Below are 57,671 nucleotides of genomic sequence, written 5' to 3'. Positions count from 1 at the left end.
CGAACACGACCTTGAGCGCATCGCTCTTCTCGAACGGCATCGGCAGTTCCCACAGGCCAAGGTAGACAACCTTGACACCGGCCGCCACGCTGAACAGATAGCCGGTCAGCGGCACGGCCAGGATCAGCAGATACAGCACCAGGTGCGCGCCCTCGGCCGCCTTGTGCTGCCACTTCGGCATACCGGCCACGGGTGCCGGCGCACGGTGCGTGAGGCGCCAAAGCACCCGCAGGACGGCAAAGATCAGCACGGTGATGCCGATCCACTTATGGTACGAGTACAGCTTGAGCTTGGTCGGCGTGAATCCGGGGATATCGGTCATGTACAGACCAAGCCCGAAGGCCGCGAATATCAGCAGCGCGACGATCCAATGCAGCGCGATCGCGGGAGCGCCATAGGCGCCGTCGTCGGCGGCACGCACGGCGAGATTCGGTTGAGCAGCTTGTGACATCGGTTCCCTCGGTTGGAAAGACGCTCGGCGGGTTTGCCTTACGGGCTCAGACATCGGCGCCAGACGATGGTGCATTATTTGCGCGATCGGACGGCCGCAGACGGCCTGCAGTTCACCAACAAGTTCAAATTTTTTGATGTTCGGAAGACCCGCGCGCTAGCCCCGCCCGGCGAATTCTACCCGCGCTCCATAGCAAAACAGCCTCCTCCGTATCGCTACGGAGGAGGCTGTCTTTGTATCAGCCCAACAAATTTTCGGAATGATCAGACGCTGCCGATCCGGCGCGCCAGTTCCGCGGCCTTGCCGATGTAGCTGCCGGGCGTCATGTCAAGCAGCAGCTGGCGGGCGTCTTCGGGAATCGCCAGCGTGGCGATGAATTCACGCAGCGCCTCGCGCGAGATACCCTTGCCCCGCGTCAGTTCCTTCAACTGCTCGTACGGGTTGGCGATGCCGTAGCGGCGCATCACGGTCTGCACCGGCTCGGCCAGGACTTCCCAGCAGTTGTCCAGGTCTTCGGCCAGGCGGGCCGGGTTGGTTTCCAGCTTGCCCAGGCCGCGCAGGCACGCGTCGTACGCGAGCAGGCTGTAGCCGAACGCCACGCCGATGTTGCGCAGCACGGTCGAATCGGTCAGGTCACGCTGCCAGCGCGACACCGGCAGCTTTTCCGACAGGTGGCGCAGCACCGCGTTGGCCAGACCGACGTTGCCTTCCGAGTTTTCGAAGTCGATCGGGTTGACCTTGTGCGGCATGGTCGACGAGCCGATCTCGCCGGCCTTCGTCTTCTGCTTGAAGTAGCCCTGCGAGATGTAGCCCCAGACGTCACGGTCGAGGTCGAGGATGATCGTGTTGGCGCGCGCCACGGCGTCGAACAGTTCGGCCATGTAGTCGTGCGGCTCGATCTGGATCGTGTACGGGTTGAACGTCAGGCCCAGGCGCTGCTCGATCACGTTCTTCGAGAAGGCTTCCCAGTCCAGCGACGGGTAGGCCGACAGGTGCGCGTTGTAGTTGCCGACCGCGCCGTTCATCTTGCCGAGCAGCTCCACGGCCTCGATGCGGCGGATGGCACGGTCCAGGCGCGCGGCCACGTTGGCCATTTCCTTGCCCAGCGTGGTGGGGCTGGCCGGCTGGCCGTGCGTGCGCGAGAGCATCGGCACATCGGCGTTGGCGTGAGCCAGTTCCACCAGGCGCGCCTGGACGCGGCGCAGCGCCGGCACGATCACCGTGTCGCGCGCGCCTTTGAGCATCATGCCGTGCGAGGTATTGTTGATGTCTTCCGATGTGCAGGCAAAGTGGATGAATTCGCTCGCGGCTTCGAGTTCCGGGTTGCCCTTCACGCGCTCCTTCATCCAGTATTCGACGGCCTTCACGTCATGGTTGGTGACGGCTTCGATCTCTTTGATGCGGGCGGCGTCTGCCTCGGCAAAGTTCTCGACCAAGGCCAGCAGCGCGCGCTCGGCGTCGGCCGAAAAACGTGGGATTTCCGCCAGGCCCGCCTGCGACAGGGCGATCAGCCAGTGCACCTCCACCTTCACGCGATTGCGCATGAAAGCGGCTTCCGACAGCCACTCACGCAGCGGATCGGCCTTGGCGGCGTAGCGGCCATCGATGGGAGACAGGGCGGTCAGAGCAGAAAGCGACGACATGGCAGGCGGGGAAAAATGTGAAGGGAATCTCAATCCGGACAACCCGGGCGCCCCATCGAGCGTTGAGTCGGGAGCGCCCGGACGGCGCAAGAGCGAACCCGCGATTTTACCATCCGGCACCCCGGCTTTACGGTCGATCCGACGCCTGACAAGGCGCCCTTTGGTTGAAGCGCTTCGCACGGCACTCGGGAAAGCCCGCAGCTATACTTCCGCCTCCAACATGACATGCCTATGAAACTGATCGGATCGCACGCCAGCCCGTACACCCGCAAGGTGCGCGTGGTCCTGGCAGAAAAGAAAATCGACTACCAGTTCGTGCTGGAAGACGTGTGGAGCGCCAACACGCAGATCCACCAGTTCAACCCGCTCGGCAAGGTGCCCTGCCTGGTGATGGACGACGGTGGCGCCCTGTTCGACTCGCGCGTGATCGCCGAATATGCCGACACGCTGTCGCCCGTGGCGCGGCTGATTCCGCCGTCGGGCCGCGAGCGCGTGGAAGTACGCTGCTGGGAAGCGCTCGCCGACGGGCTGCTCGACGCAGCGCTCATGCTCCGCATCGAACACACGCAGCGCACGCCCGAGCAGCGCAGCGAAACCTGGCTCGCACGCCAGAACCACAAGATCGACGATGCGCTGAAGGCCATGTCGCAGGGCCTGGCCGACAAGACGTGGTGCAACGGCAACCACCTGACGCTGGCCGACATTGCCGTGGGCTGCGCGCTCGGCTACCTCGATTTCCGCCAGCCACAGATCGACTGGCGCGAACGGCACGCCAATCTCGCCGCGTTCTACGCGCGCATGGAAAAACGGCCGAGCTTCATCGAAACCCAGCCGCAGTAAATCGCCGCCCTACACGGCCACCGGATCAAACCGGTCGGCCTGGGCCATCGGCCAGTAACGTTCGTATAGCTGATAACGGTAGCGCCCGGCCAGCAGATCGCCGGGCTCGAGGTATTTGAGCAGCGCCGAGAGCAACTGCACCTCGTTGCCCGACACGCGCCGTACGATGTGGTGCGCACGGAAATCCGCCGGATGCTGCAGCCCCGCTGCCTGCGTCAGCTCCAGCAGTGCATGCAGCGTGTGCCGGTGATATTGATGCACGCGCTCGGCCTTGTCCGGCACCACCAGCGCTTTCTGGCGAGACGGATCCTGCGTGGCCACGCCGGTCGGGCAGCGGTCGGTGTGACATTTCTGCGCCTGGATGCAGCCCAGCGCAAACATGAAGCCGCGCGCCGCGTTGCACCAGTCGGCGCCCATCGCCAGCGTGCGCGCCACGTCGAACGCGGTGACGATCTTGCCCGACGCGCCAATCCTGATCTTGTCACGCAGGTTGGTGCCGACCAGCGTGTTGTGCACCAGCAGCAGCCCTTCCTGCAGCGGTGTGCCGACGTGGTCGGTAAATTCAAGCGGTGCGGCGCCCGTGCCGCCCTCGGCGCCATCCACGACGATGAAGTCCGGCAGGATGCCCGACTCCAGCATCGCCTTGACGATGCCGAAGAACTCCCACGGGTGCCCGATGCACAGCTTGAAGCCGGTGGGCTTGCCGCCGGACAGCGTGCGCAGCCGGTCGACGAATTGCAGCAAACCGAGCGGCGTGGAGAACTCGGAATGCGAAGCCGGCGAGATGCAGTCCTGCCCGATCGGGATGCCGCGCGTGGCGGCAATTTCCGGCGTCACCTTGGCCGCGGGCAGCACGCCGCCGTGGCCCGGCTTGGCACCCTGCGACAGCTTCACCTCGATCATCTTCACCTGCGGGCTGCGCGCCTGCTCGGCGAAGCGCTCGGGGTCGAAGCGGCCGTTGGCGTCGCGGCAGCCGAAATAGCCGGAAGCGACTTCCCAGATCAGGTCGCCGCCTTCTTCGCGGTGGTACGGCGAGATCGAACCCTCGCCCGTGTCATGGATGAAGTTGCCGAGCTTCGCGCCGCGGTTCAGCGCCCGGATGGCGTTGCCCGAGAGCGCCCCGAAGCTCATCGCCGAGATGTTGAACACCGACATCGAATACGGCTGGGCGCGCCCCTCGCCCACCATCACGCGAAAATCGGACGACGCGATGCGCGTAGGCGCGAGCGAGTGGCCGATCCACTCGTGCCCCGGCACCTTCACGTCGACCTCGGTCCCGAACGGGCGGCTGTCGACTTCGCCCTTGGCGCGCTGGTAGACAATGCTGCGCTGGGCCCGCGAGAACGGTTTCTCGTCGGTATCGTCCTCAACGAAGTACTGACGGATTTCGGGGCGGATGAACTCGAACAGGAAACGCAGGTGACCCCACAGCGGGTAGTTGCGCAGCACCGAATGGCGCGTCTGCGTGAGGTCGTGCAGGCCCAGAAGTACGAAGACCCCGGGGATCACCGCGCAGGCCCAGTGCAGGCGCCCCGCCACCGCAAACCCCGCGGTGACGACAAACAACAGCACAACACCCGCGAAGGCCCAGTAACGGCGTGGCAGCATGGCAAACCCTGTGTGGAAGCAAACGTGGGCGCCAGCTTAAACGAGCGCGGCGATGGCCGCAGCCGTCACAACGCCATGTTGCGGAAACCGATCAGGCGACCGCCTTTTCGATGGTGGCCGGCTCGGCCGCGGAAATGATGCCGCCGCCCAGGCACACCTCGCCGTCGTACAGCACGGCGGACTGACCGGGTGTCACGGCCCACTGGGCCTCGGGGAAGCTCAACGTGAGCGCACCCCCGGCAGCACGAACCACGGCGCAGGGCGCGTCGGCCTGGCGATAGCGCGTCTTGGCGGCCAGCAGCGTGCCTTGCGCCGGCGCGTGGCCGGCCACCCAGCTCAGATCGTCAGCGTGCACGGTATGCGCCAGCAGCCACGGGTGGTCGTGACCTTGCACCACATACAACGTGTTGGCCGCCATGTCCTTGCGGGCCACGTACCAGGCATCGCCGTTGCCGTCGCGGCTGCCGCCGATGCCGATGCCCTTGCGCTGCCCCAGCGTGTAGAACGCCAGGCCGATGTGCTCGCCGATGGTCTTGCCGTCCGGCGTCTTGATCGGGCCGGGCTTGGTCGGCAGGTAGCGATTCAGGAAATCGCGAAACGGCCGCTCGCCGATAAAGCAGATGCCGGTGGAATCCTTCTTCTTGGCATTGGGCAGGCCGATCTCCGCAGCAATCTCCCGCACTTTCGTCTTCGGAATCTCCCCCAGCGGAAACAGCGTGCGCGACAGTTGCGCCTGGTTCAGGCGATGCAGGAAATAGCTCTGGTCTTTCGTGTGGTCGAACGCCTTGAGCAACTCGAAGCGGCCGTCGACTTCGCGCACGCGGGCGTAGTGGCCGGTGGCAATGGTGTCGGCGCCGAGCGCCATCGCGTGGTCGAGGAAGGCCTTGAACTTGATCTCGGCGTTGCACAGCACATCGGGGTTCGGCGTGCGGCCGGCCGAGTATTCGCGCAGGAAATCGGCGAACACGCGGTCCTTGTACTCGGCGGCAAAGTTGACGGCCTCGACGTCCACGCCGATCAGGTCGGCCACCGACACCACGTCGATCCAGTCCTGCCGGGTCGAGCAGTATTCGCTGTCGTCATCGTCTTCCCAGTTCTTCATGAACAGGCCGACGACGTCATAGCCCTGCTGCTTGAGCAGCCACGCCGTGACGGAGGAATCGACGCCGCCGGACATCCCGACGACCACGCGCTTCTTGGTCATCGCACCACCTCCAGGCCGTAGGTGCTCGGATGCGTGTGGATGATGTCGAGCGGATAGCGCTTGCCGGCCACGTAGTCCTCCACGCAGGCGAGCAGCAGCGGGCTGCGGTGGCGCTCGCGGGTGGCGCGGATTTCATCGGCCGTCATCCATACCGTGCGGACGATGCCGTCATCGAGCTTGCGACGCGGGTCGAAGGGGCCGAGTTCGCCCGTGAACGCCATCCGCACATAGGTGACCGGATCGCCCTGCGGCGGCTGGAACTGCGCCATGTAGCAGCCCAGGAAGGCCGTCGGCACAAAGCTGTGCGCGGTTTCTTCCAGCGCCTCGCGTGCGACGGCGTCGACCAGGCTTTCGTCGGGGTCCAGGTGGCCGGCAGGCTGGTTCAGGCGCAAACCGGCGTCGGTGTGCTCTTCCACCAGCAGAAAGCGCCCGTCCTGTTCGATGACGGCGGCAACGGTGACGCTGGGCTTCCAGCGGACGGCTTGGTTCATGGCAAAAAAGGCAACAAAAACAAGGCGTTATTGTAGCCGTCCGCGGCCACCCCTGCTGGGGATGGCGGCGGCGTCACAAATAGCGCATCCACCGGTAACGCCCTGTGCGGCGCAGCCCTGCAAACCAGCGAGTCGGCCAATACAGCAGCGCGAGCGTCGGCAGCCATGCCGCCCACAGCTGCCAGACGGAATCGAAGCCGAAACGCGAGCCGTGGTTGGCGCCGAACAGGTGGAACGCCGCCAGATAGGCGACGTGCAGCAGATAGAGATGCAGCAGATAGAAGAACATGGGCGCAGCGCCCAGCGTCTGCAGCACGTGCGCTGCGCGTACGGGCAGGCGGTCGAGCCATGCCAGCGCACACAGGCCCAAGCCGAGCGTCAGCAGCAGGAAATCCAGCGACGGTGGGTACTTGGTGAGATTGAGGAACGACACGGCGGTGCCCAGCGCATCAGGGTAACCGGCCCACGGTTGCGGCTCGCCATAGTCGTTGAACGCGCGCAGCATCGTAAACCCGACCAGGCTCGCCACGCCCAGCCGCCAACACAACGCCCGCCGCGCCTCCGGTGAGCGCCGCGCATACGCCGGCGCAAACGCATAACCGAGGCCGATCACACCGACCCACGCGAGCGCCGGATACGACGTGCGCAGCCGCAGCGCATCGCCCAGCACAATCCAGTCGCGCTGATGCAGCACCGCCCACAGCGCATGCCACGTGGAACCCGGCGCCAGATGCGTCTGCGTGAGCAGGTTGTGCCCCGCCACGATCACCAGCGAGACCGCCAGCAACCCGCCGCGCGGCAGCCAGATCAGCACCGCCAGCGCGATCATCGACAAGCCGATCGTCCAGATGACTTGCAGATAGACCGTCGTGGGCGGCAAGGCAAACGTCCAGGCAAAGTTCACGACGGTCAACTCCAGGACCACGAGGAACAGCCCACGCTGGACCAGATGCGCCGACACACCGAGCCGATCCGCGCCGGGCTTCTGCGCGGACAGCCACGCCGACATGCCCGCCAGAAACACGAATACCGGCGCGCACGGGTGACTGGCAAAGCGTGTCAGCGCCAGCGCCGGCGAAGTGACCGCCAGATCGACGGGGTCTGCCACCTGCGCGTGCAGGAAGAAGAACTCACGCAGATGGTCGACCACCATCAGTGTCATCACGAGGCCGCGCAGCGCATCCACTGAGGCAAGCCGCGAAGAACCGGCTCCCATCGTCAGAACTTGTAGGTCGCGGCCAGCGTGATCTGCCGCTCCGCGCCTGGGGCCACCCACAGCTCGTTGTACGAACTGGCGTAGTAGCGCTTGTCGAACAGGTTATCGACCGTGAGCGAAAAACGCAGTGCGCGCGTCGGCTGCACATAGCCATGCAGGCGCACGGTGGTATAGGCGGGAAGCTTGAAGCCGTTGTTGACGCTGTTGCCGGCGCGCTCACCTACGTAGACCACGCCACCACCCGCGCCGGCCCTGCCCAACGCGCCCGCGCCAAACTCATACAGGCCGAGTACGCTGGCGCTATGACGCGGAATGTTCGACAGCGGCGCGCCTCGCGGCAGCACCGTATCGGCGGTGACATGGGCGTCGGTATAGGCATACGTGGCCAGCATCTTGACGTTCTTCGTCACCTGCCCCGACACATCGAGCTCGACACCGCGGCTTCGCACCGCACCCGCCGTGCGCTGGAACGTCGCATCGCGCGGGTCGCCCGTCAGCACATTCGTCTTGTCGATCGAGTACAGCGCCAGCGTGCCACCGAGCCGGCCGTCGGCGGTTTCCAACTTGGCGCCCACTTCGTAGCCGCGCCCACGCTCGGGCGCGAACGCGTTGCCCTGCGCGCCCACGCCCGTGTTGGGCCGGAACGAACGCGACGTATTGGCGTACAGCGACAGCGTGGGCAGGGGCTGATACACGATGCCGATGCGCGGGCTGTAGGCCGTCTGCTGCTGCGCGACACGCGTGCCTGTCAGGCGATTGTCGGCGTGCTGCAGGAAGCGGTCCATGCGCACGCCGGCCAGCAGGTTCCATTGCGCGGACAGGGCAATCTGGTCCTGCACGAACGCGCCGAAACCGCGCTGGAACTCGCGCGTGCTGATGCTCGGCCGCATGCTCGGGCGCGGCTGGCCGTAGACGGGGTCGAAAATATCGATGGCATACGGCGCGGCGGCGCTCGGGTTGACACGGTACAGCACCGGGTCGTAGCGGAAGTTGTAGAAATCGGCGCCGGCCACCAGCGTATGTCGGATCGCGCCGGTATGCACATCGCCCTGCACGTCGATACGGCCGGCGAGGTCGTTCGCGTGATAGTCGCGCTCGCGGGCCTGGCGCCACAGGGTGCGGCCGTCCGCCTGCAGGCTCGCCGCATCCGACGACTTCCCGAACAGTTGCGACGCTCGATACTGCAGCCCGCCATTGAGCTTCCAGCCATGGTTCAGCTGGTGCTCGACCGTCAGATGATGGCTTTGCGTGCGCACGGTCGTATCGCCGTCGCCCGGCTCACCGAGAAAGCGCGACGGCGGCAGCGCACCGAGCTGCTGGTTCATGGCGACGATGCCGCGATCGAACGGCGTCTTCAGCTGCGCGGCCTCAAACGCATACGTCACGACAGTGTCGTCCGTTGCCAGCCACGTGAACGACGGGGCGACGACGTATCGCCGGCTGGACGAAAAATCGCGGAAGCCCTGGCTGCTCTCTGCCGCCACGCCAAGGCGATAGGCCACGCGCTCGGACAGCGGGCCGGTCATCTCTGTCGCGAGCCGGTATCGGTCCGGATTGCCCACGGCCAGCGTCACCTCGCGCGACGGTCTGAACTGCGGCGTGCGCGTGACGATGTTGACGATGCCGCCGGGGTCGCTGCGCCCATACAGCGCCGCCGACGGCCCCTTGAGCACATCGATGCGCGCAACGTTGACGGCGTCCACCGGCACGCTGTTGGCGCGATTGCCTGAAAACCCGTTGACGAGATAGTCCGCGCCCGTGTTGAGGTCGCCCGCAAAGCCGCGGATGGCGAAGTTGTCGGCCATGCCGCCCAGGTTGTTCTGCCGGCTGATCCCGCTGACCCAGTCAAGCGCCGTGTCCAGACGTGTTGCGCCAAAGTCATCGAGCGCGCCGCGCGTGACGACGCCCACCGACTGCGGCACATCCTTGAGCGGCGTGTCGGTCAGCGTAGCGGAGCTCGCCCGCCGCGCGCGCAAACGTTCGTCGCCCGCGGAGCCCCGCACGATCGATTCGTCCAGCGCAAACGTTGGGACCGTCTCGGCGGCGGCCATGCTTGATGCGCTGCACAAAACCGCCCCGGTTAGGCTCCACCTTGCGTGCAACGGGATAAGACATCGTCTACGCTGCATGGCAATACTGAACGCGTCGAAAACGGCCACGCTATCCTAATTGCAATTGAGTTGCAACAAAGAGCGGGGTCGGCGCGACAATCCAGCGCGTGCCGCTAAGCGAATGCTCATGATCGAGCAGGTCTTCAGGGCCGGTCCGCCTGCCAAAAAGTTCGGGTAAGCTCCACATCGTTCAACAAAAAACCGATCTGCGCGCCGTTCCGCATCGCGCGCACCACGACGAGGAGAACACGATGCACATCGGCATCCCGCAGGAGACGCGGGCGGACGAGACGCGCGTTGCCGCGACCCCGGAGACGGTGAAGAAGTACGTCGCGCAAGGCCACCAGGTCACGGTGCAATCGGGCGCCGGCGTCGCTGCCGCCCAGCCTGACGAAGCCTATGTGGCGGCCGGCGCCCGGATCGGCACCGCCGCCGAAGCGCTCGGTGCGCAGATCGTGCTGAAGGTGCGCTCGCCTGAACCGGCGGAGCTGGCGCAGATGCAGCCGGGCGCGGTGCTGGTCGGCATGCTCAATCCGTTCGACGACGACAACACGGCGCGCCTGGCTGCGGCCAATGTCACCGCATTCGCGCTGGAAGCGGCGCCCCGCACCACGCGCGCGCAGAGCATGGACGTGCTCTCGTCGCAGGCCAACATCGCCGGCTACAAGGCCGTGATGGTGGCGGCCAATCATTACCAGCGCTTCATGCCGATGCTGATGACGGCCGCCGGCACGGTGAAGGCCGCGCGCGTGCTCATCCTCGGCGCGGGCGTGGCGGGGCTGCAGGCGATTGCCACCGCCAAGCGCCTGGGCGCCGTGATCGAAGCGTCCGACGTGCGCCCCGCCGTGAAGGAACAGATCGAATCGCTGGGCGCGAAATTCCTCGACGTCCCGTTCCTCACCGACGAAGAACGCGAGATCGCCCAGGGCGTCGGCGGCTATGCCCGCCCGATGCCGCCCGACTGGATGCGCCGCCAGGCCGAACTCGTGCACGAGCGCGCCAAGCAGGCCGACATCGTCATCACGACCGCGCTGATCCCGGGCCGCCGCGCGCCGACGCTGCTGTCCGAAGCAACCGTCCAGGCGATGAAGCCGGGCTCGGTGGTGGTCGACCTGGCCGCCGCGCAAGGCGGCAACTGCCCGCTGACCGAAGCCGACCGCGTGGTCGTCAAGCACGGCGTCACGCTGGTGGGCTACACCAACCTCGCGTCGATGGTGGCGGCCGACGCCTCCGCCCTCTACGCCCGAAACGTGCTCGATTTCCTCAAGCTGATCATCGACAAGGATGGCGGCCTGGTCATCAACCGCGAAGACGACATCGTGGCCGCCTGCCTGCTCAGCCAGGGCGGCCAGGTAGTGCGCGCGCCCGCCGCCACGAGCGCCGCCACATAACAACGGAGACGGCGGCCCGGCTGGTGTCATGACGCCGGCCTGGCCGCCAGTGGCGATTTCATCTTTTGTTTCAAGGAAAGCTTCATGCAACGCAACATGCTTCGCGCCAAGCTGCACCGCGCGACGGTCACCCAGGCCGATCTGGACTACGAAGGCTCGTGTGGCATCGACGAGGATCTCCTCGACGCCGCCGACATGCGCGAGTACGAGAAGATCGAGCTGTACAACGTCAACAACGGCGAGCGCTTCTCCACCTACATCATCAAGGGCAAGCGCGGCTCCGGGGAAATCTCGCTCAACGGCGCCGCTGCACGCCGCGCCCACGTGGGCGACCTGCTGATCATCTGCACCTATGCGCCGATGAACGAAGAGGAAGTCGCCAGCCACAAGCCCAAGGTCGTGCTGCTGGGCGAGGGCAACAAGATCAAGGAAATCAAGGCAATCTGAGCACCGGCGGCGGCGCCCCTCGCGTGCCGCCGACCGCCCCGAATCGCACAAGCAAGAGGGTAAGAGGAGAAGCAAGATGGAGCTGGTCAATCACACGGTGATCAACCTGATCATCTTCGTGCTGGCGATCTACGTCGGCTACCACGTGGTCTGGACGGTCACCCCGGCGCTGCATACGCCGCTGATGGCCGTGACCAACGCCATCTCGGCCATCATCATCGTCGGCGCCATGCTGGCAGCGGGCCTCACGCAGACGGGCCTGGGGCGCACGATGGGCGTGGTGGCGGTGGCGCTGGCGGCGGTGAATGTGTTCGGCGGCTTCCTCGTCACGCAGCGCATGCTTGAGATGTTCAAGAAGAAGGAGCCGAAGGCCAAATCCGGGCAAGACGAGGGGGTCAAGCCATGAGCATGAACCTCGTCACCCTGCTGTATCTTGTCGCGTCGGTGTGCTTCATCCAGGCGCTCAAGGGCTTGTCGCACCCGACCACGGCGCGGCGCGGCAACGCGTTCGGCATGACCGGCATGGCCATCGCCGCCGTCACGACCGTCGCGCTCATCTACAAGCTCAAGACGGAGATGTTTGCCGGCACCGAGAGTGGCACGTCTACCGGCTTCGTCCTGATTCTTGCCGGCCTCGTGGCGGGCGGCGGCATCGGCGCGTACGTGGCGCGCACGGTCGAGATGACCAAGATGCCCGAGCTGGTGGCCGCCATGCATTCGCTGATCGGCCTGGCCGCGGTGTGCATTGCCGTGGCCGCCGTGGCGGAGCCGTCGGCCTTTGGCATCACGATGGCCGGCGACAACGTATTGCCGCTGGGCAACCGCGTGGAACTGTTCATCGGCACGTTCGTCGGCGCCATCACGTTCTCCGGCTCCGTCATCGCGTTCGGCAAGCTGTCGGGCAAATACAAGTTCCGCCTGTTCCAGGGCGCGCCAGTGCAGTTTGCGGGCCAGCACACGCTGAACCTGCTGCTGGCGGTGGCTATGCTGGGCTTCGGCATCCTGTTCTTCCTGAGCCAGAGCTGGCTGCCGTTCATCATCATGACGGGGATCGCGTTCGTGCTCGGCGTGCTGATCATCATCCCGATCGGCGGGGCGGATATGCCGGTGGTGGTGTCGATGCTGAATTCGTATTCGGGCTGGGCGGCGGCGGGCATCGGCTTCTCGCTCAACAACCCGATGCTGATCATCGCGGGCTCGCTGGTAGGCTCGTCAGGTGCCATCCTGTCGTACATCATGTGCAAGGCGATGAACCGGTCGTTCTTCAACGTGATCCTCGGCGGCTTCGGCTCGGAGGCTTCCGCCGGTGCGGCGGCGGCCGGCGGGCAGCAACGGCCGGTCAAGTCCGGCTCGCCCGACGATGCCGCCTTCCTGCTGGGAAACGCGGAAACGGTCATCATCGTTCCGGGCTACGGGCTGGCTGTGGCGCGCGCCCAGCATGCCCTGAAGGAGCTGACCGAAAAGCTGTCGGAGAAGGGTGTGACGGTCAAGTACGCCATCCACCCCGTCGCCGGCCGCATGCCGGGGCACATGAACGTGCTGCTCGCCGAGGCCGAAGTGCCGTACGACCAGGTCTTCGAAATGGAAGACATCAACGGCGAGTTCGGCCAGGCCGATGTGGTGCTGGTGCTCGGCGCCAACGACGTGGTCAACCCCGCCGCCAAGAACGACCCGAAGTCGCCGATTGCCGGCATGCCGATCCTGGAGGCCTACAAGGCCAAGACCATCATCGTGAACAAGCGCTCGATGAACGCCGGCTACGCGGGGCTCGACAACGAACTCTTCTATATGGACAAGACGATGATGGTGTTCGGCGACGCCAAAAAGGTGGTCGAAGACATGGTGAAGGCGGTCGAATAGGCGCCCCCCGGGGGGGCCACGAACGCCGGCCCGCCGCCTCCCCTCCGCGCCGCGCTTGCCCCCGACTGCCGCAGGCAGTAACGTAGTGCAAGCGGGCAGCGCGGGCCACACCGGCCGCGCGCTGCCGCTGCCCTTCCTTCCGAACCCGCCCGACGTATGCAACAGGACAGCGCCCTGCCGGTCTATTTCCACCCCACCCTCACGGTGGTGGTCGACGACAGCCAATCGTTCGTGGAAAGCCTTGGGTTCCAGATGGACCCTTCACGTGCCCTGTTGGCCTTCAATGACCCGGAAGAGGCGCTGGCGTGGCTGCGCCAGTGGCATTCACTGCGCATGCCGGGCTTCCTGCCGGTGCGCGTGACGCACGATGACCTCACCTTCTCGACGGAGCGCCGGACCATCCAGCTCGACGTTGACCGCATCTACCGCCAGATCCACGAGGTCAACCGCTTCCTGCAGCCTTCCGTCATCGTTGTCGACTACTCCATGCCGCGCATGAACGGGCTGGAGTTCTGCGCCGAGCTGAAGGACCTGCCGTGCATGACGATCCTGCTTACCGGCATGGCCGACGAGAACATCGCCGTGCAGGGCTTCAACGACGGCCTGATCGACCGCTACATCAAGAAAGACAACCCGGCGATGGCCGAGCGGCTGAATGCGGAGATCGAAGCGCTGCAGATGCGCTACTTCAGCAACCTCTCGAGCACGCTGCGCGACCTGCTCTCGCGCCACTCGTTCAGTTTCCTGTCGGACCCGGCGGTCACCAGGCTGGTGCGTGACCTGTCCGCGCGCTACCGCTTCATCGAGTTTTACCTGTATCCACATCCCGCCGGCGTGCTGCTGCTCACTGCGGATGGGCGCGCCACGCTCATGGTCATCGAAACCAACGCGAGCATGCTCACGCATCTGGAAAACGCCGAGGCCTACAACGCGCCCGAAGCCCTCATCAAGGGGCTGCACGACAAGAAGCTCGTCCCCTTCTTCTGGCCCGGCGATGGCATGTACACGCCGGCCTGTGTGGATTGGGAGCAATACTGCCTGCCCGCCGAGGTATGCCAGGGGCGCGAACCGTACTACTACGCACTGTTCGACATGCCCAGCCACCTGCTCCCGGCTCAGGTGTACAGCTACACCCAGTTCCTGGCCAACTACAAGCAGAACCCCGACGCACTGACCGGCCGCAAATCGCGCTGAGACAGTGGCGGCAACCGGCGCAGCGGCGCCGGTCTTTACATTGTGTGGCCCACATCGGGCAAGTACAATCGATCGCATCATCGGCAGCCGCGACGTCAGAGCGTGGCCCGGCTGAATCACCCTGATGCATGCGTGGCAATGCTGCGGCATCATGGCGAGCGAGGGCGCCGGCCTGCAATCCGGTACGGCGCCCCGGAAGGTTTACTGTGCGGGATTCTCTTGAGAGACGATTTGGGATGCAGCAGCGGACCGCGCGTTCAACCAGCGCGCGTTGCGGATGTCAGGAAGTGCATCGTTCCAGTCTGTTCACGGTTGCACGATTCCCGCTGCCACGCTGTTGACCGGCGAGCAGCAGAGTGCCACGGCGGTAAGGCGTTCGCATCCGCGCTTGTTCCCTGATCTTTCTCGAAGCGGGCTGGGGCCAGCGGACGGCCTCGGCGCGCTTTCACGACCGATGCGGCGGCATGCCCGGCGTTCTGGCGCCGAGGGTTGCCGTTTCCGGGACTGCCGTTCGGCCCCGGATGCGCGTTTGTTGGAGTGAGCGTCCCGCCTGGCGCAGACGTTTTCCCCTGAAGTCTCCGGCAAATTCGCACCGTGTACTCACCCAACCAAATCGATCCGGCGGTCAGCTTCCGCAACTCCCAGGGTCAGCAGGTCCGCGGCACCATCATCACGCTGCAGCGGCGTGCGCTGGTGATGGAGATCTACAACCCGTACTCGATCGTGCAGGTGAGCGAGGTCTTGTCCGATCTTGCGATCAAGATCGGCACGCGCCAGGTCTACCTGGGCAAGGCCGTCGTGATCAGCCTCGTCAACACGGGCCTGACCGCGGTTGTCTCGCTCACGCTGATCGACGAGTGGCGCGAACTGTCGGAGGTGGCCGATACGCCTGCGTCAGTGGGCGAAGAAGCGCGAACGTTCGTGCGGGAATGGCAGGAACGCTTCCGCATCCGGCGCGAATACCAGATCGTCATCAACGAGATGCGGGCCTTCCTGGCCGAAGTCTCGCGGTGGGTGGAGCAGGTCGATTTGTCGAAATCCCTGCCGCGCGAAGACGGCAAGCTGCGCCCCGACGTCTTCATGGAGCTCGCCGAGCCGGTGATGCTGCGCGTCAAGCACTACCTCGACATTCTCGAAGCCGAGGCCGCGGAAGTCGAGGCCAGCCTCGCGCCCTCCCACCGCGCCTTTGCGCAGACGGCCCTGCATCCGCTGCTGCTACGCTCGCCGTTCGTGCACCGGACGTTCACGAAACCGCTCGGCTATGCCGGCGACTACGAGATGGTGAACCAGATCCTGGGCGACCCGCAGGAGGGGCCGAGCACCTATTTCCAGATCGTCAACGTGACGTTCCTGAAGGCGCAAGTCGCCCAGGCACACCGCAACCGCATCGACATCCTCGTCGATTTCCTGAAGCAGCTCGCCATCCGCGCCAAGGCCGAGGGGCGCCCCTATCGTGTCATGAACCTCGGCTGCGGCCCCGCGGTGGAAATCCAGCGCTTCCTGCGCGAATTCGAAGAACCGCACCTGCTCGAATTCGAGCTCATCGACTTCAGCCAGGAGACCCTGGACTATGCCAAGGACCGCTTGACCGAAGCCGCAAGGCAAGGGGGCACCACGCTGTCCGCGCAGTTCGTTCACCAGTCGGTGCATGAGCTGATCAAGCGCCCGGCGCGCAAGGCAGAGGAAGTGCGCGACTGCGATGCCGTCTATTGCGCGGGGTTGTTCGACTACATCTCCGACAAGGTGTGCAACCGCCTGCTGACCTACTTCACCACACGCACGCGCCCCGGCGGCCGCATGCTGGCGACCAACGTGCATTCGAGCAACCCGGAACGGCTCTTCACGATGGAGCACCTGCTCGAGTGGTACCTGATCTATCGGAACGAAGAACAGCTCGCGTCCACCTTCCCGGATGAGGCCTGCCGGGATATCCGGACGTACGTTGATGCGACCGGCGTCAACGTGTTCTGCGAGGCGACGGTGAGCTAGATGGCCGAAAGCGTACGAGATTCCCTGAAGCACGCCTTCAACCGCTCGGAGCGGGAAGGCTTCCGCCTGTCGTTCAGCCGGACGACGGCGCTGGTGGGTATCGTCCTGGTACTGATGGGAAGCGGCCTGGACTACAACACGTATCCGGGCGAGCTCAAGCGGTTCTTCCTGGCGCGCGCCTTCACGTCGCTGCTGATCTTCGTCGTCTATCTGATTCTGCCCACGCGGTGGGGCAGGCAGCGACTGTCTTACCTGACGCTGCTCTGGCTCTGCTTCCCGCAGGTCATGATCGCGTGGATGATTTCCGTCACGCAGGGCGCGCAGTCCATCTATGCGACGGGCCTGCACCTGGCCGTCTTCGCGGCCGGCAGCGTGCTGCCGTTCAACACGCGGCAGACCATCGGCTTCGGGGTGATCACCTACACGCTGTATCTGCTGGCATGCCTGATTCACGACCCTGCCAGCATTGCGGGCAGTACGTTCTTCGTCAATTCGCAGTTCCTGATCTTCACCTCCACGCTGGGCGTGTTCTGCACGTACTTCAACGAGAACAGCCGCTTCGAGCTGTTCAAGCTGAAGGAGGAAGTGGCCAACAAGAACATCCAGCTCGAAACCACGAACCGCAGCGGTCCTTCGTCATTTCGTGTGGAACCCAACAGTCACAATGACTCCTGGTCGTCGAGCCCGGTGGGCATGTGTGCAGGCCGCTGGCCGGCCTGTGCACATGTCCACGAGGCGTGTTTGATCAGGAGGATGAGTCCATGGGCATTGCCGTAGAAGCTCTGTTCACCAGCGCGCTGGGCTTGCAGCCGCCGTGGGTCGTCGATGACGTCAGGCTCGACACGGCCAAGCGGCGTATCGACTTCGAGATCGGCTGCCACACCAGCAGGCTCGCCTGCCCGGCATGCGGTGCGGCCACGCAACCGGTGCACGACCGGCTGCGCCGATCCTGGCGGCACCTGGACTTCTTCCAGTTCGAGGCCTGGCTGCACTGCGACGTGCCGCGCGTGGCCTGCGGTGCCTGCGGCAAGACCACGCAGGTGGCCGTGCCCTGGGCGCGTCCGGGCTCGGGCTTCACCGCGGCGTTCGAAGCGCTGGCGCTGACCTTGTGCCTGGACCTGCCGGTGCGCCAGGCCGCCGAGTTGCTGCGCTGCAAGGACAAGCGGCTGTGGCGGCGCATCGAGTTCTACGTCGAGCAGGCGCGTGCGCTGGAAGACTTCTCCGGCGTGCGCACGGTGGGCATCGACGAGACCAGCCTGCGGCGCGGGCAGCACTACATCACCGTCGTGCACGACCTGGATCGCAAGCGGCTGCTGTTCGCCACCGAGGGGCGCGAGCACCGCACGGTGGTGGAGTTCGCCGAGGATCTGAAGGCCCATGGCGGCGATCCCGCCCAGGTGCGGCACGTGTGCATGGACATGAGCGCGGCCTACGCCAAGGGCGTGGCGCTGGCGCTGCCCGAGGCGCAGATCAGCTACGACCGCTTTCACGTCGTCTCGATGGCCATCGATGCGATGGACCAGGTGCGCCGCGCGGAGATGGCCACCGACGCGCAGGCGGTGCGAGCCGCGCTGGGCGCTGGCGGCCGCAAGACGCTCAGGCAGCTGCTGTGGGGCATGCGGCGCAACCCCAGCACCTGGAGCGCCCGCCAGCTCCAGGCGATGCACTGGCTGCAGCGCTCGACGCTCAAGAGCGCGCGGGCGTGGCGGCTGAAGATGGCGCTGCGCGAGGTGTACGCACGGGCCACAGCGCACAACAGCATCGAACAGGCCGCATCCGACCTCAGGGCCTGGCTGAGCTGGGCGCGGCGCTGTCGGCTCGAGCCGTTCAAGAAGCTGGCCGCCACGCTCAAGGAGCGGTTCGACGCGGTGGTGCGCGGCATGGTCGATCACCGCAGCAACGCCTTCGTCGAGGCGATGAACGGGCTGCTGCAGCAGGCCAAGCGCGCCGCGCGCGGCTTCAGGACGAGCCAGAACTTCATCGCCATCGCCTACCTGCGCATGTCCAAGCTCAAGCACCTGCCGGCCAGCCCATTCGCGCCGGCGATGCCCCAGTGACAGTGTTGCTTTCCACACGAAACGACATGGAGCCCTGGGTTGGAGCGAACAGGCGCATCGACTTACTATGCCTTGACGAGAATGCTCGTCTGGTCGTTGTTGAGCTGAAACGTGACGACTCTGCTCACATGGAATTACAAGCTTTACGGTATGCAGCGATGGTGTCGACTATGCGGTTTGACCAAGCAGTCGAGGCGCATCGAAAATATTTACTCTCCATAGGATCGACCGACGATCCAGAGCAGGCGATCCGCGAATTCCTTGACCATGAAGAAGGACCGGTAGCACTGTCTGAAACGGTGCGAATCGTTTTGGCCTCATCCGAATTTCAACAGGAGCTAACGACGACCGTCCTGTGGCTCAACAAACAAGGGCTCGATATCCGGTGCGTACAGATGCGACCGCACCTCATCGAGGATCGCGTCTTACTGGATATCCACCAAGTAATTCCGCTACCGGAGGCAGCGCAATATCAAGTGGCCGTTCGTGAAAAGTCGATGGAGCAGGATGCGGCACGCGTATCCGACCGAGACACCACCCGCTACGACCTTTCAATAGGTGATGCCTCATTCAGTAGCTTGCCTAAGCGCCGCCTGATCTACGAGATCGTCGCGGAGGCAATTAGGCAGAGGGTACCGCTGACCGGAATTGCCGAAGCTGTGCCGTGGCGGGGAAATGTCTTCGCGACCGCAGATGGTCAACTCGACGAGGCGGCGCTCCAAACGGTATTGGGGACAAAACGATTGCGCTATTTCACCGCCGATGACGATCTGTTCCACGTAGGCGGAAATACATACGCTCTCTCGAATCAGTGGGGCGCACGAACCCTCGAAGCAATAGAAAACATCCTCCGCCTCATGCCGAACAAGGAGCTGGTCAGCTACTCGCCAGCTACAGCGCTAACGGACGAAGTCGTTTATGGCGAGTACCTCATACGCCAATGCGAAAGTGGCGCTATTGAGGTTGAGCAGGACGGTACGCAGGTACAGCCGGTGAAGCCCGTCCTCCGGAAACTTGCCGAGCAGCTGGGCGTTCCGTTGCAGAATGCAAACGGCAACAACTTGAACACTAGACAGCTCGGGGTGCAGGTTATGAATGCGATTCGGTTGCAGTGACGGCTTGCTCGTTTTGGGCCAGCGATTATGTCCCGTCGCCCGACCAACAGTGGCGGTATGCGGCACATATAACACTAAATTTGGTGGCAAACGTGTTACGCTAGGTGACCCGTTTTGACCGTGACACCTGCCAGCCCTCGGAACTGGCAGACCCTTGTAAACAGGGGCTTTGAGCGTTCTGGGGAGGTATATCCCTGATTCGCCACCAATACCCAAAAGGGCTTTGTAATCAATAGGTTACAAAGCCCTTTTGCCATTCGGTGGGTCACTTGGTGTGTCACATGCACAAGTTGCCCCGCCTCTATCAGTCCCGTCATGGGGTCTACTACCTGCGAGTCATTCGCAACAAGGTCAAGACCCGCCTCTCTCTGGGGACAAAGGATTTCCGCATTGCTAGACTGTTCGCCTTACGGTTGAACATGGAACTAGCAATGTCCACTCCCGATTTTGACCCAGACAAGCTCCGCAAGCTGGACATTGAAGTCAGCCCCACAGGTGGCGTGAATTTCAAGGACGTGAAACCTCACGATCTGGATACCCTATCTGCCGTTTTGGACAAGCTGGGCCTGCGAGAACAATACGCACAGGAGGCTATCAACTCCGTATTGGCTCAATCGGCGCGGGCCTCTTTGGAAAGGTCTGCCGTTGGCATGCCCCAAGGGGAACGGGTTACACCCAAGAGCAAACCATTCAGCGAGGTAGTGTCGCTCTATCTCGTTGAAAAAAAACTCGACAACGTTCCAAAGACCCTCTACGACAAAGAGCGCATTTACAGCGAGTTCCAAGGGTTCTATGGCGACCACGATATTAATCAGTACACCGCCAATGAGGCAGTGAGCTACAAGAATCGCATACTTGCCGAAGGCAAATCGGCAAGTATTATCAATTCTCGCCTATCTTTCCTGCGGTCGTTGTTTGAATACGCAATAGGTAACAACCTCTACTTTGCGGACAATCCGTTTGATAAGGTCAAAATCTCAAACAAAACCAAGCTCAAACAGCAGGTTCGCTCATACAAGGAATTGACCACCGAGGATCTGCAAGCAATCTTCAATGAGTCCACCTACCGTGAGTTCATGGACAAGCCGGATTATTACTGGCTCCCCTTCCTTGCCCTCTATACAGGTGCTCGCCAGAATGAACTTGCGAGCATGACCTTTCAGCATATCTACCAGCATGAGGGAGTGTGGGTATTCGATATCACCGCCGATATAGCCAAGAACAAAAATTCCGTACGCAAGATTCCATTTCACAAAGCCATACTGGAATCGAAATTTTTGGACTATTTGGATGAAACCAAAGCCACCAACAAGGTGGGATATGATATGGTATTTTTCCCAGACAAGCTCCCTACCGAAGGCGGGAAAAATGGATTCGGAAAGAATATCTCACGCCGTTTTGGTGACTATCTGGACCTCCTGAAAATTACAGACGACAGAAAAACATTCCATTCATTGCGGTCAAATTTCGTCAACGAGATGACAAATTTGAATATCCACCCTGCGATCATTATGGGATTGGTTGGGCACTACGAACAAGAAAGGGTTGACCTATCTTCGCCTCACTTCGTGAACTACCAGAAGAAAAAACCAATCCACGTACTCAAAGAGGCAATCGATAAATTGGAGTACCCGATTGAAATCTGGCACTAAAAATTCGGAAGTAACACTTATTCTCCCTGCGTCAACTATCAAATTTGATAGGTACAGCGAAGAAAAATTCAGGCCGAGTGTCAAGAAAGAATGCCACCGAAGAGTGGCATTTTTTATTGGCATTCGGAAGGGGGCAAGGGGCCTGCCCCATGCTTTTGGTTCTAGCTCCGCAGGACGAGCCAGGCACGAAGTGCCGTGGGGGTGCTTGCACCCCGTAGTGAGTTACGGGGTGTACTTGCCCCGTACAACTGACGTTGATAAACACCTCAAATCGCTATAATTTGCCAAGCCATTTTTTCACGCTATGCTTAATAGGTAGCAGAAGAAAAACAATGGCAAATTACGCGATAACAAGAATAAAAAAGTACACAAACGTTGGATCAGCCTCCTACCTGATAAATCACCATTTGCGATTGGTTCATGTCGCCAATTCGAACCCCTCCAAGACGTCAAAAAATGTCACTTTAGAGAAAAAAGATGACATTATGGGCTTCCTCTGTGAGGTGCCAAAGGGCACAAAAAAGAATGCCTGCCGTTTTGTGGATGTCTTTTTTGGGGCCTCTGAATTCAAAGACAAAAGGCAATTAGATGAGTGGGTTAAATCTACAATGGATTTTGCCCGCAAAGAATGGGGTGCTAACAACATAGCCTTGGCGGTGCTACACAAAGACGAAACAACCCCTCATATTCACGTGATTTTTAAGCCTGTGAACCCAAAAACCAAGAAGTTAGGTGCTGGGTACTGGTTTGACGGCAAAGCCAAAATGACGGCCTATCAGGATAAGTACCACAAGGCTGTGGAGGCATTGGGTTTTGAGCGTGGAGATCCCACCAAGCGAGCCCACCACACCACAATCAAGGAATTTTATGCCAAAGCGGAGAAAGCAAAAACCGCTTATGCCGAGTATCACAAAAGCCTATGGGAACTCTATGAGGAAGTTGGAAAGGTAAAGCTATGGGGCAGGCTCAATCCTGCTAAGTTGCAGGCGACTTTAAAGCCGATTTTTGCGAGGGTTTCAGCCAAAGCAAAAAAAGTTATTGGGCTCAAGGAATTTTTGGAGGTGGATAAAACCACAAAGCAGAATGCCAAATTATTGGACCAGTTGGATTATCAGGCTATGCAGTTGGAGGCTTTAACAGGTTCACCCAACCCAACACCAAACGAAGTGCAGGAAATTTCCAAGGTCCTCGGTGAGTTTAGGTCCAATTTGGATAAATCCACCTCTGAAATTGAACCAAACAGGGCAGGCCCTGAGCAGGACAGCATTCTATACAAAAAACCTCGAAAAAACGCGATTTAATCGCTCGCCGTCCGTTTTATTTCTATCCATTCTTTTATTTCCCTGCGGGTACAGATCTCTATGGATGGTTTTCTATATCGTATTCTGTGCTGAATTTGTACTGTATTTTATATAGTCTTTCTTCGAAAGACTGATGTGTCTTTGAGTCTTTACCGGGTTATTAGTCTTTCAGACTACTAAGCCCGGCAAAGCCTCACCCTTGCCCCAGAAAATTAAATCTGTGGTGGGTGGCAATGCCGAGCTTAGTACTTTGCTACATACCCGGAGGGAGTCGATTTAAGCGCTCCGCTTTCTCAGTTCAGGACCTTAAATGTCCCCGTTAGCACGGTCTGAGATTACGCCTCTCGTTTGTGCTCTGCTAACGTCTCTTCTAGCACCCCTCTTGGAATAAATTCCAATGGTTCGCAATCGTCTATCTCCTATGGAATTTTGGTTGGAGATACGCAGTCAGTTTTTATTTTGACGAGCCTTCTGCGTTGCTGGGCAACTTCCCGAACAGTGAACGGTAGTCGACAGATAAAAAAATTGCCCCACACCTTCCAGTATGGAGCAATTTAATCTTGACTTTTTAAATCGGATGATTATATTGACCTCATACACTCGGCAAGGTGTTATTTCCAATTTAAGAAATTTTTAGAAATAGTCAAATCTTGGAAATCAAAACAAAAAGCCAGTCACACGACTGGCTTTTTGATTATCTCACTCTCCAAGAGCTTCCCGAATTTTTGCCAACTTGTCTCTGTTTTTCTTATGCTCTTTGTAGAGGTGATTGACGAGCTCCTGCAATTCGTCCACCACCTCATTGAATCTATTTTTGTCCTTCAGGGTAACAAGTTCGTTGATTCTGTTTGTGATTGTTCTTTTAACACCCAAAGCACTTTGACCACCTGAACCATAAACAATCCAATAAATATCTACGTACTCCGCGTCAGGGTAAGTTTTTTTGAATTGTCCCCAAATATCAGAAATGGTCTTACCCTCGGAGGCAAGCGCCTTAATTCTCTTTTTATCTTCTTTTGAGATTTCCATAAATACCCCGCTTACATTATCCCACCACCCAGAACATGCCCTTTTGTGGGCTCCATGTCGTTTCGTGTGGAAAGCAACACTGTCACTGGGGCATCGCCGGCGCGAATGGGCTGGCCGGCAGGTGCTTGAGCTTGGACATGCGCAGGTAGGCGATGGCGATGAAGTTCTGGCTCGTCCTGAAGCCGCGCGCGGCGCGCTTGGCCTGCTGCAGCAGCCCGTTCATCGCCTCGACGAAGGCGTTGCTGCGGTGATCGACCATGCCGCGCACCACCGCGTCGAACCGCTCCTTGAGCGTGGCGGCCAGCTTCTTGAACGGCTCGAGCCGACAGCGCCGCGCCCAGCTCAGCCAGGCCCTGAGGTCGGATGCGGCCTGTTCGATGCTGTTGTGCGCTGTGGCCCGTGCGTACACCTCGCGCAGCGCCATCTTCAGCCGCCACGCCCGCGCGCTCTTGAGCGTCGAGCGCTGCAGCCAGTGCATCGCCTGGAGCTGGCGGGCGCTCCAGGTGCTGGGGTTGCGCCGCATGCCCCACAGCAGCTGCCTGAGCGTCTTGCGGCCGCCAGCGCCCAGCGCGGCTCGCACCGCCTGCGCGTCGGTGGCCATCTCCGCGCGGCGCACCTGGTCCATCGCATCGATGGCCATCGAGACGACGTGAAAGCGGTCGTAGCTGATCTGCGCCTCGGGCAGCGCCAGCGCCACGCCCTTGGCGTAGGCCGCGCTCATGTCCATGCACACGTGCCGCACCTGGGCGGGATCGCCGCCATGGGCCTTCAGATCCTCGGCGAACTCCACCACCGTGCGGTGCTCGCGCCCCTCGGTGGCGAACAGCAGCCGCTTGCGATCCAGGTCGTGCACGACGGTGATGTAGTGCTGCCCGCGCCGCAGGCTGGTCTCGTCGATGCCCACCGTGCGCACGCCGGAGAAGTCTTCCAGCGCACGCGCCTGCTCGACGTAGAACTCGATGCGCCGCCACAGCCGCTTGTCCTTGCAGCGCAGCAACTCGGCGGCCTGGCGCACCGGCAGGTCCAGGCACAAGGTCAGCGCCAGCGCTTCGAACGCCGCGGTGAAGCCCGAGCCCGGACGCGCCCAGGGCACGGCCACCTGCGTGGTCTTGCCGCAGGCACCGCAGGCCACGCGCGGCACGTCGCAGTGCAGCCAGGCCTCGAACTGGAAGAAGTCCAGGTGCCGCCAGGATCGGCGCAGCCGGTCGTGCACCGGTTGCGTGGCCGCACCGCATGCCGGGCAGGCGAGCCTGCTGGTGTGGCAGCCGATCTCGAAGTCGATACGCCGCTTGGCCGTGTCGAGCCTGACGTCATCGACGACCCACGGCGGCTGCAAGCCCAGCGCGCTGGTGAACAGAGCTTCTACGGCAATGCCCATGGACTCATCCTCCTGATCAAACACGCCTCGTGGACATGTGCACAGGCCGGCCAGCGGCCTGCACACATGCCCACCGGGCTCGACGACCAGGAGTCATTGTGACTGTTGGGTTCCACACGAAATGACGAAGGACCCTTTTGTGGGGCTCTTACTACAACCGCCACCTGCTGATGTCGTTGACCCGCAGTAAATGCACTTCTTCGGCCCCGCGTCGACAACATGCCCTTTTGAGGGGCTCTTGCTACACCCACCACCCGCCGTTGTCTTGGAACCGCAATAAATACATTTCAGCGGTTCATAAACTACATGAGTTTTCGTTGGACTCTTCGAGCAACCACCACCTGCCGTTGTCGTTGACCCACAATATTTACACTTACCCATAAACTCTCCTTAGAAACCCCGATTTCCGAGAAATGTATTCGGGCAGGCTCGTTGCCTTACTCATTGTTACACGACTCCAATCGCAAGTGCCAGATCGCTACTTGCCGATTGGGGGCGAACGTGTGACACTTGGGGTGTCACTTTTTCATTCGCAACCCCACCCGCCAGAATGGCAAGTTGTTGATTTATCAGGGGATTTACAAAAAGCCCGGAATCTCCCTGATTCGCCACCAAATACCAGAAAGCCCTGCTTCAGCAGGGCTTTTTGCTTTTCTGCTGCCGTATCGGCAATGTCTCTCCCCTCCGTGTCCTGGCCTCCGATGTGCTCTGGCAGGCCCACGCGCAGTCTGGCGGGCGGGCATGGCCGCGCCGATACTTCAGCGTGCGAGGAACACTACCGAATGGAGGTCGCATGATGCGGTTCGCAACGCTGGTCACCACCCTTGCCGCCGCCGGCATCACGGCCTGCACGACGGCAGCCTCGGGCCCCGCGCAGAACGCAAAGGACGCCCCCACGGCCAGCCAGGCCCAACCGGGCAGCAGCTGCCGCGCCCCGTTCTCGGACGATGCACTGATCGGCAAATCGGAACAGGCGGCGACCGCGCTGCTGGCCGGCTGCCTGTGGCGCGTGAGCGAGCGCGACGGCGAGGCGCTGCCCGGCACGATGGACTACCGCGAGGAGCGCCGCAACCTGGGCATCCAGGGCGGCAAGGTGATCTGGGTGCGGCGCGGCTAGGCTGACGCGGCGGCTTCGGCTTGTATGGGCACCGCGGCGGCCACACCGAGTATCCAGTCCGTCGTCAGCGCGGGCTGCGTCACGGGCAGCATGTGCCCGCCGTCAACCACCCGCAGGTTCACGCGCTCGAGCTTCTGCTTGAGCGCTTCGCCCTGGCGCTTGACGTTCAGGATGCGGTCGCCCCGGCCGTACAGCACGTCGACGGGCACCGTCATCGAGGCATAGCGGCGTTCCATGTCGGGCAGGTCTTCCGGCGCGGCCACGAGATCCGACGATGCCGCATAGAACACGTGCGGACGCAGCCCCAGCAGGCCGCCGCCCTTGAACGGGAAATCCTCCGGCATGGCCTCGGGCGCAAACACGGCTGCAATCGCCTTGCGCGAGTTGAGGATCGACAGCGGAACGGCCAGCGTCCACGACACCAGCCTGCGCGCCAGCGGCGACGTCAACGCCAAGCCCTTGAACGCACCGGGCGGCGCGTGCTCGTTGTGCGTGAGCGGCGCAACGAGCGCAAGCCGACGAACCGACTGCGGATGATTCAGCCCCACCGCCAGCGCGATCGCACCGCCCAGCGAGTGCCCGACCAGCACCGGTTGGTCGAGGCCCAGTTTTTGGATGCACTGGGCGACTGTGCGTGCCTGCGCGTATATGTTCGCCGTCGAGGCCGCCCCGCGCAGCGAGCGTCCGGAGCCGGGCCGGTCGATCACGATCACGCGGTGCGATTGCGCCAGCCGCTCCAGATCGAGGTAGGCGAAGTTGCGCAGGTTTCCGCATAGGCCATGCACGAACACGATGGCAGGACCCTGGCCGCGGTCGGTGTAGTGTACGCGGTCGGCCCCGATATCGATGAACTTGCCTTCGGGCGGAAACGCCTTGGTTACGCGCCGTGCGATGACAAAGGTGAACGCCACCGGCGCTGCGATCACGAGCGCGACGGCAATCAGGACGGTCTGGATCACGATGCCCCCGTGACGTTAAGCGGCTTGTGCCGCGCCCATCGGTTGCGCGCGGCGCTCGAACTGCATGGCGCTGTCAGCCAGCGAGCCGAACTTCAGCATCATCAGGTCACGCGCGTAATTCTGATACGACTTCCACGGCTGCTTCGTGCCCTGCTTTGGCAGGATGCTGGCAGCACGCTGGATATAGCCCGACGTCAGATCGACGGCCGGCTCGCGGCCCATGGCCTCATCGTCCAGACGCGGCATGCAGGTGTCGAAGCCGCCCGAGCGCATGTGGTTCAGCAGCCGGCACACGTACTGCGCGATCAGCTCGGCCTTGAGCGTCCACGACGCGTTGGTGTAGCCGAACGACGACGCCAGGTTCGGCACGCCGCTGTACATCATGCCCTTGTAGGACACGGTGTCAGCCAGGTTCACCGCACGTCCGTCGACGCTGATGGACGCCCCACCCAGCACCTTCAGCTTGAGCCCCGTGGCCGTGACGACCACGTCTGCATCGAGATGCTCGCCGCTCTTGAGCTGCAGGCCGGCGGGAGTGAAGCGGGCGATTTCATCGGTGGCGATCGACGCCTTGCCGGCGCGGATCGTCTTGAACAGATCGCCGTCCGGGACGAGGCACAGGCGCTGGTCCCACGGGTTGTAGCGCGGCGTGAGGTGCTTGCGTACGTCGAATTCCGGGCCGAGCTGCTTGCCGGCCATGCGGATGATGAAGTGCTTGAATGCCTGGGGCTTGCGGCGCGCGAGGCTGTAGAAGTACATCGTGAGCAGCACGTTCTTCGCGCGCACGAGCCGATGTGCGAGGCGCGCAGGCAGCCACCTGCGCAGCTGGTTCGCGACGGCATCCCGCTCGGGCCGCGACACGATGTACGTGGGCGAGCGCTGCAGCATCGTCACGTGCCCGGCGGTCTGGGCCATCGCTGGCACAAGCGTGACGGCCGTTGCGCCGCTGCCGATCACCACCACGCGCTTGCCTGCGTAATCGAGGCCCTGCGGCCAATGCTGCGGATGCACGATGCGCCCGCGGAATGCGTCCATGTCGGGCCATGTGGGTGCATGGCCTTCCTCGTAGTCGTAGTAACCGCTGCACATGTACAGGAACTTGCACGTGAACTGCACCGGGTCCTCGCGCGTGCCATCGCTGCGCAGCGCCCGCACAGTCCAGCGCGCGGCGGTGGAATCCCAGCTCGCGCCCGTCACCTTGTGACGGAAGCGGATCGACTTGTCGATACCGAACACACGCGCGGTGTCGCGGATGTAATCGAGAATCGTCTGGCCGTCGGAGATGGCCTTGTTGCTGTGCCACGGCCGGAAGCTGTAGCCCAGCGTGAACATGTCGGAGTCAGACCGGATGCCGGGATAGCGGAACAAGTCCCACGTGCCGCCGATCGTCTCGCGCGCTTCCAGGATGGCAATCCGCGCCCATGGGCAACGCTCGCGCAGGTGATATGCGGCGCCCACGCCTGACAGGCCCGCCCCGACGATGAGCACGTCGAGGTCGGTGTCCGAATCAGATGGGTGGCGGGTGCGCTGTTCAATGGGCTCCATGCGGTCTCCTGTTGGCGGCACGGCGGCTTCCGCCTTAATCTGGTGTGCATTGTCACCACTTTAATTTTCGCGCGCGATATCGTCAAATAGCGGAATGGAGAAAACACTTGAAACGCCCAGGAAAGGTCGCCCATACGCGGGTGTGGCGCCCGAGGCACGTGCAGCGGAGCGCCGCGACGCGCTGATGCGTGCCGCCACACGGGTGTTCGGAACGGTCGGCTTCCGCAAGGCCACCGTGCGGGCCATCTGCCAGGAAGCCAAGCTCAACGACCGCTATTTCTATGCCGCCTTCGACAGTACCGAGGACCTGCTGCGCGCGACATACCAGCAGCACGCCGACGACCTGCGCGCCCGAGTGGCGCAAGCCACTGCCGCCGTGGACGGCACCCTCGAAGCGCGCATCGATGCCGGCCTGCATGCATTCTTCGCGTTCCTGAGGGACCCCTGCGCGGCGCGCGTGCTGCTGCTCGAAGTGATGGGCGTGAGCCCCGAAACCGATGCGACGTATCAGCGCAACCTGCTCGAATTCGGCAGGCAGATCATGGAGAACGTTCCAGCCGCCGCCCCTGACGATGCCGACCGGCGTGCCGACCAGCGCATCATCGGGCTGGCCCTGGTGGGCGCCATGACCAACGTCGGGGCAGCGTGGCTGCTGACCGGCTATCGCGATCCCGAAGAGAAGATGGTGCGCAACTGTCGGCAAGTCCTGCTCGGCACGTTGCGCGCAATGACGGGCGCATAGCACACGCCGCGCGATCTTTCTTAACGTGCGTGCCGTATCGTTATCATCTCGAGCAAACGATCCGCCACGCCTTCATGACCGCACCCCGCTCGCTGTCCATCGGCATCGCCGGCGCCGGTAACGCCGGCCTGGCCGCCGCCATTGCGTTTGCCCGCCACGGACACGACGTGCACGTCTTCGAAAAACACCCGCAATTGACAGCGATGGGTGCGGGCCTGCTCATCCAGCCCCAGGGCATCCGCGCGCTCGAGGCACTCGGCGTGGGCCGCGCGCTCGAGGGCATCGGGGCACCGATCGACCGGCTGATCGGCCTGAGCCATCGCGGCTGGCGCTTGCTCGACATTGACTATGCCGAGACGCCGGGCCGAGCCGTCACGCGACACGCCCTCTCGTCGATGCTGTACGACGCCGCGCTGCATGCCGGCGCCACGTTCCACTTCGGTTGCGCGATCGCACAATTGCAAGCAGACGGCCCGCGCGCACGCGTGGCGCACACGCACGGCGAATCGGCGTTCGACCTGTTCGTGATTGCGGATGGCGCCGCTTCGGCATTGCGCGAGCCGGCAGGCCTGGCCGGCCCGTCAAGCACCTATCGATGGGGCACGCTATGGTTCCAGGGCTGGGTCGACGGCTGGAACCCGCGCGTGCTCCAGCAGCGCTTTCGCGGCACGCGCGAGATGATGGGGCTGCTGCCTACGGACGTCGACGGCAACCGCACGCGCCTGTCGATGTTCTGGAGCCTGCCCGGCGATGCCGTGCACACCTGGCGCCAGACCGACATCGCGCGCTGGAAGGCCCATGTGCTGAGCCTGTGGCCGCAAGCCGCGCCGGTGGTCGAGCAGATCGGTTCGCATGACGACCTGCCGTTTGCCGTCTATCGCCACACGTGGCCGCGCGCGCTCGCCAAACCGCCCTATTGCGTGATCGGCGACGCCGCGCACGCCATGAGCCCGCAGCTCGGCCTCGGTACGACGCTGGCCGTGCAGGACGCACTGGCATTGGCATCGTGCGTGCAAGCCCATGGTCCGACCGACGGAGCCCTCGCCTACCACGCGCGCCGCCTGCGCACCGTGCAGGCGTACCAGACGCTCAGCCGCGCGCTTACACCGTGCTTCCAGGCGCAATACGGCGGCTGGTTGCGCGACGTGGTGTTCACCACCGGGCTGCGCATCCCCGGCGTCAGATGGTTGATGAAGCGCAGCCTTGCGGAACCGCCCGCGCGCGACGCGGCCTTCGCGCCAGCGCCGGTCACCTCACCAGCCAGCGGAGAGCCGCAGGCCTGAACAGCTTTTGCCCTGTCACCATGGGCCTGCTGCCCAAGTTCCTCCCCGAGCACCAGTTCAGCGAACAGCATCGCATCGGCATCGATGCGGCGCCCGGCTGCGTGCTCGATGCCGAACGGATCGCCGAGGCGCCCGACGTACGGCCTACACGTCCAGAATGACCAGCGTGCCTGCGCTGCCGGCATCGACGCTGTGCGGCACACCGGCGGGCACCACGTACAGTTCTCCAGGGGAAACCATCACTGCCTCGCCGCCAATGCGCAGCCGCAGTTCGCCGTCGAGCACGAGCAGGCCTTCGGCGTAGTCATGCGCTTCGTCGGGGTATGGCGTACCGTCCATGCGCAGGACCTTGAAGTTGCCGCCGCCAAACCGCTCCACCACGTGGGAAGACCATGCATGGGGCAACGCGTCGGCAACGGCATTGAGATTGATGAGCGGCACGTCGACCTCGGCACGGAAGAAGAAGCGCCGAGCATAGCAGCCACCGCAGAAACAGCAAGGGCGGCGCCGCACGTCTTGCGGCACCGCCCTGGCGCGACAGCCAGACCGGCCGGCGCCTACGCGTCGTATGCCTCGACGCCGATATCGGCCATGGTGCCGAAGCCCTCCGCGGCCTTGAGGTGATCCACACGATAGCCGTGCTTGTACACCGCCACCAGGCGCACTTCGTTGGTTGGCTCGATGTTCAGCTTCATGCGGATGCGCGAGACGTGGCTGTCGATCGTGCGCGTGTATTCCGATGAGTTGCGGCCCCACACCTGGCCAAAGATGTGGTCTCGCGACAGTGTGCGGCCCACGTTCGAGAACAGCAGCAGCGCAAGCTGGAACTCGATGGCCGTCAGCGCGACGGGCTGACCGTGCAGCGTGACCTGCTGGCGCTGGGGGTTGAAGTGATACGGCCCCAACTCGAACGGCAGGCGGCCATACGGAATCGGATACGCGCGACGCAGCAGCGCATCGACGCGCGCACGCAGCTCAGAAATGCGGAACGGCTTGGCGATGTAATCGTCAGCGCCCTGCGTGAGCGCGCGCACCAGGCTCTTTTCGTCTTCCTCGGCCGTCACGAACAGAATGGGGAGCACCTCCTTGTGACGGCCCCGTACGACGCTCAGCACATCGATGCCGAGCATGCCCGGCGTATGCCAGTCGAGGATCAGCATGTCGTACGAGCAGCGCCCGAGCATGCGCAGCAGCGTGGTGCCATCGGTATACGTGACGACTTCGTGGTCGGATTGGGACAGGATCTGGACGATGACTTCGCTTTGGAAGGGGTCGTCTTCGAGCAAGGCGATTCGCATGTTCGGTTCCATGAAAGTTTGCCCACATGCGCGCCAGAATGGCGGCGCCCCTGGCCGGCGCCCGGTCCGCCGTGCTTTCACGCGATCCGTTGCATGTGTTACGTGTTTTCGATTTTCATGGCGAGGTCTGCCACGGACCATGAGAAAAGTCCCAATTTGTGAACATGCTTGCAGACCATTTTCGAGCGTGTCTTGCGCGGGAGATGCGAAAAAAAAGCCCGGACAACGGGGTCCGGGCGGCGGTGTTTCTCACATGTGACGGGATCAGAAACACCCAAGGGTCTCGTATGCCAGACACGTGCAGCACACCGGGGGACGCGCTGCAACGTCACGGGGTAACGTCAAGGAGGGGATTCCGACGTATTTGTCCGGCAAACGGGAATGACATGATGCCTCGCGCAGCCGGCAAGCGCGTCGCCCGTGACAATATTTGACATGTCCTTCCCCCGGGCCGCGAACCGGGCATCACGTCGGATCTGCGTTCTCGAGCTCCTGGCGGATCGATTCGGTCAACATGTCGATCAGCAGGCGAACGCGCTTGGGCACGAAGCGAGCAGACGGCGTAACGAGGTGGATCGGCTCCCCGCTCGTGGCGTAATCGGGCAGCACGCGCACGAGGCGCGGCAGCGGCGCATTGGCTCGGGCCACGGCGCTTGCATACAACGGCAGCGGGCCGATGCCGGTGCCGGCCGCGATCAAGGTCTCGAGGTACGAGAGGCTGTCGGCGTTCAGGCGGGCGTGCACGGCAACCGTCTTCAGCCCATCGGGGCCGACGAGGCGCCATTGCGTTTCGCCGCGCCCGCTGCCGCGAAAGTCGAGGCAGCAGTGATCGGCCAGGCCTTGCACGGTCTGCGGTGCGCCGCGGCGCTGCAGGTAATCCGGCGAGGCGAACAAGCCGATACGCAGCACGCCGAGCGGGCGGGCCACCAGCGAGCTGTCTGCCAGGCGCCCGACACGCACCGCCAGGTCGAAGCCCTCCTGCACCAGGTCGACATTGCGCGGGGTGAGCACGACGTCGAGGTCGATGTCCGGATACTGCTGCATGAAGCGTGCGGCCACAGGCGCCACCAGCAACCGCCCGACGTCTTCCGACGACGTGAGACGCACTTTGCCGCGCGGCACATCCTGGAGCTCACCGGCGCAGGTGGTGGCGCGTTCGATCTCTTCCAGTGCGTGCGACGCCACCTGATACAGGCTCTGGCCCGCATCCGTCAGATGCAGCGTGCGTGTGGTGCGCTGTAACAGTCGAACGTTCAAATCCTGCTCGAGGGCCGCAATGCCGCGGCTGACCGACGACTTCGGCAAATCGAGCCGCGCCGCCGCCGCGGTGAAGCTCCCCGCCTCCACGACGCGCACGAACAGCGCCAGCTGATTCAGATCCATGGGTTTCCTCCTGATTGGGGCGCCCGCCGGCTTGTGGTTTTCATTGTCTCGCCGGGAGCAACATTTTTTCCCACAATAACCGACTAGTGCAAACAGGGCAACTACCCTACATTCGGGATATGACAAATCCCCAAACCCAGGAGAACGACATGGAAACCCTCGTGCAAGCCCAAGTGCAGCGCGGCCGTCGGGTGGAGCGCATCATCACGGGCCGGCCGACCTCGGATGGCGCCGGCGTGAAGCTCACCCGCGTGCTGACGAACAACCTCCAACGGCGGCTTGACCCGTTCCTGATGCTCGATGCATTCCGCAGCGATGACCCGAACGACTACCTGGCCGGCTTTCCCGACCATCCGCACCGCGGCTTCGAAACGGTGACGTACATGATCGCGGGCCGCATGCGCCACCGCGACAGCGCCGGGCACGAAGGCCTGCTGCAGCATGGCGGCGTGCAGTGGATGACGGCAGGCAGCGGTGTCGTGCACTCCGAAATGCCCGAGCAGGAAGACGGCGTGATGGAAGGCTTCCAGCTATGGCTGAACCTGCCCGCACGCGACAAGATGACGACGCCGTGGTACCGCGACATCCCGTCCGAAGAGATTCCGGAGTTCACGACGCAGGACGGCGTGGCCGTGCGCGTGATCGCCGGGGAGTCGCAAGGCGTGCAAGGCGCGATGACGCGCGAAGCGACGCAGCCGCTGTATCTGGACATCACGCTGCCGGCCGGGGCGTCGTTCGCGCAGCCGCTGCCGGAAAAGCACAACGCGTTCGTCTACGTGTTCCGCGGCAGCGCGATGGTGGGCGATGCGCAAGCGCCGGGCAACGCCGGCCTGCAGCGTGTGGACGACAAGCAGATGGCCATCCTGGCCAACACGGAAGGCAGCGACGGCGTGGACATCCGCGCGGACGATGCGCCGGCGCGCGTGCTGCTGATCGCGGGCAAGCCGCTGAACGAGTCGATTGTGCAGTACGGCCCGTTCGTGATGAACACGCAGGAAGAAATCTTCCAGGCCGTGCGTGACTTCCAGGCCGGCAAGTTCGCCTGAGCCTCAAAGAAAAACCGCCGCTCGGTTTCACCAGAGCGGCGGTTCGTCCAGCAGCGCGATCTGCTCGCGCAATTCCAGCACCCGGTCCTGCCAGTAACGTTGCGTGTTGAACCACGGAAAGGCGGCAGGGAACGCCGGATCATTCCAGCGACGCGCCAGCCACGCGCTGTAGTGCAGCAGGCGCAGCGTGCGCAGCGCTTCCACCAGATGCAGCTCGCGCGTGTCGAACTCACAGAAGTCCTCGTAGCCGGCGAGCAGGCTGGCCAGCTGCGACTGCATCGATGCGCGATCGCCTGAGAGCAGCATCCACAGATCCTGCACGGCCGGGCCGGTGCGGCTGTCGTCGAAGTCGACGAAGTGCGGGCCGGACGAACGCAGCGGGTCGCCTTGCCGGGCGTCGTCTTCTTCGATCCAGAGGACGTTGGAGGCGTGGCAATCGCCGTGCAGGCGCAGCAGTGAGACGTCGCCCGCGCGGTCGTAGCAGCGGCGCACGCCATCAAGTGCGGCGTCGGCGACGCTGCGCCAGGCGGGCAGCAGATCGGACGGGATGAAATCTTGTTCGAGCAGCCAGTCGCGCGATTGCACGCCGAAGGCGTCGATGTCGAGCGCGGGCCGCGCCATGAACGGACGCTGCGCGCCGACGGCGTGGATGCGGCCAAGGAAGCGCCCCATCCATTCGAGCGTGTCGTCGCGGTCGATGGCGGGCACGCGGCCGGCGCAGCGCGGGAAGATCGCGAAGTGCCAGCGTCCAAACGCGTGCAGCGTGCGGCCATCGATTTCCAGCGGCGCGATCACAGGAATTTCCGCCGCCGCCAGTTCCGCCGTAAAGGTGTGCTCTTCGACGATCTGCGTGTCGGTCCAGCGGCCCGGCCGGTAAAACTTGACCACCACCGGGGCGCCGTCTTCCACGCCGACCTGGTACACGCGGTTTTCGTAGCTATTGAGCGCGAACATGCGGCCGTCCGGCATCAGCCCGACCTCCGCCAGCGCATCCAGGATGCTGTCGGGCGTCAGGCCGCCGTATGGCGCTTCGGCGGATGCGGGCAGGCCGCTGTCGTCGCTGCCGTGCATGAACGTCAGCCTTTGCGGCCGCCGAGCAATGCAGCGGCCTTGGCGAACAGGCCGTTGAACGGCTGCTTGGCCGGCTGTGCGGTCTTCTGTGCAGGTTGCGCGGCTTGCGTGCTCTGCGCACGACGCGGATGGCCGCCCTGCCCGTTGCCTTGCGCCTGCCCTTGGCGCTGGCCGCGCGCCTGCGATTGGCCATTGCCGCCGTTGCCGCCCCGCGGCTTCGGTGCCGCCTGGCCGTCGCGCTGACCTTGCGCCTGGCGCTGGCGGTTTGCGCCGCCATTGCGGCCTTGGCCTTGGTTCTGCCCCTGGCCACTGCCGGTCGATTCACGGCGGGGCTCTCGCGGAGCACGCGGTTCGCGCGGCGCGGCATTGCCGCCAGCGGCTTGGCGCGGCTGGCCGCGGCCACCGCCCGGGCGACCGCCACGCGCGTTGTTGCGCCCATTCGGAATCGGCTCCGGCGCAATCGTCGGGTCCGGCTCGAAGCCTTCCAGCACGGTGCGCGGCAGCTCGCGCTTGATCAGGCGTTCGATGTCGCGCAGCAGGCCGTGCTCGTCCACGCAGACCAGCGAGATCGCCTCGCCCTGCGCACCCGCGCGGCCCGTGCGGCCGATACGGTGCACGTAGTCTTCCGGCACATTCGGCAGGTCGAAGTTGACCACGTGCGGCAGTTGGTCGATGTCGATGCCGCGCGCGGCGATATCGGTGGCGACCAGCACGCGCAGCGTCCCGGCCTTGAACTCCGTCAGCGCGCGCGTGCGCGCCGATTGGCTCTTGTTGCCGTGAATGGCCAGCGCGGGGATGCCGTCGCGGGTGAGCTGCTCGGCCAGGCGGTTCGCGCCATGCTTGGTGCGCGTGAAGACCAGCACCTGGTGCCAGTCGTTGTCGCGCACAAGCTTGGCGAGCAGTTCACGCTTGCGCTCGCGGTCGACCGGATAGATGCGCTGCTCGACCGTCTCGGCCGTCGTGTTGCGGCGCGCGACTTCGATCAGCGCCGGCTTGTCGAGCAGACGGTCGGCCAGTTCGCGAATGTCGTCGGAGAACGTGGCCGAGAACAGCAGGTTCTGACGCTTCGGCGGCAGGATGTTGAGGATCTTGCGGATGTCGTGGATGAAGCCCATGTCGAGCATGCGATCGGCTTCGTCCAGCACCAGCAGTTCAATGTGCGACAGGTCGATGGTGCGCTGGCCGACGTGGTCGAGCAGACGGCCCGGCGTGGCCACGACGATATCGACGCCGCGCTTGAGCGCATCGATCTGCGGGTTGATGCCGACGCCGCCGAACATCACCATCGACTTCAGCGGCAGGTATTTGCCATAGGCGCGCACGCTTTCTTCCACCTGCGCGGCAAGCTCACGCGTGGGCGTCAGCACCAGCGCACGGATCGGGAAGCGCATGCCCTGCGGCGTCTGCACCTTGTTGGGCTGCGATGCAGACAGGCGGTGCAGCAACGGCAGCGTGAAACCGGCGGTCTTGCCGGTGCCGGTCTGTGCACCGGCGAGCAGGTCGCCGCCCCTGAGGATGGCGGGGATGGCCTGGCGTTGAATCGGAGTGGGTTCTGCGTAGCCGAGTTCGGCCACGGCACGTACCAGCTTGTCTGACAAGCCGAGTTCGGAAAACGACATGGAAAAGCGATTGGACCGGCGTGTCCCGCGCATTCGTTCGTGCGCCAATCGTGGACAAAGCCTGGGTAGGTGACGGGGCGACTGGACCCCGGGGACTGCGAGAAGGGGCGTAGTTTAGCAGGATGCGGGGTGGGGGGTTTTGTTGGTGTTGGTTTTTGGGTTGTGGTGCATCCGTGTTTCGTGCCCGGCAGGGCACGAAACACGGATGGACCACCGCCCCCCCTTCATCCCCCCCGCAAAGCCGCCAAGGGCGCATTCACCACATCCCCCAGCCGCTCAGCCAACGAATACCTGGCCATATAGCGCCGAAAGTGCGCCAGAAACGCCGTCTCCGCTGGCGTCAACCGCCGCTCCTTGTGCCACAGCAAGTACAGGTCGATATCCGCCACCCCTTCCTCCGGCGGCAAGCGCCACAGCCTCTGCTGCGCGAGATCGTCCGCCACGATGTGTTCCGGCAAGCAGCCGATCCCGTAGCCGGCGAACACCAGCCGCTTGATCTCGTCCAGGCTCGGCGAGGTGGCGACGATACGACCGGTGAATCCCTTCTGATCGCGAAACACCGCCAGCGGCGAGAGCGCATCGCCGAGCTGATCACTCATGAAGGAGACGAAGTTCTCGCCGAGCAGGTCGTCGATCGACAGCCCGGTGCGCCCGAACAACCGGTGGTGCCGTCCGCAGAACACGGCATAGCGCTGGCGCAGGAACAGTTGCCGCTCAAGCTTCTCGACCGGCGTCCGGCACAGGCTCAGCCCAATGCCGGCGCGCTTTTGCGCCAGTGCATCGAGGATGTCCGCGCTGCGCATCACGTCCACCTGCAGATCGACGCGCGGGTGATGCCGATGAAACGCCGCGAGGCATTCGTCGTACACGCCCGATTGGATGCGGCTGACGGTCAGCAGATGCAGCACGCCGCTTACATCGTCCTGCGGCTCGCCGAGTTCGGAGCCGAGCCGCGCGACGTTGCCGTAGACATCGGTGGCAATGCGCAGCACATCTTCGCCCGCGCGCGTGAGGCGGAAGCGCGAGCCGCGCCGTTCGATGAGCGTGTGACCGAGCTGATCTTCCAGGCGCCGTAGCGCGAGGCTCACCGCCGGCTGGGTGATGTGCAGCCGTACCGCAGCCCGGCTGATGCTGCGCTCGTGGACGATGGTGAGGAACGTGCGCAGCAGGTTCCAGTCGAGCCGGTCGCTGACGAGTGCGGGGTCGAAGGCAGACGGTTCCATGATGGCCGGTCGTTCCTCTGAATATGAGTTGAATTTATGCGAAGAATAAGTATTCAGAATTTGACTAATACCCGTCAACCGGCAATAAACACGCATCGCCGCCTCGATGCGGCGAGTAAAAAAACTTGCGAGGAGCACCACCATGCAACTGTCTCAACCGAGCGGGCGCCAGCCTGCGCGCGCGGCCACCGCCGCCTTTGTCGGCACCATGATCGAGTGGTACGACTTCTACATCTACGCCACCGCCGCCGCGCTCGTATTCGGGCCGCTGTTCTTCCCGGGCGGCGATCCGTTCCTGAGCACGCTCGCGTCGTTCGGCACGTTCGCGGTGGGCTTCTTCGCCCGGCCGCTCGGCGGCGTGGTGTTCGGCCACTGGGGAGACCGCATCGGCCGCAAGAAAGCCCTGATGATCACGCTCACGATGATGGGCCTGGCGACCATCGGCATCGGCCTGCTGCCGACGTACGCCACCGCCGGCGCCATCGCCCCGGTCCTGCTCGTGGTGCTGCGCGTGGTGCAGGGCATTGCGGTCGGCGGCGAATGGGGCGGCGCGGTGCTGATGGCCGGCGAGCATGCGCCCCAGGGCCGGCGCACGTTCTTTGCCTCGTTCGCGCAGCTGGGCAGCCCGGCCGGGTTGATCCTCTCGCTGCTGGCGTTCCGCCTCGTCACGTCGATGGAGAAAGACGCGTTCATGGACTGGGGCTGGCGCCTGCCCTTCCTGGCAAGCGCGGTGCTGCTGCTCGTGGGCGTGGCGATCCGCCTTGGTGTGAACGAATCGCCCGAGTTTGCGCAGATGCAGGCGCAACGCAAGACGGCCAAGCTGCCGATCGCCGAGGTCTGGCGCACGGCGCGCGTGCCGCTGCTGCTGTGCATCGGCGCCAACACGATCGGCATCGCGGGCGTGTACTTCACCAACACGTTCATGATTGCGTACACGACGCAGTACCTGTCGCTGCCCAAGACGCTGATTCTCGATTGCCTGTTTGCCGTGGCGATCATCCAGTTCCTCGCGCAGCCGCTCGCGGCGTGGCTCTCCGAGAAGCTCGGCGGCGCGCGCTTCCTCAAGCTGATGGCGCTGCTGGCGATGGCCTCGCCGTATCCGATGTTCCTGCTGGTGCAGACGCGCCACGCTCCGCTGATGGTGCTGGGCATTGCGCTGGCCGTGGTGTGCATGGCGAGCTTCTATTCGGTGATCGCGGGCTTCGTGTCGGGTGTGTTCGAGACACGCGTGCGCTACTCGGCGATCTCGCTGTCGTACCAGGTATGCGGTGCGGTGGCGGGCGGGCTCACGCCGCTGGTCGGCACCGTCCTCGCGCAGCGCTTTCACGGCCAGTGGTGGCCGCTGGCCGTGTTCTACACGCTGCTCGCCGGTGTGTCGCTGCTGTGCATCGCGGCCATCGATGCACGCCAATGCGGCCGCGCACCGGCTGCCGATGCGGTGAACGCGTAACGATCTCCATCCACCTGCTTCACCATGCTCACGTTTTTCCATCCTGAACAGCTCCTGCACCACCCGCAGAGCTACTACTCGCGCGGCAAGATGCGCACGCCGCAAGAGGTGCCCGACCGCGCGATCCACCTGCTGCAGGCGGCGCGCGATCTCGGCTTCACCATCACGCGACCTGAAGACCATGGCGTGGCGCCGCTCACCGCGGTGCACGGCGAGCCCTACCTGCGCTTCCTGCAGAACGCCCATGCCGAATGGCAGCGGCTGCCCGAAGACTGGGGCGACGAGGTGATGTCCAACATCTTCGTGCGTGAACCGAACGCGCTGCGCGGCGTGCTGGCCCAGGCGGCACGGTACCTGGCCGACGGCAGTTGCCCCGTGGGGGAGAACACGTGGCGATCGGCCTACTGGTCTGCACAGAGCGCAGCGGCCAGTGCGCAGGCCATCCTCAACGGCGAGCGCATGGCGTATGCGCTGTGCCGCCCGCCGGGGCATCACGCCCGACGCGAGGCCGCTGGCGGTTTCTGCTACCTGAACAACGCTGCCATCGCCGCGCAGGCGCTGCGCGGGAGGTTCCAGCGCGTCGCCATTCTCGACACCGACATGCACCATGGCCAGGGCATCCAGGAAATCTTCTACGACCGCGCCGATGTGCTGTACGTCTCCATCCATGGAGACCCGACCAACTTCTACCCCGTCGTCGCCGGTTTTGACGACGAGCGCGGCACCGGCGACGGCCTGGGCCTGAACGTGAACCTGCCGATGCCGCATCGCTCGCCGGAATCGGTGTTCTTTGACAAGCTCGACCAAGCGCTGGCCGCGCTGGCACGCTTCGAGCCTGACGTGCTGGTGCTCTCGCTCGGCTTTGACATCTACCGCGAAGATCCGCAATCGCAGGTGGACGTGTCCACCGAAGGCTTTGGTCGTCTTGGGCAGGCCATCGGCGCGACCGGCTTGCCGACGCTGGTGGTGCAGGAAGGCGGGTATCACCTCGCCACCCTCGCACAGAACGCCGCAGCATTCTTTGGCGGGCTTCAAGCGCCGCTTCGGCCAGCCGGCTGACCTCCCGCCCGGGCGCAAGCGCTTCGGCCCTGCGCCGAATGTTTGCGCCCACTCTCCATGCGGGGCCCGTCCCACCGGCGTCCCCGCCGAAACCTCTCCCCCTCTAGAGTGCTTGCTCGAATCGCACGCTTGGCGTTTTCAAACGTCTGTTCCTAACATGCCCGAGCAACACAAATACACATGTTTGAATCGTGCGTTCGAGCGCTGCAATGCAGCAATCGCGCGCCGGTATCGGACCAAAACAAGAGGTTGGAGACATGGGACGTCCTGGAGCAGGAGACACCAAGGGCCGCATTCTGGAAGCCACCGAACTGCTGTTCATCGAGTTCGGCTACGAGGCGATGTCGTTGCGGCAGATCACGGCGCGCGCCAAGGTCAACCTGGCGGCGGTCAACTACCACTTCGGCAGCAAGGAAGCGCTGATGCAGTCGGTGCTCGGACGCCGGCTCGATCCGCTCAACACGCGCCGGCTCGCCCTGCTGACGGCCTGCGAGGAGCGCTGGACGAAGGAGCAGCTTTCCTGCGATCACGTGCTGGGCGCGCTGTTCGTGCCGGCCTTGCAGATGGCGCGCAATCCGGAAACGGGCGGCCCCGCCTTCCTGCGCCTGATGGGCCGCGTGTACTCCGACACCTCGCCGTTCGTGCAGAACTACCTGCTTGGCCACTACGCGCCGGTCTTCGATCGGTTCTTCGAAGCCTTCTCCCGTGCGTTGCCGCACGTGCCGCGCCCGGAACTCGGCTGGCGCCTGCACTTCGCGCTCAAGGCGCTGGCAGGCGTGCTGGCGGGTGACGACCTGAACAACCTGCTGCCGCTGTTCACGCAGGGCAAGCCGATGAACGATGCATCGCTGCTGGCACGCCTGACCGCGCTGGTGGTGGCCACATTGAATGCGCCGTTGCCGGGCGAGGCGGGAGCGCTGGACCAGGTGGTCGAGCTGGCCGAAGCGCAGGTGCCCACACCGGTGGCACATGCCGACGACGCGGCCGGCGGCAACGATGGCGGCCACGGCGGCGCCGGCCGTCAGGGCGGCCGCCTGACGGAGCGCAGCGCCACGCCGGCCACCGCATCGCCATTCCCGGGCGATCTCTTTGGCCGCACGCCTGGCGCACGCACCGCCATGCAGCAACACGACGGACTGAACGTCGATGAACACGGCGATCACGACGACGAGGCCGGCACCTCGGCTGCACCGACCGCACGCACACGGGCCTTGGCCATCCGCCGCAGCAACGCGGCGCGCGCGATCTTCCCGGCCAACCCGATGCGCCCGTGGCGCAGTCCGGGAGCCTGACCGCCCCGGTACTCGCCGCGCGGCGCCGTCGCGCCCAGGCACGGCAGTCGCTGGGGCGCTGGCGTGATGCCGCCCGCCGACACGTACGGCACATGAACGCATCCAACGGAGACCCTCATGACGACGATCTGGATCGTCCTGCTTTGCATCGCCGCGCTCGGGCTTGCCAGCATGGAAGCCTTGGCGCTCGCCTGGCTGATCATGACCGGCGTGTGGCTGGCCGCCGGCGCGTGGCTCGGCCTCGTGGGCCCGGCGGCGACCACCGTACTCGCCATCGTCTTCGTGCTGCCTGCGCTGGTGCTCGCGATCAAGCCGCTGCGCCGCGCTCTGATCACCCGGCGCGTGCTGGCGATGTTCCGCAAGATCATGCCGGAGATGTCGCAGACCGAACGCGACGCCATCGAGGCCGGCACGGTCTGGTGGGATGCCGAACTGTTCTCGGGCCGGCCGAACTGGTCGCGCCTGCTGTCTTCACCGCAGCCTCGCCTGTCGCCCGAAGAACAATCGTTCCTCGACGTGGAAACCGAGAAGCTCTGCGACCTGGCCAACGACTGGGAGAGCACGCAGATCTGGCAGGACATGTCGCCCGAGGCGTGGGCGTATGCCAAGGAGGCCGGCTTCCTCGGCATGATTATCCCGAAGGAGTACGGCGGCAAAGGGTTCTCGGCCTATGCGCACTCGCAGGTCGTGATGAAGCTGGCAACGCGGTGCTCGGCGGCCACCGTGTCCGTCATGGTGCCCAACTCCCTGGGGCCGGCCGAGCTGCTGCTGCACTACGGCACCGAGGCACAGAAGAACCACTACCTGCCGCGCCTCGCCCGCGGTGAGGAGATTCCCTGCTTTGCGTTGACCAACGCGTATGCGGGATCCGATGCGGCGGCCATCCCGGATGTCGGCGTGGTCTGCCGCGGCATGCACGAAGGCCGCGAGACGCTTGGTTTTCGCGTGACCTGGAGCAAGCGCTACATCACGCTCGGCCCCATTGCGACGGTGCTGGGCCTGGCCTTCCGCGCGGTCGATCCGGATGGCCTGCTCGGCGGCGACAAGGAGCCCGGCATCACGTGCGCGCTCATCCCGACCCAGCATCCGGGCGTGAACATCGGCCGCCGCCATTGGCCGCTGAACGCGGTGTTCCAGAACGGCCCGAACTGGGGCAAGGATGTGTTCATCCCGATCGACTGGGTGATCGGCGGGCAGGCGCAGGTCGGCCGCGGCTGGCGCATGCTGATGGAATGCCTCGCTGCGGGCCGCGCGATCTCGCTGCCGTCGTCCAACGTGGGGCTGGCCAAGCTGGCGGTGCGCAGCACGGGCGCCTATGCCGCCGTGCGCCGCCAGTTCCGCACCCCCATCGGCAAGTTCGAGGGCATCCAGGAGGCGCTCGGCCGCATGGGCGGCAATCTCTACATGATGGATGCGGCGCGGCGCCTGTCTGCGCTTGCCGTGGACCTCGGCGAGAAGCCTTCGGTCATCTCCGCCATTGCCAAGTACCACGTCACCGAACGGGCGCGCGATGTGGTCAACGATGCGATGGACATCGTCGGCGGCAAGGGCATCTGCATGGGGCCGAACAACTTCCTGGCGCGCGCGTATCAGCAGGTGCCGATCGCGATCACGGTGGAAGGCGCGAACATCATGACGCGCTGCCTGATCATCTTCGGGCAGGGCGTGATCCGCTGCCATCCGTACGTGCTGCGCGAGATGACCGCCGCGCAAGGCGCCGACTCGCCCGAGACGCTGCGCGCGTTCGATGCAGCGCTGTTCGGCCACGGCGCCTTCATCGCGGGCAACTTCGTGCGGGCGTTCCTGCATGCGCTGTCGGGCGGCCGCGTGGCGCCGGCGCCAGGCAACGCCGCGCCCGAGATGCAGCGCTATTACCGCGCCGTGAACCGCTTCTCGACGGCGCTGGCACTGCTGTCGGACGTGGCGATGTTCACACTGGGCGGCACGCTCAAGCGCCGCGAGAGCATCACCGGGCGCCTTGGCGACATCCTCTCGCAGATGTACCTGGTCTCGGCTGCACTCAAGCGCTTCGAAGACGAAGGCCGCCCGGCCGAAGATGCACCGCTCGTGCATTGGTCGGTGCAGGATGCGCTGGTGCGTGCGCAGGACGCGCTCGACGGCGTGCTGGCGAACTTCCCGAGCGCGGGCATCGCCGGATTGCTTCGCGCGATGATCTTCCCGTTCGGTGCCCCGTATCGCAAACCGTCGGATGCGCTTGCGGCGCAGGTGGCCGAACTGATGCAGACGCCGGGGGCCGCACGCGATCGCCTGCTGGCCGATTCGTACTGCCCCACGCCCGACATCGACCCGATCGCCTACGGCGAAGAAGCCTTCCGCCTGCAGCCGACCGTGGACGCCATCGAGCAGCGCCTGAAACCCGCCATCCGCGAGGGGAAGCTTCCGCCCGTGCCGCAGAGCCTCCCCGACTTTGAAGCGTGGACCGCGCAAGCCGTGGCACAGAAGCTCATCGACGAGGCGGAACGCAAGCAGTTGTGCGACTACGCGCGCTTCGGCGAACACGCCGTCGCCGTGGATGACTTCCCGCCGGACTTCAACCTGCTGGCCGACCTGCAGCGCCGCAAGGATGCGCTCGACGCGTTGCAGACCACTGAGCGCCGCGCGGCGTAACACCACCAACGCGCCACCACACAACCACAACGATGCAAGACAAGTACCTCGATTTCGTCGGTTCCGGTTTCGGCAAGTGGCTCTCGGCCAACCTGGGCCTGCCGCAGCCGGTGCCGCTGCGCCGCTATCGGCCGGGAGAGCCGGAATTCGTCGGCCCGTTCCTGGTGGGTGCGGCACCGGGCGGCGCGATGCGCGAGGTGCTCGCCGCGCTGTTTGCCGGGATCGGTGTGCCGACACGCTTTCATGAAAGCGATCCGGAATGGCTCGGCGCGGCCAACCGGCATGGGCAGATCACAGGCCGCTTCGTCGCGCCGACGGGCAAGGACGGCGATGCGTTCGACCGCATCGGCGGCATCGTCTTCGATGCAACGAGCATCACCTCCATTGACGGGCTCGACGCGCTGTACCACGTCTTCCACGACGGTGTGCGCGCGATCGGACGCTGCGGCCGCGTAGTCGTGATCGGACGCCCACCCGAACGCTGCAGGACACCGGAGGCCGCCATTGCCCAGCGTGCGCTCGAAGGGCTGACCCGTTCGCTCGGCAAGGAAATCCGGCGCGGCTGCACGGCACAGCTCGTCTACGTTGCGGCAGGCGCCGAAGGCGCGGCGGAATCGACGTTGCGCTTCCTGCTGTCGGCGCGCTCGGCCTATGTGTCGGGGCAGGTGGTGCGCGTTGGCGCCGCGGTGCCGCGCTCGGTGGATTGGCAAAAACCGTCGGCCGGGCGCACCGCGCTGGTCACGGGCGCGTCGCGCGGGATCGGTGCCGCCATTGCGCACGTGCTCGCGCGCGACGGTGCGCGGGTCCTGTGTCTCGACGTGCCAGCCGCGCAGGACGGGTTGAACAGCGTCGCCCAGGAGATCGGCGGCGAAGCGCTGGCGTATGACATCGCCGCGCCGCAGACGCCTGCCCTGCTCGCACAGCAGATCGCCGCGCTCGGAGGCATCGACGTCCTCGTGCACAACGCCGGCATCACGCGCGACAAGACGATCGCCCGCATGACCGAAGCCGCATGGCGGGCCGTGCTCGACATCAACCTGGCAGCGCAGCTGCGCATCAACGAGGCGCTGCTCGCGGCCAACGCGTTGCGCTCGGGCGGCGCCATCGTCTGCGTGTCGTCCATCAGCGGCATTGCGGGCAACCTCGGGCAGACCAACTACGCGACGTCCAAGGCAGGCGTGATCGGCCTCGTGCAGGCGAGCGCGCCGCTGCTGGCCGAACGTGGGATCACCATCAACGCCGTCGCGCCCGGCTTTATCGAGACGCAGATGACGGCGGCCGTACCGTTCGCAATCCGCGAAGCGGGCCGCCGCATGAACGCGATGAGCCAGGGCGGCCAGCCGGTCGACGTGGCCGAAGCGATTGCGTGGTTTGCAAACCCCGCCTCGAACGGTGTGACCGGCAACGTCGTGCGCGTGTGCGGCCAAAGCCTGCTCGGAGCCTGAGACGACCATGCGCGCCACCCCCACCGCACGCCTGCCCGCCACGCCGTTCACTGCCACGCAGACGCTGGTGACGGAAGCGCCGTCGCCCGGCACGCTGGCATGGCGGGCGCTGCTGTCGCAACGCAAGGGCAAGCGCGGCGGGCCGCTGCCGCGCCGCACGCTGGTCCGCCAGGAGGTGCCGCTCGATGCCGCGCACATCGCGCAATACGGGGCGGTGTGCGGCTTTTCGCCGGCGCACGGCGTGCCGATGACGTATCCGCATGTGCTGGGCTTTCCGCTGCAGCTCATGCTGATGACGGAATCGGCGTTTCCGTATCCGGTGATCGGCCTGGTGCACCTGTGCAACACGATCCGGCAGCACCAGCGCCTGCAGATCGGCGAGCGCGTGCGGGTGGAGGTGCGCCCGCGGCGGCTGTTCCAGCATCCGCGCGGACAGGCGTTCGCCATCGAGACGGCCATTGTCCGGACGGGCGCGGTGGTGTGGGAATCGCTGTCCACGTATCTGCGCGTTGGCGTGCAATCGCCGCAGGGGGCGCCGCTGATTGCGCTGCCCGCGGCGCAAGGTCTGTCGCCCGACGGCCACTGGGACGTGCCTGCCGACACGGGCCGCCGCTACGCGGGCGTATCGGGCGACTGGAACCCGATCCACGTCTCGGCCATCGGCGCGAAACTGTTCGGCTTTGCGCACCCGATCGCTCACGGCATGTGGACGAAGGCGCGCGCCGTGGCGGCGTTGCTGCCGGCCACGCCGCTCACGGCAGGCGAGGTCGTCGCCGAGTTCAAGACGCCGCTTTCGCTGCCGGGCGCGGCCACGCTGTGGCAGGCCGAAGCCGCGACACCCGGGCGCGCCTTTGAGGTGCGCAACATCGCGGGCGACAAACCCTATTTGCGCGGCGTGCTCACGCTGCTGCCGGCACAACAGGAACACACCGGAGACTGAACCCATGCTCGTGAATGCGCAGGGCAGCGCGCAGGTGCGCCGCGTCGCCATCCTCGGCGGCAACCGCATCCCGTTCGCCCGCTCGAACACCGCCTACGCCACGGCATCGAACCAGCAGATGCTGACCGCCGCCATGCAGGGCCTGATCGACCGTTTCAACCTGCATGGCCAGCGGCTTGACGAAGTGGTGGCCGGTGCGGTCATCAAGCACGCACGCGACTTCAACCTGGCGCGCGAGACGGTGCTCTCCACCACGCTGGCCAGGCAGACGCCCGCCTACGACGTGCAGCAGGCGTGCGGCACCGGCCTCGAAGCCGCCATCCTCATCGCCAACAAGATTGCGCTGGGGCAGATCGACGTGGGCATTGCCGGCGGCACGGATACCACGTCCGACGCGCCCATCGGCCTGAACGAAAAGATGCGCAAGGTGCTGCTGGAGGCCAATCGCGCCAAGTCCACCGGCGCACGCATCAAGGCGCTTGCCGGGCTGCGGCCGTCGATGTTCGTGCGCCCGCTGCTGCCGCGCAACAGCGAGCCGCGCACGGGCCTGTCGATGGGCGAGCACTGCGAACTGATGGCCAAGCGCTGGGGCATCCGCCGCGAAGACCAGGACGCCCTCGCGCTGCGCAGCCACCAGAACCTGAGCGCCGCCTACGAGCGCGGCTTCTTCACCGACCTGATGACCGCCCACCTCGGGCTCGACCGCGACAACAACCTGCGCACCAACCTCACCATCGAACAACTGGCGAAGTTGCAGCCGGTGTTCGACCGCAGCGAGGCCGGCACGCTGACCGCAGGCAACTCGACCCCGCTGACCGACGGCGCATCGTGCGTGCTGCTCGCCAGCGAGGAATGGGCGCGCACGCACAACCTGCCCGTGCTCGCCTACATGACCTGCGCCGACACGGCCGCCGTCGACTTCTTCAGCGGCACCCCCGAGCAGAACGAAGGCCTGCTGATGGCGCCGGCCTATGCCGTCTCGCGGATGCTGCAACGCGCGGGCCTGACGCTGCAGGACTTCGACTACTACGAGATCCACGAAGCCTTTGCCGCGCAGGTGCTGTGCACGCTCGCGGCGTGGGAGTCGCCCGAGTACTGCCGGGAAAAGCTCGGCCGCAGCAGCCCGCTCGGCAGTATCGACCGCAGCAGGCTGAACGTGAACGGCAGCTCCCTCGGCACCGGCCACCCGTTTGCCGCCACGGGCGGGCGCATCGTCGCCACGCTCGCCAAGATGCTGGCGCAGCGCGGCAGCGGGCGGGGGCTGGTGTCGATCTGCGCGGCAGGCGGCCAGGGCGTGGTCGCCATCCTGGAGCGCCCCGAAAACATGTCGCATTGAACCGACGGGCCTACGGGAACGGCCCGCTCATCCAACCCGCGCGGCACATAACAAAACCATGCCGCGTTTCATGGACGGAGACACCATGAACACCGTTGCCGACCGCAGCAATCTGACCGACCGCATCTGGCTGAAGTCGTATCCCGAAGGCGTGCCTGCCGAGATCGACCCCGACCGCTACCACTCCCTGGCCGAGGTGTTTCGCGAATCGGTGGAGAAATACCGCACCCGCGTCGCCTACGTGAGTGTCGGCACGGAGATGACCTACGACGAATGCGAACGCCAGGCGAAGGACTTCGCGGCATGGCTGCAGTCGCGCGGCGTGAAGAAGGGCGACCGCGTGGCAATCATGCTGCCCAACAGCCTGCAGTACCCGGTGTGCCTGTTCGGCACGCTGCTGGCCGGCGCCATCGTCGTCAACGTGAACCCGCTGTACACGGTGCCCGAACTGGCGCACCAGTTGCGCGATTCCGGCGCGCAGACCATCGTCGTGCTGGAGAACTTCGCGCGCACGCTGGAGCAGGCCTTGCCTGGCACCCAGGTGCGCAACATCGTCATCACCGGCATTGGCGACCTGATGGGCGGCGCGCTCAACCTCAAGGGCCGCGCGCTGAACTTCGTGATGCGCCACGTGCAGAAGCAGGTGCCGCCGTACACGCTGCCCTCCCCCGTCTGGCTGCGCGATGCGCTCGCCACGGGACGCTCGCGCACGCTGCAGCCGGTGCAGCTGGAACCCCAAGACATCGCCTTCCTGCAATACACCGGTGGCACCACGGGCGTGGCCAAGGGCGCGATGCTGACCCACCGCAACATCATCGCGAACCTGCTGCAGGCGGAAGTGTGGTCCAAGGGCATGCTCTCGGATGAGGCGGAGACCAACGTCACGCTGCTGCCGCTGTATCACATCTTCTCGCTCACGGTGAACCTGCTGATGTTCATGACCATGGGCGGGCGCAACATCCTGATCGCCAATCCGCGCGATACCAAGCGCGTGCTGTTCATCCTCCGCAAGGAACGCTTCTCGGGCATCGCGGGCGTCAACACGCTGTTCAACGCGCTGCTGGAAGACCCGGAATTCGCCAACCGCGACTTCTCGGCCATGAAGATCACCATCGGCGGCGGCATGGCCGTGCAGCGCGCGATTGCAGAGCGCTGGAAGAAGGTCACCGGCCACACCATCGTCGAAGGATATGGGCTGACGGAATGCTCGCCGGTCGTGTCGATGAACCCGCCCGACATCACCGAGTTCAGCGGCACGATCGGCCTGCCGGCACCGTCCACGGAAGTGCGCTTCAAGCGCGACGACGGCACCATCGCACCGATCGGTGAACCCGGCGAGCTGCAGGTGCGCGGCCCGCAGGTCATGCGCGGCTACTGGCAGCGCCCGGACGAGACCGCGAAGGTGATCGACGCCGACGGGTGGTTCTCCACCGGCGACATCGGCGTGATGGACGCCAACGGCTACATCCGGCTGATCGACCGCAAGAAGGACATGATCCTCGTCTCGGGCTTCAACGTGTACCCGAACGAAATCGAGGACGTGGTGGCGCTCCATCCCGGGGTGCTCGAGGTGGCCGCCATCGGCGTGCCGGACCCGGTGGCGGGCGAACGCGTGAAGATCATCGTCGTGCCACGCACCGGCGCGCTCACGGAAGCCGCGCTGCTCGAACACTGCCGTGCGCATCTGACCGGCTACAAGATGCCGCGCATCGTCGAGTTCCGCCACGAAGAACTGCCCAAATCGACCGTCGGAAAGATCCTGCGCCGCGAACTGCGCGATGCCGACCCCGACATCCAGCGCGCCCGGGCCGCGCAGGCACAGCAATGAGTACAACGACCATCGCACGGGAGACCCGCATGCAGCTGCGCACCCTCGTCCTGGTGGCCGCACTGGCCTGGAGCGCGGCGGCCCAGCCGCAGACGCCGGAGGCCTCTGCCCCAGCCGCCGGCACCGCAACGCCGTCCGCCGCCATCGGCAGCTTTGCCGCCATGGACGTCGCCAGGCAGACGGCATGGCTCGGCAGCCAGGTCCACGCCAATGCCTTCGCCAACTGGTCCGACGAGGACATCCTCGCCATGGCCCAGGCCATGAAGCCCGAGACGCTGGTGCGCTGGCTGCGCGCCGAAGTCGCCAAGCTGCCCGAGTACGAATACCGCATGCGCCGCCAGGAGCGCGTGAAAGAACAGTGGCAAAGCCAGCCCTCCCTCATGCTGGTGCGCTACCGCAACGCGCCGCGCCAGGTGTATGCGCGCTGGCTCAAGGGCGGCGCGCATGCCGGCCAGGAAATCCTCTACGACGAGACTGTGCGCAAGGACGAGATGTACGGCCACCTGGGCGGCGTCTTCGGCTTTGCGGCCATCTGGAGTGCGCTGGATGGCGCGCTGGCGAAATCGCAGTCCAACCACACGGCGCGGGAGCTGGGCCTGCAGTTCATCGTCGATTCCGTCGAGCGCGACGGACGCGCGCATGTCGCGGCCGGCGGCACCGGCAAGTTCAACGACGCCCGGGTCGTCACCGAAAACGGCGAGCGCATGCTGCGGCTGACCTGGGATGCGCCCGGCGGGCCGCCGGCGTTCTACGCCAAGCGCGTGAGCCTGTATTTCGACCTCCGGAACCCATGGGTTCGCATCGAAGAATCGTGGGACGAATCGGGCAACCAGCTCGAGAAGATCGTCATCGAAAGCGTGACGCGCAAGACGTGGAGCGACCAGACCTTCAACCCCAAAAACCCGGAATACAAGTTTTAGTGCACCGCCCGCAGACCGTTGTGCACCAAGGCACCGCCGGCCGGCGGACGGTATGAAACGAGACTAGGGGAAACCCCTTGTTGCGTGCGTACCAGCTAGAGGAAAGCTTCGGTCAATCCGGCGAAAACGCTGCGTTATGCTGCGAAAACACAAATCGCCCCACCCGGCGAAATAACAATCCCATCCAGAGAGACAACCACATGAACCGCACTGCCCGCCGCCTTGCCGCAGCGCTTGCCTGCGCTGCCGCCAGCACCTTCGCTGGCTCCCTGGCCCATGCCCAATCCACCGCCGAGGCCAATGTCGCCGCAAGCGCCAGCACGGGCGCCGAAGGCTCCGGCGGGGGTGGCGGCGGGTTCGGCAAGTTCATGGACGACTACGTCTGGGGCCGCAACGTGATGGCGATGGGCTGGTTCTACATCCGCCCGATGGACTCCGCCACGCCGCTGACGACCACCACCAGCGCGCTGGGCCTGGGCACGTACCAGTCGCCGGGAACTGACGTGAAAGTCAGCAACGCCAACACGCTGTCGCTCACGTTCACGCACTTCTTTACCGACAACCTCGCCGGCACGTTCGTGGGCGGCGTACCGCCGAAATTCAACCTCTACGGCAGCGGCAACGTGATCGCGCCGGTGCCCGTCGTCGGTCCGCTCACACTCATCAACCTGGGCCTGCCGCAGAACAACCCCGTCGCGACCGTGCGCGAGTGGAGCCCGGCCATCGTCGCGCAGTACTACTTCGGCACCAAGGAGAGCAAGTTCCGCCCGTTCCTCGGTGCCGGCGTGAGCTACAACTTCTTCACCAACCTGCGCCTGAACTCGAACTTCGTGAATGCGCTGCAGAACCTCGGGCAGGTCCTGCAGCTCGGCATGGGCCAGGTCCCGACCGGGCCGGCCAAGGTGACAGCGGAAACGTCGAGCTCCTGGACGCCGGTGGCCAACGTGGGCGTGTCGTATGAATTCGCCAAGAACTGGACTGCCATCGGCACCGTGTCGTACCTGCCGCTGAAGACGACCTCGACGATCACGATCCGCAGCCAGCAGGGCCAGGTGCTGGCCGTCAACAAGACCGACATCAAGGTCGACCCGATCGTCTTCGGGCTGGCGATCGGTTACAAGTTCTAAGTGGCCGACCGGCCGGCCGTGCTGGCCGGGCCATTGATCCACGGCAAACGCCACCTCCGGGTGGCGTTTTTCGTTGCGGCGCGACCCGATATGATGGCGGGAGTTTGCTGCCGCCCTTCTGGCCAGCCGTCCCACCTTTCCTGCCCCGCCCATGACCCAGCCTTCCATCGCCATCGTCGGAGCCGGCATTGCCGGTGTTGCCTGTGCCAATGCGCTCGCCGCGGAGGGCATCGCCGCCACGGTCTACGAGCGTGCCGGCGGCGTGGGCGGCCGGCTGGCCACCACGGTGCTGCCCGAGGGGGCGCCCGCCTATGCGTTCGACCACGGCGCGCAGTCGTTCAACGTACGCAGCGAGGCCTTCCGCCGCGCAGTGGACGCGGCCCGCCGGCAGGGCTCGGTGATGCCCTGGCCGGCACGCTGGGGCCATCGCACCGCAGACGCGCTGCAGCCCGACACGCGCGACGAAGCCCGCTACGTCGGCCTGCCCGGCATGGGCGCGCTGGTGCGCAGCCTCGCCACGCCGCTCGACGTGCGATTCGGCCATGCCGTCACGCGCGTGGCCCACGACGGCCGCCGCTGGACCCTCGAGCGCCACGGCGCGGAAGCCGTCCACGCCGACATCGTCGCCCTCGCCCTGCCGGCGCCCGAGCTGCCGGCGCTGTTCCATGGCGCAACGCCGGCCTCGTTGCAGGAGACCATCGCCCCGGTCGGCTACGCCCCGTGCTGGGCGCTGATGATGGGCTTCGCCCAACCGCTGAGCGTGCCCTACGACGGCATCCGCATCGACGATGACATGCTCGCCTGGGCCGCCCGCGACAATACCAAGCCGGGCCGCGTGATGGTCGACGAATCGTGGGTCGTGCATGCGTCGCCGGGCTGGTCTGCCGCGCACGCGCACGACACCCCGGAGCAGGCGCTGCACGCCATGCATGCCCGCTTTGCCGAGGTCTTCCCCGGCATGCCGGAGCCGGACGTGATGGCCGCGCACCTGTGGCCGCACGCGCTCGTGGAGCAGCCCGCCGGCGTGCCGTGCCACTGGGACGCCGCCACCCGCCTGGGCGCCTGCGGCGACTGGTGCGAAGGGCCGCGCGTGGAGGCCGCCTTCCTCAGCGGTGTCGCGCTGGCCGCACAGATTGCCGGGGCGCGATAGGAACCCACCTGCCGGCGTTACAATGTCGGGTTGTCTCGTGTTTCGTGTGCCGGGTCGCTCACCCGGCGGTGGCTTTCCCCTGACGACGCCATGCGCACCCGACGCCAAGTCCTCGCCCTAGCCTTTGCCGCCGCCGCTGCAGCGGCAACGGTTTCGCTGTCCGCCCGTGCGCAGGTGCTGCGCAATATCCCGGCGACGGCGCCGGCGGCCCAGTTGACCGTCAATTCGGCCAACACCGGCACGCTGAGCACCGGCAGCACCGGCCTGGTCCGCATCCTGCTGCTCGGTTTCGGCAGCAGCAGCGCCGATATCCGCTTCGCTCCGGGTGTGCGGATCCTGTCGCTGGACGGGCGCCTGCTGCCGCCGGGTTCGGTGGTCGGCCAGACGTTCAAGGTGCGCTACCAGCTCGACCTGTATCAGCAGCTGCTGACCGCCTGGGTGGTCAGCGACGAGGATTACAAGGCCGCGGTGGCCGCGCAGGCCCAGAGCCCGTCGCAATAGCGCAGTCCGCAACCCCACGAAATACGTGCCCCCAGGTCAACCACTGTGAACGGCACATGAAAAAAGTCTTCATCAAAACCTACGGCTGCCAGATGAACGAGTACGACTCGGACAAGATGTCCGACGTGCTCAATGCGGCTGAAGGCCTCGTCCCCACCGACACGCCCGAAGATGCGGACGTGATTCTCTTCAACACGTGCTCCGTGCGCGAAAAGGCGCAGGAAAAGGTGTTTTCCGAACTCGGTCGCGTGAAAGCGCTCAAGGCGCTCAAGCCGGACCTCGTGGTGGGCGTGGGCGGCTGCGTCGCGAGCCAGGAAGGAGCGTCCATCGTGGCGCGCGCGCCTTACGTGGACGTCGTCTTCGGCCCGCAGACGCTGCACCGCCTGCCGGAGTTGATCGCCGCGCGCCGCCGCACGGGCCGCTCGCAGGTCGACGTGTCGTTCCCCGAGATCGAAAAGTTCGACCACCTGCCGCCGGCGCGCGTGGAAGGCGCCACCGCGTTCGTGTCGATCATGGAAGGCTGCTCGAAATACTGCAGCTATTGCGTGGTGCCGTACACGCGCGGCGAGGAGGTCTCCCGCCCGTTCGACGACGTGCTCACCGAGGTGGCCGGCCTGGCCGAACAGGGCGTGCGCGAAGTCACGCTGCTGGGCCAGAACGTCAACGCCTACATCGGCAAGATGGGCGACACGAACGAGCGGGCCGATTTCGCGCTGCTGCTCGAATACGTGGCCGAGATTCCCGGCATCGAGCGCATCCGCTACACGACGAGCCATCCGAAGGAATTCACCTCGCGCCTGATCGAGGCGTACGCGACCAACCGCAAGCTGGTCGACCACCTGCACCTGCCCGTGCAGCACGGCTCCGACCACATCCTGATGGCGATGAAGCGCGGCTACACGGTCCTCGAATACAAGAGCATCATCCGCAAGCTGCGCGCGATCCGGCCGAACATCTCCATCGCCACGGACTTCATCGTCGGCTTCCCGGGCGAGACCGATGCGGACTTCGCCAAGACGATGGACCTGATTCACGAGATCGGGTACGACAACTCGTTCAGCTTCATCTACAGCCCGCGCCCCGGCACGCCGGCGGCCAACCTGCACGACGACACGCCGCACGCGGTAAAGCTCGAGCGCCTGAAGCTGCTGCAATCGACCATCGACGCCAACATGGTCCGCATCAGCGAGGGCATGGTCGGCAGCGTGCAGCGGATTCTCGTGGAAGGCCCGTCGCGCAAGGACCCGACCGAACTGCACGGCCGCACCGAGAACAACCGCGTGGTCAACTTCGCCCTGCCCGATCTGCCGCAGGCGCGCCGCGACCAGCTCGTCGGCCAGATGCTGGACGTGCGCATCGTCCATGCGTATCCGCACTCGCTGCGCGGCGAAGTGGTGGCGGACGCGGTCAACTGATCATCGACACAGACCGATTTGATGAAACCGACCCTCGCTGAATTCACCGCGCCCAAGAACGACAACGCGCGCCTGCAGAACCTGTGCGGGCCGCTCGATGAGAACCTGCGGCAGATCGAGCAGGCGCTGGACGTGACGATCAACCGGCGCGGCAGCAAGTTCACCGTGCGCGGCGCCAACGCGCAAGGCGCAGCGAATGCCCTGGAAACGTTCTACAACGCCGCGCGCGAGCCGCTGTCGGTGGATGACATCCAGCTTGGCCTGGTCGAGACGCGCCAGGTGGCCGCACACGGCGCACACCTGCCGGCGTCCCACCTTGAAACGTCGGACGGCAACGACCTCTCGCCGGTGCTGCATACGCGCCGCACCGACCTGCACGGCCGCACGCCGATGCAGCGCCAGTACCTGCGCCACATCCTCTCGCACGACCTGTCGTTCGGCATCGGCCCGGCGGGCACGGGCAAGACGTACCTGGCCGTCGCCTGCGCGGTGGATGCGCTCGAGCGCGACGCCATCAAGCGCATCGTGCTGACGCGCCCAGCCGTGGAAGCCGGCGAGCGCCTGGGTTTCCTGCCCGGCGACCTCGCCCAGAAGGTGGACCCGTACCTGCGTCCGCTGTACGACGCGCTGTACGACCTGCTCGGCTTCGACAAGACGCAGAAGATGTTCGAGCGGCAGATGATCGAGATCGCGCCGCTCGCCTACATGCGCGGCCGCACGCTCAATCACGCATTCATCATCCTCGACGAAGCGCAGAACACCACGCCTGAGCAGATGAAGATGTTCCTCACGCGGATCGGCTTCGGCTCCAAGGCCGTCATCACCGGCGACACCACGCAGATCGACCTGCCGCGCGGACAGAAGAGCGGCCTGGTGGAAGCGCAGCATGTGCTGCGCGACGTGCGCGGCGTGGCAATGACCCGCTTTTCCAGCATCGACGTCGTGCGCCACCCGCTGGTGGCCCGCATCGTCGAGGCCTATGACGAATTCCATGCCCAGCATAAAGATGCATAAGGACGCCTGAACGTGGCCAAAGCGAACACCAAGACCAAAAGCAAGAAGATCCAACCTCAAGCCACCGGCCCGCGCGTCGACGTATTCGACGCCAAGGGCAAGCCGAAGACCGTGGACGCCAGCGCCCTGCGCATCGCGTTCGCCGACGGCCGCAGCCTGATCGTGAGCCTGCCGGACACGGCCGACGGCGCCATCACGCTCGTCGCCGAGCACTCCGATGCCAACACGCATGCCATGCTGTCGCTGCGCCCCGAGCACCACGACAGCATCACGCTGCAGATCGAAAGCGTCGAAGCCGATGCGACGCAGCCCGCTGAAGCCGAAGACATCGACGAGGCATTCGGCGGCGCAGAGATGCTCACGCTCGACCTGACCGTGCAGCACGGCGATGAACTGAAGGCCGCCGCCCGCAAGGCGCTGCCCAAGGAGCAGGACATCGAGGCGTGGATCGCGCCGGCGCTGTTTGCCGATGCGCAGCTCAACGTGCGCTTCGTCGGCGAGGAGGAGGGCCGCACGCTCAATCGCACGTACCGCGGCAAGGACTACGCCACCAATGTGCTGACTTTCTCCTACGCAGAGAACGAGGATGACCCGGTCTCGGCCGATATCGTGCTGTGCCACCCGGTGGTCGTGAACGAGGCGAAGGAGCAGGGCAAGCCGGTGCTTGCCCACTACGCGCACCTGATCGTGCACGGCACGCTCCACGCGCAAGGGTACGACCACGAAGACCCCGCCGATGCCGAAGAGATGGAAGGCATCGAAACGCAGATCCTCGGCGAACTCGGTTTTGCCGATCCGTACGCCGATCGCTGAAGCGCATCGCCCCCCTGCAACGCCGGCTCCATGCCGGCGTTTTGCTTTGCGGGCCCGGATGTTTCAGTCCTGAATCGTCTCCCGGTTTGCCGCGCGTCCAGCCCTGACACCGGTTGGCGGCCGGTCCTCCGCCATTTGGCGCATGGGCGCGCCCGTCAAACCGCGCATGCGTACGGCTTTTGGCATCGGTCATTCGACACGTGCACCGTGTCCGTACGGCCCATGGGCTCGCGCGACGTCGATTCCTATCCTCGACGCATAAGCCGCCACTCGAGCGTGCTGAATCCATCGGCGCGAACGAGCGCCATCGGGCCAACCCGCGCACAGACCGGCACGGCCCAGCGGGGAGGTCATCATGCGTCAACGCTTCATGGACAGCATTCCGTGGACCACGCTGCTCGTCGGCGTGGGTGTCGGCACCGCGCTAGCCGTCACGCCCGGAACGGCACGCGCCGATCACCGGCAGTCATGCTACGCAGGCATCGTCGTC

The 57,671-nt window shown here is 64.8% G+C and carries 50 protein-coding genes (2 of these 50 only partly in view); 33 read left to right on the top strand and 17 right to left on the bottom strand.

Annotated features, from left to right (window positions below):
- Together TK49_RS05965 and purB are read right to left on the bottom strand one after the other, a co-directional pair.
- Positions 1 to 451 carry the 5' portion of a cytochrome b gene (locus TK49_RS05965; RefSeq protein ID WP_045785891.1) on the bottom strand. Its footprint begins 128 nt before the window's first position, so the window shows 451 of its 579 coding nt (coding positions 1-451); its start codon is at positions 449 to 451; its stop codon lies off the left edge, out of view.
- Between the two features lie 263 nt (positions 452 to 714).
- Positions 715 to 2,094, bottom strand: coding sequence for an adenylosuccinate lyase (gene purB, locus TK49_RS05960; protein WP_045785890.1), 1,380 nt, complete (start codon positions 2,092 to 2,094; stop codon positions 715 to 717).
- Between the two features lie 231 nt (positions 2,095 to 2,325).
- On the opposite strand from purB, the gene TK49_RS05955 reads away from it, so the two are divergent.
- The gene (locus TK49_RS05955) at positions 2,326 to 2,934 is read left to right on the top strand and encodes a glutathione S-transferase (RefSeq protein ID WP_045785889.1); all 609 of its coding nucleotides are present in this window, start codon (positions 2,326 to 2,328) and stop codon (positions 2,932 to 2,934) included.
- Positions 2,935 to 2,943: 9 nt separating this feature from the next.
- Here TK49_RS05955 and TK49_RS05950 read toward each other — a convergent pair whose 3' ends face one another.
- From TK49_RS05950 to TK49_RS05930, 5 genes are all read right to left on the bottom strand, one after another.
- Entirely contained in the window at positions 2,944 to 4,542 is a 1,599-nt protein-coding gene (locus tag TK49_RS05950; RefSeq protein ID WP_045785888.1) for an FMN-binding glutamate synthase family protein, read from the bottom strand.
- A gap of 91 nt (positions 4,543 to 4,633) precedes the next feature.
- Positions 4,634 to 5,746 carry a tRNA 2-thiouridine(34) synthase MnmA gene (gene mnmA / locus TK49_RS05945; protein ID WP_045785887.1) on the bottom strand — a complete coding sequence of 371 codons (1,113 nt, stop codon included), beginning with the start codon at positions 5,744 to 5,746 and terminating at the stop codon, positions 4,634 to 4,636.
- Entirely contained in the window at positions 5,743 to 6,237 is a 495-nt protein-coding gene (locus tag TK49_RS05940; protein WP_045785886.1) for an NUDIX hydrolase, read from the bottom strand. Before TK49_RS05940 ends, mnmA begins: the two co-directional genes overlap by 4 nt.
- A 73-nt stretch (positions 6,238 to 6,310) precedes the next feature.
- A complete protein-coding gene (locus tag TK49_RS05935; RefSeq protein ID WP_045785885.1) occupies positions 6,311 to 7,453 on the bottom strand; it encodes an acetyltransferase domain-containing protein in 1,143 nt (380 codons plus the stop codon).
- Positions 7,454 to 7,455: 2 nt separating this feature from the next.
- Positions 7,456 to 9,504 (bottom strand): TonB-dependent siderophore receptor, encoded by a 2,049-nt coding sequence (locus TK49_RS05930; RefSeq protein WP_045785884.1) that lies wholly within the window; start codon positions 9,502 to 9,504, stop codon positions 7,456 to 7,458.
- A gap of 311 nt (positions 9,505 to 9,815) precedes the next feature.
- Here TK49_RS05930 and TK49_RS05925 point away from each other — a divergent pair, with 311 nt between their 5' ends.
- From TK49_RS05925 to mobV, 11 genes are all read left to right on the top strand, one after another.
- Positions 9,816 to 10,955, top strand: a complete 1,140-nt coding sequence (locus TK49_RS05925) for a Re/Si-specific NAD(P)(+) transhydrogenase subunit alpha (protein WP_045785883.1) — start codon at positions 9,816 to 9,818, stop codon at positions 10,953 to 10,955.
- Positions 10,956 to 11,039: 84 nt separating this feature from the next.
- A complete protein-coding gene (gene panD, locus TK49_RS05920) occupies positions 11,040 to 11,402 on the top strand; it encodes an aspartate 1-decarboxylase (protein WP_045785882.1) in 363 nt (120 codons plus the stop codon).
- Between the two features lie 76 nt (positions 11,403 to 11,478).
- On the top strand, positions 11,479 to 11,808 hold the full coding sequence (locus TK49_RS05915; RefSeq protein WP_045785881.1) for an NAD(P) transhydrogenase subunit alpha part 2: 330 nt from the start codon (positions 11,479 to 11,481) through the stop codon (positions 11,806 to 11,808).
- Positions 11,805 to 13,262, top strand: coding sequence for an NAD(P)(+) transhydrogenase (Re/Si-specific) subunit beta (locus TK49_RS05910; RefSeq protein WP_045785880.1), 1,458 nt, complete (start codon positions 11,805 to 11,807; stop codon positions 13,260 to 13,262). The genes TK49_RS05915 and TK49_RS05910 overlap by 4 nt, the downstream gene beginning before the upstream one ends.
- A 156-nt stretch (positions 13,263 to 13,418) precedes the next feature.
- On the top strand, positions 13,419 to 14,456 hold the full coding sequence (locus tag TK49_RS05905) for a response regulator (protein ID WP_045785879.1): 1,038 nt from the start codon (positions 13,419 to 13,421) through the stop codon (positions 14,454 to 14,456).
- Positions 14,457 to 15,050: 594 nt separating this feature from the next.
- Positions 15,051 to 16,445: a class I SAM-dependent methyltransferase gene (locus TK49_RS05900; RefSeq protein ID WP_045785878.1), complete on the top strand. Its 1,395-nt coding sequence runs from the start codon at positions 15,051 to 15,053 to the stop codon at positions 16,443 to 16,445.
- The gene (locus TK49_RS05895; protein ID WP_052698592.1) at positions 16,446 to 17,222 is read left to right on the top strand and encodes a hypothetical protein; all 777 of its coding nucleotides are present in this window, start codon (positions 16,446 to 16,448) and stop codon (positions 17,220 to 17,222) included.
- Entirely contained in the window at positions 17,207 to 18,502 is a 1,296-nt protein-coding gene (locus TK49_RS05890; RefSeq protein ID WP_045785873.1) for an ISL3 family transposase, read from the top strand. The genes TK49_RS05895 and TK49_RS05890 overlap by 16 nt, the downstream gene beginning before the upstream one ends.
- Before the next feature lie 26 nt (positions 18,503 to 18,528).
- Positions 18,529 to 19,617 (top strand): hypothetical protein, encoded by a 1,089-nt coding sequence (locus tag TK49_RS05885; RefSeq protein WP_045785877.1) that lies wholly within the window; start codon positions 18,529 to 18,531, stop codon positions 19,615 to 19,617.
- Positions 19,618 to 19,898: 281 nt separating this feature from the next.
- Positions 19,899 to 21,269, top strand: a complete 1,371-nt coding sequence (locus TK49_RS05880) for a site-specific integrase (protein WP_045785876.1) — start codon at positions 19,899 to 19,901, stop codon at positions 21,267 to 21,269.
- 332 nt (positions 21,270 to 21,601) lie between these two features.
- On the top strand, positions 21,602 to 22,570 hold the full coding sequence (gene mobV / locus TK49_RS05875; protein ID WP_082076288.1) for a MobV family relaxase: 969 nt from the start codon (positions 21,602 to 21,604) through the stop codon (positions 22,568 to 22,570).
- Positions 22,571 to 23,269: 699 nt separating this feature from the next.
- Here the strand turns inward: mobV and TK49_RS24530 are convergent.
- Both TK49_RS24530 and TK49_RS05865 read right to left on the bottom strand, forming a co-directional pair.
- Positions 23,270 to 23,599: a hypothetical protein gene (locus TK49_RS24530; protein ID WP_048628008.1), complete on the bottom strand. Its 330-nt coding sequence runs from the start codon at positions 23,597 to 23,599 to the stop codon at positions 23,270 to 23,272.
- An 82-nt stretch (positions 23,600 to 23,681) separates the two neighbouring features.
- Positions 23,682 to 24,977 (bottom strand): ISL3 family transposase, encoded by a 1,296-nt coding sequence (locus TK49_RS05865; RefSeq protein ID WP_045785873.1) that lies wholly within the window; start codon positions 24,975 to 24,977, stop codon positions 23,682 to 23,684.
- A gap of 793 nt (positions 24,978 to 25,770) precedes the next feature.
- Here TK49_RS05865 and TK49_RS05860 point away from each other — a divergent pair.
- Positions 25,771 to 26,094 (top strand): hypothetical protein, encoded by a 324-nt coding sequence (locus TK49_RS05860; protein ID WP_045785872.1) that lies wholly within the window; start codon positions 25,771 to 25,773, stop codon positions 26,092 to 26,094.
- Here the strand turns inward: TK49_RS05860 and TK49_RS05855 are convergent.
- Both TK49_RS05855 and TK49_RS05850 read right to left on the bottom strand, forming a co-directional pair.
- Positions 26,091 to 27,053: an alpha/beta fold hydrolase gene (locus TK49_RS05855; protein WP_045785871.1), complete on the bottom strand. Its 963-nt coding sequence runs from the start codon at positions 27,051 to 27,053 to the stop codon at positions 26,091 to 26,093. The genes TK49_RS05860 and TK49_RS05855 overlap by 4 nt on opposite strands.
- A gap of 15 nt (positions 27,054 to 27,068) precedes the next feature.
- Complete coding sequence (locus tag TK49_RS05850; protein ID WP_045785870.1) at positions 27,069 to 28,598, bottom strand: flavin-containing monooxygenase; 1,530 nt, start codon at positions 28,596 to 28,598, stop codon at positions 27,069 to 27,071.
- A 94-nt stretch (positions 28,599 to 28,692) separates the two neighbouring features.
- Here TK49_RS05850 and TK49_RS05845 point away from each other — a divergent pair, with 94 nt between their 5' ends.
- From TK49_RS05845 to TK49_RS24525, 3 genes are all read left to right on the top strand, one after another.
- A complete protein-coding gene (locus tag TK49_RS05845; RefSeq protein WP_045785869.1) occupies positions 28,693 to 29,340 on the top strand; it encodes a TetR/AcrR family transcriptional regulator in 648 nt (215 codons plus the stop codon).
- 74 nt (positions 29,341 to 29,414) lie between these two features.
- Positions 29,415 to 30,623 carry an FAD-dependent oxidoreductase gene (locus tag TK49_RS05840; RefSeq protein WP_045785868.1) on the top strand — a complete coding sequence of 403 codons (1,209 nt, stop codon included), beginning with the start codon at positions 29,415 to 29,417 and terminating at the stop codon, positions 30,621 to 30,623.
- Between the two features lie 20 nt (positions 30,624 to 30,643).
- Positions 30,644 to 30,784: a hypothetical protein gene (locus TK49_RS24525; protein WP_157773987.1), complete on the top strand. Its 141-nt coding sequence runs from the start codon at positions 30,644 to 30,646 to the stop codon at positions 30,782 to 30,784.
- Here TK49_RS24525 and TK49_RS05835 read toward each other — a convergent pair.
- The 3 genes from TK49_RS05835 to TK49_RS05825 all read right to left on the bottom strand — a co-directional run bounded on the left by TK49_RS05835 (position 30,768) and on the right by TK49_RS05825 (position 33,304).
- Positions 30,768 to 31,064 (bottom strand): cupin domain-containing protein, encoded by a 297-nt coding sequence (locus TK49_RS05835; protein ID WP_045787766.1) that lies wholly within the window; start codon positions 31,062 to 31,064, stop codon positions 30,768 to 30,770. The genes TK49_RS24525 and TK49_RS05835 overlap by 17 nt on opposite strands.
- Positions 31,065 to 31,180: 116 nt before the next feature.
- A complete protein-coding gene (locus tag TK49_RS05830) occupies positions 31,181 to 31,921 on the bottom strand; it encodes a response regulator transcription factor (protein WP_045787765.1) in 741 nt (246 codons plus the stop codon).
- Between the two features lie 465 nt (positions 31,922 to 32,386).
- Positions 32,387 to 33,304: a LysR family transcriptional regulator gene (locus TK49_RS05825; RefSeq protein WP_045785867.1), complete on the bottom strand. Its 918-nt coding sequence runs from the start codon at positions 33,302 to 33,304 to the stop codon at positions 32,387 to 32,389.
- A gap of 149 nt (positions 33,305 to 33,453) precedes the next feature.
- On the opposite strand from TK49_RS05825, the gene TK49_RS05820 reads away from it, so the two are divergent.
- Entirely contained in the window at positions 33,454 to 34,350 is an 897-nt protein-coding gene (locus tag TK49_RS05820; protein ID WP_045785866.1) for a pirin family protein, read from the top strand.
- A 27-nt stretch (positions 34,351 to 34,377) separates the two neighbouring features.
- Here TK49_RS05820 and TK49_RS05815 read toward each other — a convergent pair whose 3' ends face one another.
- From TK49_RS05815 to TK49_RS05805, 3 genes are all read right to left on the bottom strand, one after another.
- Positions 34,378 to 35,421 carry a serine/threonine protein kinase gene (locus tag TK49_RS05815; protein ID WP_045785865.1) on the bottom strand — a complete coding sequence of 348 codons (1,044 nt, stop codon included), beginning with the start codon at positions 35,419 to 35,421 and terminating at the stop codon, positions 34,378 to 34,380.
- Positions 35,422 to 35,426: 5 nt separating this feature from the next.
- Positions 35,427 to 37,040 carry a DEAD/DEAH box helicase gene (locus tag TK49_RS05810; RefSeq protein WP_045785864.1) on the bottom strand — a complete coding sequence of 538 codons (1,614 nt, stop codon included), beginning with the start codon at positions 37,038 to 37,040 and terminating at the stop codon, positions 35,427 to 35,429.
- A gap of 224 nt (positions 37,041 to 37,264) precedes the next feature.
- Positions 37,265 to 38,263, bottom strand: a complete 999-nt coding sequence (locus TK49_RS05805; protein WP_045785863.1) for a LysR family transcriptional regulator — start codon at positions 38,261 to 38,263, stop codon at positions 37,265 to 37,267.
- A 142-nt stretch (positions 38,264 to 38,405) separates the two neighbouring features.
- On the opposite strand from TK49_RS05805, the gene TK49_RS05800 reads away from it, so the two are divergent.
- The 16 genes from TK49_RS05800 to TK49_RS24020 all read left to right on the top strand — a co-directional run.
- A complete protein-coding gene (locus tag TK49_RS05800; RefSeq protein ID WP_045785862.1) occupies positions 38,406 to 39,713 on the top strand; it encodes an MFS transporter in 1,308 nt (435 codons plus the stop codon).
- A gap of 24 nt (positions 39,714 to 39,737) precedes the next feature.
- Positions 39,738 to 40,772 carry a histone deacetylase family protein gene (locus TK49_RS05795; RefSeq protein ID WP_045785861.1) on the top strand — a complete coding sequence of 345 codons (1,035 nt, stop codon included), beginning with the start codon at positions 39,738 to 39,740 and terminating at the stop codon, positions 40,770 to 40,772.
- A 257-nt stretch (positions 40,773 to 41,029) separates the two neighbouring features.
- Positions 41,030 to 42,064 carry a TetR/AcrR family transcriptional regulator gene (locus TK49_RS05790; protein ID WP_045785860.1) on the top strand — a complete coding sequence of 345 codons (1,035 nt, stop codon included), beginning with the start codon at positions 41,030 to 41,032 and terminating at the stop codon, positions 42,062 to 42,064.
- 117 nt (positions 42,065 to 42,181) lie between these two features.
- A complete protein-coding gene (locus tag TK49_RS05785) occupies positions 42,182 to 44,692 on the top strand; it encodes an acyl-CoA dehydrogenase (RefSeq protein WP_045785859.1) in 2,511 nt (836 codons plus the stop codon).
- A 32-nt stretch (positions 44,693 to 44,724) separates the two neighbouring features.
- Positions 44,725 to 46,137: a 3-oxoacyl-ACP reductase gene (locus TK49_RS05780; protein ID WP_045785858.1), complete on the top strand. Its 1,413-nt coding sequence runs from the start codon at positions 44,725 to 44,727 to the stop codon at positions 46,135 to 46,137.
- A gap of 7 nt (positions 46,138 to 46,144) precedes the next feature.
- Positions 46,145 to 47,077, top strand: a complete 933-nt coding sequence (locus tag TK49_RS05775) for a MaoC family dehydratase (protein WP_045785857.1) — start codon at positions 46,145 to 46,147, stop codon at positions 47,075 to 47,077.
- A gap of 4 nt (positions 47,078 to 47,081) precedes the next feature.
- Positions 47,082 to 48,413 carry an acetyl-CoA C-acetyltransferase gene (locus tag TK49_RS05770; RefSeq protein ID WP_045785856.1) on the top strand — a complete coding sequence of 444 codons (1,332 nt, stop codon included), beginning with the start codon at positions 47,082 to 47,084 and terminating at the stop codon, positions 48,411 to 48,413.
- A gap of 85 nt (positions 48,414 to 48,498) precedes the next feature.
- Positions 48,499 to 50,241 carry an AMP-binding protein gene (locus TK49_RS05765; protein WP_045785855.1) on the top strand — a complete coding sequence of 581 codons (1,743 nt, stop codon included), beginning with the start codon at positions 48,499 to 48,501 and terminating at the stop codon, positions 50,239 to 50,241.
- A gap of 29 nt (positions 50,242 to 50,270) precedes the next feature.
- Positions 50,271 to 51,161, top strand: coding sequence for a DUF1571 domain-containing protein (locus tag TK49_RS05760; protein ID WP_045785854.1), 891 nt, complete (start codon positions 50,271 to 50,273; stop codon positions 51,159 to 51,161).
- Between the two features lie 200 nt (positions 51,162 to 51,361).
- The gene (locus tag TK49_RS05755; RefSeq protein ID WP_045785853.1) at positions 51,362 to 52,288 is read left to right on the top strand and encodes an OmpW/AlkL family protein; all 927 of its coding nucleotides are present in this window, start codon (positions 51,362 to 51,364) and stop codon (positions 52,286 to 52,288) included.
- A gap of 151 nt (positions 52,289 to 52,439) precedes the next feature.
- Entirely contained in the window at positions 52,440 to 53,438 is a 999-nt protein-coding gene (locus tag TK49_RS05750; RefSeq protein ID WP_045785852.1) for an NAD(P)/FAD-dependent oxidoreductase, read from the top strand.
- 90 nt (positions 53,439 to 53,528) lie between these two features.
- Positions 53,529 to 53,939 carry a hypothetical protein gene (locus TK49_RS05745; RefSeq protein ID WP_045785851.1) on the top strand — a complete coding sequence of 137 codons (411 nt, stop codon included), beginning with the start codon at positions 53,529 to 53,531 and terminating at the stop codon, positions 53,937 to 53,939.
- A 56-nt stretch (positions 53,940 to 53,995) separates the two neighbouring features.
- Entirely contained in the window at positions 53,996 to 55,354 is a 1,359-nt protein-coding gene (miaB, locus tag TK49_RS05740) for a tRNA (N6-isopentenyl adenosine(37)-C2)-methylthiotransferase MiaB (RefSeq protein ID WP_045785850.1), read from the top strand.
- 21 nt (positions 55,355 to 55,375) lie between these two features.
- Positions 55,376 to 56,368: a PhoH family protein gene (locus TK49_RS05735; protein WP_045785849.1), complete on the top strand. Its 993-nt coding sequence runs from the start codon at positions 55,376 to 55,378 to the stop codon at positions 56,366 to 56,368.
- Positions 56,369 to 56,380: 12 nt separating this feature from the next.
- Positions 56,381 to 57,181 (top strand): rRNA maturation RNase YbeY, encoded by an 801-nt coding sequence (gene ybeY / locus TK49_RS05730; protein WP_045785848.1) that lies wholly within the window; start codon positions 56,381 to 56,383, stop codon positions 57,179 to 57,181.
- Positions 57,182 to 57,536: 355 nt separating this feature from the next.
- On the top strand, positions 57,537 to 57,671 hold the 5' portion of the coding sequence (locus TK49_RS24020) for a hypothetical protein (RefSeq protein ID WP_240479942.1). The gene runs 1,005 nt beyond the window's last position; the window shows 135 of its 1,140 coding nt (coding positions 1-135); it begins with the start codon at positions 57,537 to 57,539; its stop codon lies off the right edge, out of view.

The organism is Ralstonia mannitolilytica, from assembly GCF_000954135.1.
Classification (GTDB): domain Bacteria; phylum Pseudomonadota; class Gammaproteobacteria; order Burkholderiales; family Burkholderiaceae; genus Ralstonia; species Ralstonia mannitolilytica.
Note: the sequence above shows the minus strand (reverse complement) of the source record. Positions and strands in the feature narration are given on the sequence as shown.

Bases quoted from the DNA above. Each gene is read 5' to 3' on its own strand.
- purB (WP_045785890.1), bottom strand. From the start codon at position 2,094: ATGTCGTCGCTTTCTGCTCTGACCGCCCTGTCTCCCATCGATGGCCGC.
- TK49_RS05955 (WP_045785889.1), top strand. From the start codon at position 2,326: ATGAAACTGATCGGATCGCACGCCAGCCCGTACACCCGCAAGGTGCGC.
- TK49_RS05950 (WP_045785888.1), bottom strand. From the start codon at position 4,542: ATGCTGCCACGCCGTTACTGGGCCTTCGCGGGTGTTGTGCTGTTGTTT.
- mnmA (WP_045785887.1), bottom strand. From the start codon at position 5,746: ATGACCAAGAAGCGCGTGGTCGTCGGGATGTCCGGCGGCGTCGATTCC.
- TK49_RS05940 (WP_045785886.1), bottom strand. From the start codon at position 6,237: ATGAACCAAGCCGTCCGCTGGAAGCCCAGCGTCACCGTTGCCGCCGTC.
- TK49_RS05935 (WP_045785885.1), bottom strand. From the start codon at position 7,453: ATGGGAGCCGGTTCTTCGCGGCTTGCCTCAGTGGATGCGCTGCGCGGC.
- TK49_RS05930 (WP_045785884.1), bottom strand. From the start codon at position 9,504: ATGGCCGCCGCCGAGACGGTCCCAACGTTTGCGCTGGACGAATCGATC.
- TK49_RS05925 (WP_045785883.1), top strand. From the start codon at position 9,816: ATGCACATCGGCATCCCGCAGGAGACGCGGGCGGACGAGACGCGCGTT.
- panD (WP_045785882.1), top strand. From the start codon at position 11,040: ATGCAACGCAACATGCTTCGCGCCAAGCTGCACCGCGCGACGGTCACC.
- TK49_RS05915 (WP_045785881.1), top strand. From the start codon at position 11,479: ATGGAGCTGGTCAATCACACGGTGATCAACCTGATCATCTTCGTGCTG.
- TK49_RS05910 (WP_045785880.1), top strand. From the start codon at position 11,805: ATGAGCATGAACCTCGTCACCCTGCTGTATCTTGTCGCGTCGGTGTGC.
- TK49_RS05905 (WP_045785879.1), top strand. From the start codon at position 13,419: ATGCAACAGGACAGCGCCCTGCCGGTCTATTTCCACCCCACCCTCACG.
- TK49_RS05895 (WP_052698592.1), top strand. From the start codon at position 16,446: ATGGCCGAAAGCGTACGAGATTCCCTGAAGCACGCCTTCAACCGCTCG.
- TK49_RS05890 (WP_045785873.1), top strand. From the start codon at position 17,207: ATGGGCATTGCCGTAGAAGCTCTGTTCACCAGCGCGCTGGGCTTGCAG.
- TK49_RS05885 (WP_045785877.1), top strand. From the start codon at position 18,529: ATGGAGCCCTGGGTTGGAGCGAACAGGCGCATCGACTTACTATGCCTT.
- TK49_RS05880 (WP_045785876.1), top strand. From the start codon at position 19,899: ATGCACAAGTTGCCCCGCCTCTATCAGTCCCGTCATGGGGTCTACTAC.
- mobV (WP_082076288.1), top strand. From the start codon at position 21,602: ATGGCAAATTACGCGATAACAAGAATAAAAAAGTACACAAACGTTGGA.
- TK49_RS24530 (WP_048628008.1), bottom strand. From the start codon at position 23,599: ATGGAAATCTCAAAAGAAGATAAAAAGAGAATTAAGGCGCTTGCCTCC.
- TK49_RS05865 (WP_045785873.1), bottom strand. From the start codon at position 24,977: ATGGGCATTGCCGTAGAAGCTCTGTTCACCAGCGCGCTGGGCTTGCAG.
- TK49_RS05860 (WP_045785872.1), top strand. From the start codon at position 25,771: ATGATGCGGTTCGCAACGCTGGTCACCACCCTTGCCGCCGCCGGCATC.
- TK49_RS05850 (WP_045785870.1), bottom strand. From the start codon at position 28,598: ATGGAGCCCATTGAACAGCGCACCCGCCACCCATCTGATTCGGACACC.
- TK49_RS05845 (WP_045785869.1), top strand. From the start codon at position 28,693: ATGGAGAAAACACTTGAAACGCCCAGGAAAGGTCGCCCATACGCGGGT.
- TK49_RS05840 (WP_045785868.1), top strand. From the start codon at position 29,415: ATGACCGCACCCCGCTCGCTGTCCATCGGCATCGCCGGCGCCGGTAAC.
- TK49_RS24525 (WP_157773987.1), top strand. From the start codon at position 30,644: ATGGGCCTGCTGCCCAAGTTCCTCCCCGAGCACCAGTTCAGCGAACAG.
- TK49_RS05830 (WP_045787765.1), bottom strand. From the start codon at position 31,921: ATGCGAATCGCCTTGCTCGAAGACGACCCCTTCCAAAGCGAAGTCATC.
- TK49_RS05825 (WP_045785867.1), bottom strand. From the start codon at position 33,304: ATGGATCTGAATCAGCTGGCGCTGTTCGTGCGCGTCGTGGAGGCGGGG.
- TK49_RS05820 (WP_045785866.1), top strand. From the start codon at position 33,454: ATGGAAACCCTCGTGCAAGCCCAAGTGCAGCGCGGCCGTCGGGTGGAG.
- TK49_RS05815 (WP_045785865.1), bottom strand. From the start codon at position 35,421: ATGCACGGCAGCGACGACAGCGGCCTGCCCGCATCCGCCGAAGCGCCA.
- TK49_RS05810 (WP_045785864.1), bottom strand. From the start codon at position 37,040: ATGTCGTTTTCCGAACTCGGCTTGTCAGACAAGCTGGTACGTGCCGTG.
- TK49_RS05805 (WP_045785863.1), bottom strand. From the start codon at position 38,263: ATGGAACCGTCTGCCTTCGACCCCGCACTCGTCAGCGACCGGCTCGAC.
- TK49_RS05800 (WP_045785862.1), top strand. From the start codon at position 38,406: ATGCAACTGTCTCAACCGAGCGGGCGCCAGCCTGCGCGCGCGGCCACC.
- TK49_RS05795 (WP_045785861.1), top strand. From the start codon at position 39,738: ATGCTCACGTTTTTCCATCCTGAACAGCTCCTGCACCACCCGCAGAGC.
- TK49_RS05790 (WP_045785860.1), top strand. From the start codon at position 41,030: ATGGGACGTCCTGGAGCAGGAGACACCAAGGGCCGCATTCTGGAAGCC.
- TK49_RS05785 (WP_045785859.1), top strand. From the start codon at position 42,182: ATGACGACGATCTGGATCGTCCTGCTTTGCATCGCCGCGCTCGGGCTT.
- TK49_RS05780 (WP_045785858.1), top strand. From the start codon at position 44,725: ATGCAAGACAAGTACCTCGATTTCGTCGGTTCCGGTTTCGGCAAGTGG.
- TK49_RS05775 (WP_045785857.1), top strand. From the start codon at position 46,145: ATGCGCGCCACCCCCACCGCACGCCTGCCCGCCACGCCGTTCACTGCC.
- TK49_RS05770 (WP_045785856.1), top strand. From the start codon at position 47,082: ATGCTCGTGAATGCGCAGGGCAGCGCGCAGGTGCGCCGCGTCGCCATC.
- TK49_RS05765 (WP_045785855.1), top strand. From the start codon at position 48,499: ATGAACACCGTTGCCGACCGCAGCAATCTGACCGACCGCATCTGGCTG.
- TK49_RS05760 (WP_045785854.1), top strand. From the start codon at position 50,271: ATGCAGCTGCGCACCCTCGTCCTGGTGGCCGCACTGGCCTGGAGCGCG.
- TK49_RS05755 (WP_045785853.1), top strand. From the start codon at position 51,362: ATGAACCGCACTGCCCGCCGCCTTGCCGCAGCGCTTGCCTGCGCTGCC.
- TK49_RS05750 (WP_045785852.1), top strand. From the start codon at position 52,440: ATGACCCAGCCTTCCATCGCCATCGTCGGAGCCGGCATTGCCGGTGTT.
- TK49_RS05745 (WP_045785851.1), top strand. From the start codon at position 53,529: ATGCGCACCCGACGCCAAGTCCTCGCCCTAGCCTTTGCCGCCGCCGCT.
- miaB (WP_045785850.1), top strand. From the start codon at position 53,996: ATGAAAAAAGTCTTCATCAAAACCTACGGCTGCCAGATGAACGAGTAC.
- TK49_RS05735 (WP_045785849.1), top strand. From the start codon at position 55,376: ATGAAACCGACCCTCGCTGAATTCACCGCGCCCAAGAACGACAACGCG.